Origin of the sequence: Pseudoxanthomonas beigongshangi, assembly GCF_016820515.1 — a bacterium.
Lineage (GTDB): Bacteria > Pseudomonadota > Gammaproteobacteria > Xanthomonadales > Xanthomonadaceae > Pseudoxanthomonas_A > Pseudoxanthomonas_A beigongshangi.
Map to the genome: position 1 here is coordinate 1 of NZ_JADHDV010000019.1, position 55,719 is coordinate 55,719.

53 protein-coding genes (1 of these 53 only partly in view) are annotated in these 55,719 nt (G+C 68.7%); 31 read left to right on the top strand and 22 right to left on the bottom strand.

All coding sequences use genetic code 11. From position 1 onward, the window contains the following. Nucleotides 1-2,464: ankyrin repeat domain-containing protein (locus IQ458_RS14060; RefSeq protein ID WP_203323210.1), on the bottom strand; the 2,464-nt coding region annotated here is incomplete at its 3' end. Continuing rightward, the gene (locus IQ458_RS14065; protein ID WP_183639624.1) at nt 2,457-2,714 is read right to left on the bottom strand and encodes a YcgL domain-containing protein; all 258 of its coding nucleotides are present in this window, start codon (nt 2,712-2,714) and stop codon (nt 2,457-2,459) included. The genes IQ458_RS14065 and IQ458_RS14060, both read right to left, overlap by 8 nt. 182 nt (nt 2,715-2,896) lie before the next feature. Here IQ458_RS14065 and IQ458_RS14070 point away from each other — a divergent pair, with 182 nt between their 5' ends. From IQ458_RS14070 to hemF, 4 genes are all read left to right on the top strand, one after another. Further along, complete coding sequence (locus tag IQ458_RS14070; protein ID WP_203323245.1) at nt 2,897-5,254, top strand: S9 family peptidase; 2,358 nt, start codon at nt 2,897-2,899, stop codon at nt 5,252-5,254. Between the two features lie 5 nt (nt 5,255-5,259). After that, complete coding sequence (locus tag IQ458_RS14075; protein ID WP_203323211.1) at nt 5,260-5,802, top strand: hypothetical protein; 543 nt, start codon at nt 5,260-5,262, stop codon at nt 5,800-5,802. A gap of 57 nt (nt 5,803-5,859) precedes the next feature. After that, complete coding sequence (locus tag IQ458_RS14080) at nt 5,860-7,410, top strand: hypothetical protein (RefSeq protein ID WP_203323212.1); 1,551 nt, start codon at nt 5,860-5,862, stop codon at nt 7,408-7,410. Nucleotides 7,411-7,483: 73 nt separating this feature from the next. Next, nucleotides 7,484-8,395: an oxygen-dependent coproporphyrinogen oxidase gene (gene hemF, locus IQ458_RS14085; protein ID WP_203323213.1), complete on the top strand. Its 912-nt coding sequence runs from the start codon at nt 7,484-7,486 to the stop codon at nt 8,393-8,395. 205 nt (nt 8,396-8,600) lie between these two features. Here the strand turns inward: hemF and IQ458_RS14090 are convergent, their stop codons facing one another. Together IQ458_RS14090 and polA are read right to left on the bottom strand one after the other, a co-directional pair. Beyond that, nucleotides 8,601-9,077 carry a DUF421 domain-containing protein gene (locus IQ458_RS14090; protein ID WP_183641300.1) on the bottom strand — a complete coding sequence of 159 codons (477 nt, stop codon included), beginning with the start codon at nt 9,075-9,077 and terminating at the stop codon, nt 8,601-8,603. Nucleotides 9,078-9,462: 385 nt separating this feature from the next. Further along, nucleotides 9,463-12,225, bottom strand: coding sequence for a DNA polymerase I (polA, locus tag IQ458_RS14095; protein ID WP_203323214.1), 2,763 nt, complete (start codon nt 12,223-12,225; stop codon nt 9,463-9,465). 96 nt (nt 12,226-12,321) lie between these two features. Here polA and IQ458_RS14100 point away from each other — a divergent pair, with 96 nt between their 5' ends. Further along, the gene (locus IQ458_RS14100; RefSeq protein ID WP_183639629.1) at nt 12,322-12,627 is read left to right on the top strand and encodes a DUF2782 domain-containing protein; all 306 of its coding nucleotides are present in this window, start codon (nt 12,322-12,324) and stop codon (nt 12,625-12,627) included. A gap of 251 nt (nt 12,628-12,878) precedes the next feature. Here the strand turns inward: IQ458_RS14100 and IQ458_RS14105 are convergent, their stop codons facing one another. From IQ458_RS14105 to IQ458_RS14115, 3 genes are all read right to left on the bottom strand, one after another. Next, the gene (locus tag IQ458_RS14105) at nt 12,879-13,325 is read right to left on the bottom strand and encodes a universal stress protein (protein WP_183639630.1); all 447 of its coding nucleotides are present in this window, start codon (nt 13,323-13,325) and stop codon (nt 12,879-12,881) included. 83 nt (nt 13,326-13,408) lie between these two features. Then, the gene (uvrD, locus tag IQ458_RS14110) at nt 13,409-15,586 is read right to left on the bottom strand and encodes a DNA helicase II (RefSeq protein WP_192198371.1); all 2,178 of its coding nucleotides are present in this window, start codon (nt 15,584-15,586) and stop codon (nt 13,409-13,411) included. A 45-nt stretch (nt 15,587-15,631) separates the two neighbouring features. Next, nucleotides 15,632-16,279: a TIGR00645 family protein gene (locus tag IQ458_RS14115; RefSeq protein WP_203323215.1), complete on the bottom strand. Its 648-nt coding sequence runs from the start codon at nt 16,277-16,279 to the stop codon at nt 15,632-15,634. A 110-nt stretch (nt 16,280-16,389) separates the two neighbouring features. Here IQ458_RS14115 and IQ458_RS14120 point away from each other — a divergent pair, with 110 nt between their 5' ends. The 3 genes from IQ458_RS14120 (at nt 16,390) to IQ458_RS14130 (ending at nt 19,791) form a co-directional block, all read left to right on the top strand. Then, nucleotides 16,390-17,091: a glutathione binding-like protein gene (locus tag IQ458_RS14120; protein WP_203323216.1), complete on the top strand. Its 702-nt coding sequence runs from the start codon at nt 16,390-16,392 to the stop codon at nt 17,089-17,091. A 74-nt stretch (nt 17,092-17,165) separates the two neighbouring features. Next, a complete protein-coding gene (locus IQ458_RS14125) occupies nt 17,166-19,343 on the top strand; it encodes a S9 family peptidase (protein WP_235996860.1) in 2,178 nt (725 codons plus the stop codon). Nucleotides 19,344-19,347: 4 nt separating this feature from the next. Next, nucleotides 19,348-19,791, top strand: coding sequence for a cytochrome c oxidase assembly factor Coa1 family protein (locus IQ458_RS14130; RefSeq protein ID WP_203323218.1), 444 nt, complete (start codon nt 19,348-19,350; stop codon nt 19,789-19,791). 19 nt (nt 19,792-19,810) lie between these two features. On the opposite strand, the gene IQ458_RS14135 is transcribed toward IQ458_RS14130, so the two are convergent. The 4 genes from IQ458_RS14135 to IQ458_RS14150 form a co-directional block, all read right to left on the bottom strand. Then, complete coding sequence (locus IQ458_RS14135; protein WP_203323219.1) at nt 19,811-21,511, bottom strand: hypothetical protein; 1,701 nt, start codon at nt 21,509-21,511, stop codon at nt 19,811-19,813. A gap of 53 nt (nt 21,512-21,564) precedes the next feature. Continuing rightward, nucleotides 21,565-21,987 (bottom strand): hypothetical protein, encoded by a 423-nt coding sequence (locus IQ458_RS14140; protein ID WP_183639637.1) that lies wholly within the window; start codon nt 21,985-21,987, stop codon nt 21,565-21,567. Nucleotides 21,988-22,132: 145 nt separating this feature from the next. Beyond that, nucleotides 22,133-22,834, bottom strand: coding sequence for a penicillin-insensitive murein endopeptidase (locus IQ458_RS14145; protein ID WP_192198363.1), 702 nt, complete (start codon nt 22,832-22,834; stop codon nt 22,133-22,135). Between the two features lie 7 nt (nt 22,835-22,841). Next, nucleotides 22,842-23,303 carry a hypothetical protein gene (locus IQ458_RS14150; RefSeq protein ID WP_183639638.1) on the bottom strand — a complete coding sequence of 154 codons (462 nt, stop codon included), beginning with the start codon at nt 23,301-23,303 and terminating at the stop codon, nt 22,842-22,844. A gap of 131 nt (nt 23,304-23,434) precedes the next feature. On the opposite strand from IQ458_RS14150, the gene IQ458_RS14155 reads away from it, so the two are divergent. From IQ458_RS14155 to hemB, 5 genes are all read left to right on the top strand, one after another. Continuing rightward, a complete protein-coding gene (locus IQ458_RS14155) occupies nt 23,435-24,457 on the top strand; it encodes a chorismate transformation FkbO/Hyg5 family protein (protein WP_318288003.1) in 1,023 nt (340 codons plus the stop codon). A gap of 64 nt (nt 24,458-24,521) precedes the next feature. After that, nucleotides 24,522-24,770, top strand: coding sequence for a hypothetical protein (locus IQ458_RS14160; RefSeq protein WP_183639639.1), 249 nt, complete (start codon nt 24,522-24,524; stop codon nt 24,768-24,770). A 178-nt stretch (nt 24,771-24,948) separates the two neighbouring features. After that, a complete protein-coding gene (locus IQ458_RS14165; RefSeq protein WP_203323220.1) occupies nt 24,949-25,404 on the top strand; it encodes a post-PEP-CTERM-1 domain-containing protein in 456 nt (151 codons plus the stop codon). Next, nucleotides 25,397-27,013 (top strand): PA domain-containing protein, encoded by a 1,617-nt coding sequence (locus tag IQ458_RS14170; RefSeq protein ID WP_203323221.1) that lies wholly within the window; start codon nt 25,397-25,399, stop codon nt 27,011-27,013. Before IQ458_RS14165 ends, IQ458_RS14170 begins: the two co-directional genes overlap by 8 nt. Before the next feature lie 133 nt (nt 27,014-27,146). Then, complete coding sequence (gene hemB, locus IQ458_RS14175; protein ID WP_183639642.1) at nt 27,147-28,136, top strand: porphobilinogen synthase; 990 nt, start codon at nt 27,147-27,149, stop codon at nt 28,134-28,136. A gap of 303 nt (nt 28,137-28,439) precedes the next feature. Here hemB and IQ458_RS14180 read toward each other — a convergent pair whose 3' ends face one another. After that, on the bottom strand, nt 28,440-29,336 hold the full coding sequence (locus tag IQ458_RS14180; RefSeq protein ID WP_203323222.1) for a TolB family protein: 897 nt from the start codon (nt 29,334-29,336) through the stop codon (nt 28,440-28,442). Nucleotides 29,337-29,384: 48 nt separating this feature from the next. On the opposite strand from IQ458_RS14180, the gene aroE reads away from it, so the two are divergent. Both aroE and IQ458_RS14190 read left to right on the top strand, forming a co-directional pair. Beyond that, complete coding sequence (gene aroE / locus IQ458_RS14185) at nt 29,385-30,233, top strand: shikimate dehydrogenase (protein WP_203323223.1); 849 nt, start codon at nt 29,385-29,387, stop codon at nt 30,231-30,233. A 21-nt stretch (nt 30,234-30,254) separates the two neighbouring features. Further along, nucleotides 30,255-30,602, top strand: coding sequence for a hypothetical protein (locus tag IQ458_RS14190; RefSeq protein WP_183639645.1), 348 nt, complete (start codon nt 30,255-30,257; stop codon nt 30,600-30,602). Between the two features lie 167 nt (nt 30,603-30,769). Here the strand turns inward: IQ458_RS14190 and IQ458_RS14195 are convergent, their stop codons facing one another. Genes IQ458_RS14195 through IQ458_RS14220 form a run of 6 tightly spaced genes read right to left on the bottom strand, consistent with a single transcriptional unit; the run spans nt 30,770 to nt 37,474 of the window. Then, on the bottom strand, nt 30,770-32,068 hold the full coding sequence (locus tag IQ458_RS14195; protein ID WP_183639646.1) for a DUF58 domain-containing protein: 1,299 nt from the start codon (nt 32,066-32,068) through the stop codon (nt 30,770-30,772). After that, on the bottom strand, nt 32,065-33,024 hold the full coding sequence (locus IQ458_RS14200; protein WP_235996861.1) for an AAA family ATPase: 960 nt from the start codon (nt 33,022-33,024) through the stop codon (nt 32,065-32,067). Before IQ458_RS14200 ends, IQ458_RS14195 begins: the two co-directional genes overlap by 4 nt. 29 nt (nt 33,025-33,053) lie before the next feature. Next, on the bottom strand, nt 33,054-34,232 hold the full coding sequence (locus IQ458_RS14205) for a DUF4350 domain-containing protein (RefSeq protein ID WP_203323225.1): 1,179 nt from the start codon (nt 34,230-34,232) through the stop codon (nt 33,054-33,056). Further along, nucleotides 34,229-35,809: a DUF4129 domain-containing protein gene (locus tag IQ458_RS14210; RefSeq protein WP_203323226.1), complete on the bottom strand. Its 1,581-nt coding sequence runs from the start codon at nt 35,807-35,809 to the stop codon at nt 34,229-34,231. Before IQ458_RS14210 ends, IQ458_RS14205 begins: the two co-directional genes overlap by 4 nt. After that, nucleotides 35,799-36,794 (bottom strand): stage II sporulation protein M, encoded by a 996-nt coding sequence (locus tag IQ458_RS14215; RefSeq protein WP_183639650.1) that lies wholly within the window; start codon nt 36,792-36,794, stop codon nt 35,799-35,801. The genes IQ458_RS14210 and IQ458_RS14215 overlap by 11 nt, the downstream gene beginning before the upstream one ends. Then, the gene (locus tag IQ458_RS14220; protein ID WP_183639651.1) at nt 36,791-37,474 is read right to left on the bottom strand and encodes an RDD family protein; all 684 of its coding nucleotides are present in this window, start codon (nt 37,472-37,474) and stop codon (nt 36,791-36,793) included. Before IQ458_RS14220 ends, IQ458_RS14215 begins: the two co-directional genes overlap by 4 nt. 162 nt (nt 37,475-37,636) lie before the next feature. On the opposite strand from IQ458_RS14220, the gene IQ458_RS14225 reads away from it, so the two are divergent. Then, a complete protein-coding gene (locus IQ458_RS14225; RefSeq protein ID WP_203323248.1) occupies nt 37,637-37,903 on the top strand; it encodes a YkgJ family cysteine cluster protein in 267 nt (88 codons plus the stop codon). A 16-nt stretch (nt 37,904-37,919) separates the two neighbouring features. Here the strand turns inward: IQ458_RS14225 and IQ458_RS14230 are convergent, their stop codons facing one another. Both IQ458_RS14230 and IQ458_RS14235 read right to left on the bottom strand, forming a co-directional pair. Next, on the bottom strand, nt 37,920-38,825 hold the full coding sequence (locus IQ458_RS14230; protein WP_203323227.1) for a DUF2167 domain-containing protein: 906 nt from the start codon (nt 38,823-38,825) through the stop codon (nt 37,920-37,922). Nucleotides 38,826-38,991: 166 nt separating this feature from the next. After that, on the bottom strand, nt 38,992-39,534 hold the full coding sequence (locus IQ458_RS14235) for a gamma carbonic anhydrase family protein (RefSeq protein ID WP_192198349.1): 543 nt from the start codon (nt 39,532-39,534) through the stop codon (nt 38,992-38,994). Nucleotides 39,535-39,584: 50 nt separating this feature from the next. Here IQ458_RS14235 and IQ458_RS14240 point away from each other — a divergent pair, with 50 nt between their 5' ends. Further along, a complete protein-coding gene (locus IQ458_RS14240; RefSeq protein WP_203323228.1) occupies nt 39,585-40,994 on the top strand; it encodes a coniferyl aldehyde dehydrogenase in 1,410 nt (469 codons plus the stop codon). Nucleotides 40,995-41,294: 300 nt separating this feature from the next. Here IQ458_RS14240 and IQ458_RS14245 read toward each other — a convergent pair whose 3' ends face one another. Continuing rightward, complete coding sequence (locus IQ458_RS14245; protein WP_203323229.1) at nt 41,295-41,768, bottom strand: Lrp/AsnC family transcriptional regulator; 474 nt, start codon at nt 41,766-41,768, stop codon at nt 41,295-41,297. Between the two features lie 116 nt (nt 41,769-41,884). On the opposite strand from IQ458_RS14245, the gene IQ458_RS14250 reads away from it, so the two are divergent. The 4 genes from IQ458_RS14250 to xth all read left to right on the top strand — a co-directional run bounded on the left by IQ458_RS14250 (nt 41,885) and on the right by xth (nt 46,394). After that, nucleotides 41,885-42,757, top strand: a complete 873-nt coding sequence (locus IQ458_RS14250; RefSeq protein WP_192198347.1) for an EamA family transporter — start codon at nt 41,885-41,887, stop codon at nt 42,755-42,757. A gap of 3 nt (nt 42,758-42,760) precedes the next feature. Continuing rightward, the gene (gene pip, locus IQ458_RS14255; protein WP_203323230.1) at nt 42,761-43,744 is read left to right on the top strand and encodes a prolyl aminopeptidase; all 984 of its coding nucleotides are present in this window, start codon (nt 42,761-42,763) and stop codon (nt 43,742-43,744) included. 213 nt (nt 43,745-43,957) lie between these two features. Beyond that, a complete protein-coding gene (locus IQ458_RS14260) occupies nt 43,958-45,514 on the top strand; it encodes an MFS transporter (protein ID WP_203323231.1) in 1,557 nt (518 codons plus the stop codon). Between the two features lie 109 nt (nt 45,515-45,623). Beyond that, a complete protein-coding gene (xth, locus tag IQ458_RS14265; RefSeq protein ID WP_183639659.1) occupies nt 45,624-46,394 on the top strand; it encodes an exodeoxyribonuclease III in 771 nt (256 codons plus the stop codon). A 123-nt stretch (nt 46,395-46,517) separates the two neighbouring features. On the opposite strand, the gene IQ458_RS14270 is transcribed toward xth, so the two are convergent. Then, nucleotides 46,518-46,775, bottom strand: a complete 258-nt coding sequence (locus tag IQ458_RS14270; RefSeq protein WP_183639660.1) for a GlsB/YeaQ/YmgE family stress response membrane protein — start codon at nt 46,773-46,775, stop codon at nt 46,518-46,520. Between the two features lie 173 nt (nt 46,776-46,948). On the opposite strand from IQ458_RS14270, the gene IQ458_RS14275 reads away from it, so the two are divergent. The 10 genes from IQ458_RS14275 to IQ458_RS14320 all read left to right on the top strand — a co-directional run. Next, the gene (locus IQ458_RS14275; RefSeq protein WP_203323246.1) at nt 46,949-47,560 is read left to right on the top strand and encodes a 4'-phosphopantetheinyl transferase family protein; all 612 of its coding nucleotides are present in this window, start codon (nt 46,949-46,951) and stop codon (nt 47,558-47,560) included. Between the two features lie 28 nt (nt 47,561-47,588). After that, the gene (gene rsmG / locus IQ458_RS14280; RefSeq protein WP_203323232.1) at nt 47,589-48,236 is read left to right on the top strand and encodes a 16S rRNA (guanine(527)-N(7))-methyltransferase RsmG; all 648 of its coding nucleotides are present in this window, start codon (nt 47,589-47,591) and stop codon (nt 48,234-48,236) included. 167 nt (nt 48,237-48,403) lie between these two features. Continuing rightward, entirely contained in the window at nt 48,404-49,201 is a 798-nt protein-coding gene (locus IQ458_RS14285) for a ParA family protein (RefSeq protein WP_203323233.1), read from the top strand. After that, on the top strand, nt 49,201-50,100 hold the full coding sequence (locus IQ458_RS14290; RefSeq protein WP_141455056.1) for a ParB/RepB/Spo0J family partition protein: 900 nt from the start codon (nt 49,201-49,203) through the stop codon (nt 50,098-50,100). Before IQ458_RS14285 ends, IQ458_RS14290 begins: the two co-directional genes overlap by 1 nt. An 81-nt stretch (nt 50,101-50,181) precedes the next feature. After that, on the top strand, nt 50,182-50,907 hold the full coding sequence (locus tag IQ458_RS14295; RefSeq protein WP_183639663.1) for a glycosyltransferase family 2 protein: 726 nt from the start codon (nt 50,182-50,184) through the stop codon (nt 50,905-50,907). 1 nt (nt 50,908) lies between these two features. Next, entirely contained in the window at nt 50,909-51,250 is a 342-nt protein-coding gene (locus tag IQ458_RS14300) for a lipid-A-disaccharide synthase N-terminal domain-containing protein (protein WP_141455054.1), read from the top strand. A gap of 144 nt (nt 51,251-51,394) precedes the next feature. Then, the gene (locus IQ458_RS14305) at nt 51,395-51,787 is read left to right on the top strand and encodes a hypothetical protein (RefSeq protein ID WP_192198335.1); all 393 of its coding nucleotides are present in this window, start codon (nt 51,395-51,397) and stop codon (nt 51,785-51,787) included. A 55-nt stretch (nt 51,788-51,842) separates the two neighbouring features. After that, nucleotides 51,843-53,114: a TolC family protein gene (locus IQ458_RS14310; RefSeq protein ID WP_203323234.1), complete on the top strand. Its 1,272-nt coding sequence runs from the start codon at nt 51,843-51,845 to the stop codon at nt 53,112-53,114. Then, on the top strand, nt 53,111-54,385 hold the full coding sequence (locus IQ458_RS14315) for an efflux RND transporter periplasmic adaptor subunit (RefSeq protein ID WP_203323235.1): 1,275 nt from the start codon (nt 53,111-53,113) through the stop codon (nt 54,383-54,385). Before IQ458_RS14310 ends, IQ458_RS14315 begins: the two co-directional genes overlap by 4 nt. A 10-nt stretch (nt 54,386-54,395) precedes the next feature. Continuing rightward, nucleotides 54,396-55,719, top strand: the 5' portion of a protein-coding gene (locus tag IQ458_RS14320) for an efflux RND transporter permease subunit (RefSeq protein WP_203323236.1). 1,868 nt of this gene lie beyond the right edge of the window; 1,324 of the gene's 3,192 nt are visible here — the first part of the coding sequence; its start codon is at nt 54,396-54,398; its stop codon lies off the right edge, out of view.

Below are 55,719 nucleotides of genomic sequence, written 5' to 3' on the forward strand. Positions count from 1 at the left end.
CGACCATCGCCGCCGCCGGCAGATCGGCGGGCCGCAGCGCGCGGCGCGGCAACGCCCAACCACGCCAGTCCAGCCAGTCGGCCAGATCGCGGCGGCCGCTGGCCAGGGCCACGCCCAGCGGGGTCTGGCCATCGGCGGCGCGCGAATCCGGGCATGCGCCCTTGGCGATCAGTTGGCGCAACGCGAGTTCGCGGCCCAGCGCCGCGGCCAGGTGCAACGCGGTCATGCCGTGGCTGTCGCGGGCTTCGCGATCCACGCCGATATCCAGCAGCCGGTCCAGCAGTCGCGACCAGCCCAGTCGCACCGCCAGCGCCAGCGGCGGATCTCCCAGCGGCGAGGCCGCGAAGGGATCGGCGCCGCGTTCCAGCAGGTCGCAGGCGAACTGCTCCAGCCCGCGCCCGATCTGTTCGCCACGCGCGCAGGCGTCGAGGAAGCGCGCCAGTCCGCCGGCCCCCGCCGGGGACGCGGCGCGGCGCAGCAGGACCTGCACCGAGGCCATGGCCTCGCCGCCACGCGACAGCAGCGCGAACAGCGGCGTGTCGCCGGCCGGATCCAGCGCATCGGCGTCCGCGCCCTGCGCCAGCAGCCATTCCAGGCGTTGCGGCGAAAGCGCGATCTCGGGGTCGTGCAGCAGCGCACCCAGCTCCTGGCGCGATGCCAGCCGCGCCAGCGGCGCCAGTTCGCCGCGCGGGCGATCCGCATGCAGCCCATCGCGCAGCAGCGCGATCGGCGCGCGATCCGGCGGCGGCTGGTCGTCGTCGCCGGCACTTACCGCCGACGGCAGCGGATAGGCGGCATCCAGCGCGGACACGATCGCCCAGCGGCCCGCCTCGGCGGCGAGATCCACCGCGCGCCGGCCCTGCGCATCGGGCTGATCCGCCGCCACGCCCAGGTCCAGCAGGCGCCGGATCAACGCCGGCGAGGCATTCTCGGAGGCGCAGGCCACGCGAACCGCGTTGCGCTGTTCGGTGTCGCTCACGGTCACGTCCACGCCCGCTTCGGCCAGTCGCTCCAGCACCGCGATGCGGCCGCCACGCGCGGCTTCCAGCCACGGCGTGCGCCCCTGTGCATCGTGGGCATGCACATCGGCGCCCGCGGCCAGCAGCGTGTTGACGATGTCGATATGGCCGGCGAGCGCGGCTTCGTGCAGCGCGCTGCGGCGCTGGCCGTCACGGGTGTCGACCTTGGCGCGGTGCTTGAGCAGCAACTGCACGCCGGCGGGATCGTCTTCCTCGGTGGCGGCGGCGGCCAGCAGCACCGGTTGCCCGCCGGCCGGTTCGGGACGCGCGCCACGCTCGAGCAGGAACTTGGCCAGGCGCCAGTTGCCGGCCACGCAGGCCACGCCCAGCGGACTCAGGCCATCCTGGTTGATGGCGTCGATCTCGGCGGCGGCGTCGCGCAACAGGGCGACCACGCCGGGATCGGAACTGCGCGCGGCATGATGCAGCGGGGTGTTGCCTTCGCCATCGGCGACCCGCGGATCGGCGCCGTTGGCCAGCAGGGTGGTCACCGCGTCGGGACGGCCATGCCAGCTGTCGCGGGTGGCGGCCAGCAGCGGGGTCATGCCGGCGTGGGCGTGGTTGAGATCCACGCCATGGCCGATCAGGGTGCGCAGCAGGCGCAGATCCGGCAGCACCGCGGCCAGCACCGGCAGGCTGCGCTGATCGCGCGAGGACGGCGCCGGCAGCGCATGCGGATCGGCGCCGGCTTCCAGCAGTTCGAGCGCGCGATCGACCCGGCCGCCGCGGGCGGCGTCGAACAGGGCCTGTTCCAGATCCGCTTCGTGGACCGGTGCGGGCGCCGTTGCGCTTTCCTGCATTGGCGGCAGGCCGGCACTCATTTCCACCACCAGCAGGCCGCGCGCGGCGGCGATGGACTGGATGCCCCAATGCAGCGCCGGCAGCGCCAGCACATAGATCGGGGCGACGATCAGCCGCGTTTGCGCCGGAAGCAGATCCGGCCACGCCAGCACCAGGCCGCCGGCGATCGCCAGCGCCACCAGCGCGGCCACGCCCAGCCCGCGCCAGGCATGGAAATCCCGCTCGGCCAGCGCGCGCCAATGCCAGCCCAGGCTGCCCGGTTCGCGCTCGATGCCCTGCCACAGCGGCCAGGTCCGCCACAGGCCGATCAACAGCACGCCCACCACCGCGCTCAGGCCCAGCGCCGCCTGCAGGCTGCCGCTGTCACCCAGCGCCGACAGCGGCCAGGCGATCAGCACCGCCACGGTCACGAACGCGCCGCCCCAGGCGATCAGCAGGGCCGGCAGCGATTCGCGCCAGTCGCGCGCCACCGGCAGCGGCCGGCTGCCGCGCTGCCACGACCAGGCCAGCGCCAGCGCCGGCTGCGCCAGCCAGGCGCCGAACGCCGCCAGCGGGCCACCGACCCAGCCCAGCGCGGCCAGGGCCACGCCCAGGAGACCGGCGATCGCGGCCAGCCGGCGTTGTTGGCTTGCGGACTCAGGCATCGGTGGATTCGTCGCTGTCCGGCTGCGGCGGGAACTGGATATGGAATCCGCGCGCGGCGAGGTTGCCGCGGACCACCCCGGCGTCTTCCCGGGCCAACTTGCGTTCGGGGGTGAGCGCCACTTCCAGCACGAAGCTCAGGTCGCCCAGTTGGGTGCGCAGCGGTTCGGGCAGGCGGGTGAAGTCGTCGCGCGCGGCCAGGTACACATAGGTGTCCGCCTTGCGCAGGCTTTTGTAAACGAAGGCTTGCATCCGCGCGTACGCGTCCTGCCGTGGAAAAGTAGGGAATGGCGGAGATTGTGGAGGAAACCCGAATGCGGGGAAACCCTGCACGTTCAGGCCTCGCATGACCATCGGCGGGCGATGCCGGCATCCGCGGCTGCTACGCTTGCACCCTTTCACACCGGCCTAACGGAAACTCCATGCGCCACGTTCTGCCCGCCCTGCTCCTGCCACTGTCGCTGGCCCTCGCCGGCCCCCTTTCCGCGCAGGAAGCCACGCCACTCACCATCGAACAGGTGATGGCGGATCCGGACTGGATCGGTCCGCCGGTCGAACGCGCCTGGTGGTCGTGGGATGGCCAGCGCGTGCAGTACGACCTCAAGCGGCCGGGCAGCCTGAGCCGCGACACCTACGTGCAGGCCGTCGCCGGCGGCCGCGCCGCCGAACGCGTCGGCGATGCCGAGCGCGGTGGCCTGGACGCACCGAACCCGCAGATCGACGCGCGCGGGCAGCGCATGCTGTTCGTACGCAACGGCGATGTGTTCCTGCGCGATCTGCGCAGCGGCGCGCTGACCCAGCTCACCCGCAGCAACGACACCGAGGCGCAGGCGCGCTTCGCCCGCGACGGCGGCGTGATCTGGCGCAGCGGCAACGACTGGTATCGCTGGACCGCGCAGGGCGGCACCACCCAGGCGCTGGTGCTGCGCGCGGAAAAGGATCCCAATGGCGCGCCCAAGGCCGACGCGCTGCGCGAACAGCAGCTGCGCACGCTGGAGACCCTGGCCCGGGATCGCGCGTTGCGCGATGCCGCGCGCCAGCAGGACGACGCCTGGCGCAAGGCCGACGGCAGCCGCGCGCCGGCGCCGGTCTACCTCGGTGCCGACGTCAGCATCGCCGACAGCGCGATGTCGCCGGATGGCCGCTGGGCGCTGGTGGTGACCCAGGCCAAGGGCGCCGACGAAGGCCAGGAAGGCAAGATGCCGATGTACGTCACCGAGTCCGGTTACGAGGAATTCCAGAGCGTGCGCACCCGCGTGGGCCGCAACGATCCGGTGCCGCAGTCGCTGTGGCTGGTCGACGTGGCCGCGGGCAGCGTCCGGCCGCTGGCCTACGACGCGTTGCCCGGCATCGCCGAGGATCCGCTGGCCGCGATGCGCAAGGCGGCGGGCAAGGATCCGCTCAAGGGCAACCGTCCGCTGCGCGTCGAGAGCGAAGCCACTGCCGCGATCGCCTGGAGCGACGACGGCCGCCAGGTCGCGGTGCAGTTGCACGCGATCGACAACAAGGACCGCTGGATCGCCACCGTGGACCTGGCCGGCGCGCGCCTGCAACCGCGCCACCGGCTCAGCGATCCGGCCTGGATCAACTGGAACAACAACGAATTCGGCTGGTTGCCCGACGGCAGCCTGTGGCTGCTGTCCGAGCAGTCCGGTTATTCGCACCTGTACACCATCCAGGGCAACGGCAAGCCGCGCCAGCGCACCAGCGGCCGCTGGGAAGTGACCTCGCCGGTGCCGACCACCGACGGCAGCGCCTTCTTCTTCCTGTGCAATCGCGCCAATCCCGCCGACTACGAAATCTACCGGTTGGATCTGGCCGGCGACCAGGTCAGCGAGGTCACCGCGCTGGACGGCGTGGAGCGCTTCGCGCTGTCGCCCGATGATCGGCGCGTGCTGGTCAGCCATTCCAGCGCCTACGTGCCGACCCAGCTGTCGGTGGTCGACGCGGCCGGCGGCACGCCGACCGCGCTCACCGACACCCGCACGCCGGCCTTCAAGGCGCGCGAATGGATCCAGCCGGAAATCGTGCAGGTGCCGTCGAAGCATGGCGCGGGCCAGGTATGGGGCAAGTACTACGGACCGAAGACGCTGGAGCCGGGCAAGCGCTATCCGATCGTGATGTTCGTGCACGGTGCCGGCTACCTGCAGAACGTGCACCATCGCTACCCCACCTACTTCCGCGAGCAGATGTTCCACAACCTGCTGGTGCAGCGCGGCTACATCGTGCTGGATCTGGACTACCGCGCCAGCGAGGGTTATGGCCGCGACTGGCGCACCGCGATCTATCGCAACATGGGCCATCCGGAGCTGGAGGACTACCTGGACGGCCTGGACTGGCTGGTCGAGACCCGCCAGGGCGATCGCGACCGCGCCGGCATCTACGGCGGTTCCTACGGCGGCTTCATGACCTTCATGGCGCTGTTCCGCAAGCCGGGCGTGTTCAAGGCCGGCGCCGCGCTGCGTCCGGTGGTCGACTGGACCCAGTACAACCACGAATACACCTCCGGCATCCTCAACACCCCGGAGCTGGATCCGCAGGCCTACCGCACCTCCTCGCCGATCGAATACGCCGCCGGGCTGCAGGATCACCTGTTGATCGCGCACGGCATGATCGACGACAACGTGTTCTTCCGCGATTCGGTGGTGCTGACCCAGAAACTGATCGAACTGCACAAGGACAACTGGGAACTCGCGCCATATCCGCTGGAGCGCCACGGCTTCACCCGCGCCGATTCCTGGCTGGACGAATACAAGCGCGTGCTGAAGCTGTTCGAGAACAACCTGAAGTAAGAGTCATGCCGGCCGCGCCACGTTCCCAGTTCGTCACCATCACCGCGTGGCTTTCGCTCGCGCTGGCGCTGGTGGGCGTGCTGACCGGACTCCTGCAGTGGGCGATGTTCGCCGCCAGCCCGGCGGATCAGGGCCTGCTGGACGCGCTGACCGCCGGCGGCGGGTCCGGCCTCCCGCTGCCGCCATCGCTGCTGTGGGTGTTCGATCACCTTGGCCTGTTGCTGCTGGCGTCGCTGCTGTCATCGGTGCTGCTGGCGGTGGCCTCGTGGGGCCTGTTGCAGCGCCGTGAATGGGGCCGCTTCGGCTTCATCGTCCTGCTCGCCGGCGGCGCCCTGCTGACGCTGGCGGGGGCTTTCGCTTTCGACGGGCTGATGGGCGATCTGAACGCACGGGCCGGGTTCGATCCCGGCAACGTGGATCCATTGCTGGCCAACCTGCAGGCGGCCATGCGGATGGCGATCTACGCCACCGCGTTGCTGATCGGAATCCTGCACGGCGCCATCGTGTGGAAACTGTGCACGCCCGCCGTGCGCGCGGAATTCCACTGACGCTCGGAGTCCGCGCGGCGCCGATATACTGGCGCCCCCCACAACGAGCGTTTGTTCATGTCACGAGCATGGATGCTGACCGCGCGGATCGCCGGTGCCCTCCTGATTGGCCTCCCCACCCTGGCGCTGGCCGCGTCGCCCGCCTGCGGCGTCTACCGCAACGCCGATGGCAGCCGCGAGCTGCGCATCGAGACGACGGCCACCGCGACCGAGCACACCTCGTACCAGGCGCCGCGTCCGCTGGCCTACGCCCCGGCCGGCGACAACATCACCGCCTACGATCTGGAAAGCGCCTACTCCGAAACCTGGACGCCGGAAAACGGCGGCCGCGCGCTGCGCACGGAAATGGACGAGGTCTACACGCTGGCGCAATCCGCGCAGTGCGCGACGCCTCCGCCAGCGCCCAACGGCGGCTGCCGCGCGGATCTGTCCGGCTGCTTCGAGGCCCGGACCGAGGCCGATGAGCCGACCCTGGCGCGCTGGTGCGAACAGGAAGCCCTGCCGTTCGCCTGCGTGGCGCTGATTGAAGGCTTCCAGGAAGCCGCCGATCAGGCATCGCGCGGCGACGCCGGGACGGAAGAGGCGCCGCCGGAGTGTGTGGAAGGCCATCCGGCCTTCTCCGAAGCCGCCTGCGAGGTCAAGGTCAAGGAGGCGATGACGCGCGCCTTCGCCGATGCCTTCAAGGGCATGTACGCCGACGATCTTCCCCTTTCCGGGCCGCACCTGGATCGCAGCCTGGCGTTGTGCCAGCGCAGCGGTTCGGCCAAGGTCTGCGGCGCAGCGGCGGAGAAACTGTGGAACGCGGGGCGCTACCTGGATGCGCGCGCGGCGCTCACCCTCGCCTGCGAGCGCGGCGGCGACAAGGACGCCTGCGGCAAGACGGCGCCGCTGGCGGCGCTGACCGCGGCGGACCTGCGCGCCGCGCCGGCCACCGCCCTGCCCTGCGGTGCCTACGCGGCGGAGAGCGGACTGATGTCCGAACTCGACTTCGGCGATGCCGGCCGGGTCGAAGGCGGCTTCGGCAGCGTCATGCGTGCGCGCCTGGAGAACGGCCTGATCCGCATCCGCCACGACAAGGGCGGCGATTTCGTATTCAAGGCAATTGGCGGCGATCGCCTGCTCGGCCTGGACAGCTGGAACCGCTATGCGGTCTACCAGCGCGGCGAAGGCGGCGCGGATCGCTGCGCGCCGCCGCGCCAGTTCGTCGAGCACCCGCTGGTCGAGGATTGCCCCGCCATCAGCCAGGCCGGCGGCGCCGAAGCCTGCTGCAAGGCCGGCAAGCTGCAGGGCTGCAACGCGCTGGGTCACCAGCGCGCGCTGGAAGGCAATTGGGCCGCCGCCCAGCCGCACTACCTGCGGATCTGCGCGGCCGGCGTGCGCGTGGGCTGCGAGAACCTGATCCGGGCCTATGCGGAAACCGGCGATGACGCCGTCATCGAGTCGACGCGCGCCGTGTGCGCCAAGGACGAACGCCACGTCGCCTGCGATGTGCTGGAAACGTCCAACTGGGAACAGATGGGCGTCGGCCGCGCGCTCCAGGACGCCTTGCGCGAACTGGAACAGGAAGCCGGCGACGACGCCCCGGAAGAAAGCGAAGCGACGCCCTGACGATCGCCCCGGTGCCGCCACACCGTCCGCCGGAAAAGGACGGCGGTGGCGGCCCGCCGCTAGAATGACGGGCATGAACGACATCACGCCCGTCCGCGACTATCTCACCGACCTGCAGGACCGCATCTGCGCCGCCATCGAGGCGGCCGACGGCCAGGCCCGCTTCCAGGAAGATCTGTGGAACCGGCCCGAAGGCGGCGGCGGCCGCACCCGCGTGCTGCGCGGCGGCGGCGTGTTCGAGCAGGCCGGCATCGGCTTTTCCGACGTCTCCGGCAGCAAGTTGCCGCCCTCGGCGTCCGCGCATCGTCCCGAGCTGGCCGGCGCCTCCTGGCGCGCGGTCGGCGTCTCGCTGGTGTTCCATCCGCGCAACCCCTTCCTGCCCACCACCCACGCCAACGTTCGCCACTTCCGCGCCGAGCGCGACGGGCAGGCGGTGGCGTGGTGGTTCGGCGGCGGTTTCGACCTGACCCCGTTCTATCCGTTCGACGAGGACGTCCTCCACTGGCACCGCACCGCGCGCGAGCTGTGCGAACCGTTCGGCGGCGCCGAGCGCTATGCCGCGCACAAGCACTGGTGCGACGAGTATTTCTTCCTGAAGCACCGCGCCGAGACCCGTGGTGTCGGCGGCCTGTTCTTCGACGACCTGGGGCAGGATTTCGAACGCGACTTCGCCTACCTGCGCGCGGTCGGCGACGGTTTCCTCGATGCCTACCTGCCGATTGTCGAGCGCCGCAAGGACACACCGCACGGCGAACGCGAGCGCGAGTTCCAGTTGTACCGCCGCGGCCGCTACGTGGAGTTCAACCTGGTCTACGACCGCGGCACCCTGTTCGGCCTGCAGAGCGGCGGCCGCGCCGAATCCATCCTGATGAGCCTGCCGCCCTACGTGCGCTGGGAATACGGCTACCAACCCGAAGCCGGCAGCGCCGAGCAGCGCCTGCGCGACTACCTGCGCCCGCGTGACTGGTTGAATGAACTGGGGTAAGTCGGTTTCGGGCGCGGTCACTGCGGTGCCCAGGCAATTCCCCGGTGAGTCTCAACCACCGAATGACAGGTCATCCCGTCCTCTTTTAGCCCCCTTGACCCGCCATGCGGCTGTTGAAAGCGAAAAAAGGGGCGGGTATCTGCGCAGCGGGTGACGGGGATTCGCCCTCGGCGTGAAGACTGGCGCGTCCCGCCAGCCTCACCCCTCACGCGCGTCGCGCCACCAGCGTGATGTGTCCATTGGTTTCCAGCACCGCCAGATGGATCTCGTCGATCGCGTCGATGCCCGCCTCGCGCATCGCCTTGTCGAAATCCTCGCGGCTGATCAGCTCGCGCCGCAGGACATCCTTGTAAACCTTGCCCTCGCGTGCCAGCAGCACCGGCGAACCTTCCACCAGCGCCTCGAACCGGCGGTTGCGCGCCGACGCCAGGCCCACCAGCCAGTTGATCGCCATCAGCGTGCCCGCCAGCAGCAGACCGCCACCCACCGAAGCGTCCTCGCCCAGCAGCGCGTTCTGGACCGCGTTGCCCAGCAGCACCACCAGCAGCATGTCGAACGAGGTGAACTGTCCCATCGTGCGCTTGCCGGATACCCGGATCATCACCAGCAGCGCGAAGTAGACGATGACCGCGCGGGCGATGAAGCCCCACCAGGGCATCGAGAGGTTGAACGTCTGATGCAGGAAGGAATCCATGTCCAGGCTCCGTTCGGGTTGCCGACACGTTAGCGTGCCCGGTCTCGAAGGACGCACAAATAAAAAGCCCCGAAGACCAGGGGGAGGTCATCGGGGCCAGGGGAACGGGGACCTGGGGAGGGGTCGCCGTTCCGGGGAGATCGCTCCAGGGGATGGGAGAGATCCGCGACAGACGTTGCATCTGTCGCGAGTTATCTGACCATTTCCCACATGGATGGTTCGTGAAGATTCCCGTTAAGAATCCGTGGAATTAAGGCCGCATTCATTTTATTGAACTGTCCAGTTCAAAAATTGAATCGCACCCTGTTTCTACATCCCGCGCGCAAGTTTCTGGTTGTCAACGGGTTTCCGGATTTAGACGTTCAAATCGGTCTCAGTGGGCCTGATCCCAGTCGTCGCCGACCCCGCTGTCGACCACCAGCGGAACGATGAGTTGCGCCGCCGCCGACATCCGCGCGCCGGCCTCGGCCACCAGCGTGGGCACGAAGTCGGCATCGGCCTCGAATACCAGTTCGTCGTGCACCTGCAGGATCATCAGCGCGCGTTCGCGATGCTCGGCCAGCCACGCGTCCACCGCGATCATCGCGCGCTTGATGATGTCCGCGGCCGTGCCCTGCATCGGCGCGTTGATCGCCGCGCGCTCGGCGCCTGCACGCTGTCCCTGGGTACCCTTGTTGATGTACTCCAGGTACAGCCGGCGGCCGAACACGGTCTCCACGTAGCCATGCTCGCGCGCCTGCTGGCGGGTGCGCTCCATGAAGTCGCGCACGCCCGGATAGCGGCTGAAGTACAGCGCGATGTAGTCCTGCGCCTCGCCGCGGCCGATGCCGAGCTGGCGGGCCAGGCCGAATGCGCTCATGCCGTACATCAGGCCGAAGTTGATCGCCTTGGCCGCGCGGCGCTCGTTGGAGGTCACGTCCTCCAGTTGCCGGCCGAACACTTCCGCCGCGGTCGCCTTGTGGATGTCGGCGCCCGATTCGAACGCGCGCACCAGGCCCGGATCCTCGGACAGGTGCGCCATGATCCGCAGCTCGATCTGCGAATAATCGCAGGCGATCAGCTTGCGCCCCGGCGGCGCCACGAACGCCTTGCGGATGCGGCGGCCGTCCTCGGTGCGGATCGGGATGTTCTGCAGGTTGGGATCGGTGGACGACAGCCGGCCGGTGGCCGCACCGGCCTGGTGATAGCTGGTGTGCACGCGGCCGGTGACCGGATTGACCATTTCCGGCAACTTGTCGGTGTAGGTGCTGCGCAGCTTGGCCAGCCCGCGGTACTCGAGGATCACGCGCGGCAGTTCGTGCTGGTCGGCGATTGCCTCAAGCGCCTCCTCGTTGGTGCTGGGCTGCCCGGTCGGGGTCTTCAGCACCGCCGGCAGCTTGAGTTCGTCGAACAGCAGCGCCTGCAGCTGCTTGGGCGAATCCAGGTTGAAGCTGCGCCCGGCCAGTTCGGTGGCCTTCTGCTGGGCGGCCAGCATGCGCTTGGCCAGGTCCGCGCTCTGCCGGCGCAGTTCGTCGCCGTCGATGCGCACGCCATTGGCCTCGATGCGCGCCAGCACCGGCACCAGTGGCATCTCGATGTCGCGATATACGCGTTCCAGACCCGGCTCGGCGGCGAGTTTCGGCGCCATCACCCGGTGCAGGCGCAGGGTCACGTCGGCGTCCTCGGCGGCGTAGCGGGTGGCGTCGTCCAGCGCCACTTGCGAAAACAGGATCTGCTTGGCGCCCTTGCCCGCGACCTGTTCGTACTTGATGGTGTCGTAGCCGAGGAAGCGCTTGGCCAGGCTGTCCATGTCGTGGCGGTTGCTGCCGGAGTTGTATACGAAGCTCTCCAGCATGGTGTCGTCGGCATAGCCGCCGACCTCCACGCCATGGCGGCGCAGCACGTGCAGATCGTACTTGCCGTGCTGGCCGAGCTTGCGCTTGCCGGGATCGGCGAACAACGGCGCCAGCCGGGCCAGGGTGGCGGCCTGGTCCAGTTGCACGGGCGCGCCCGGATAGACGTGCCCCAGCGGCAGGTAGGCCGCCTTGCCGGGTTCCACCGCGAAACTCATTCCGACCAGGTTGGCCTGCATCGCGTCCAGGCTGTCGGTCTCGGTGTCGAAGGCGAACTCGTCGGCCGCCGCCAGCCGGGCGATCCAGGCCTCGAGCTGGGCCTCGCTCAGGACCGTTTCGTATTCGCCGGGTGCGGACCACGCCGCATCGATCGGCGCGGCATCCGGCGCCGGCCCGGACACGAAACCGGTGCCGCGCGCGCGGCCGGGTTCCTTCTCCGCGACCGCGCCGGCGGCGGCGCCGCCGTCCAGTTCCTTCAAGGCCTGGTTGAAACCGTAGCGCGAATACAGCTCGCGCAGTTCGCCGACATCGCGATTGCGCAGCGCCAGCGTCTCCGGCCCGCCGGGCAGCGCCACATCGGTCTTGATGGTGACCAGTTCACGGTTCAGCGGTAGCCGCGGCAGCGCCGCGCGCAGGTTCTCGCCGATCTTGCCCTTGATGCCGTCGGCGCCGGCGACGATCGCATCGAGCGTGCCGTATTCGCCCAGCCACTTGGCGGCGGTCTTGGGACCGCACTTCTCCACGCCGGGCACGTTGTCCACGGTATCGCCCATCAGGGCGAGGAAGTCGACGATCTGCTCCGGCCGCACGCCGAACTTCTCCATCACCGCCTCGGCCGAATCCATCCGGCTGCCGCTCATGGTGTTGACCAGCGCCACGCCCGGTCGCACCAATTGGGCGAAATCCTTGTCGCTGGTGGAAATGGTGACGTCGATGCCCTGCGCCGCGCCCTGCAGCGCCAGCGTGCCGATCACGTCGTCGGCCTCCACGCCTTCAACGCACAGCAGCGGAAAGCCCAGCGCCTCGACGATCCGGCGCATCGGTTCCACCTGCGCGCGCAGATCCTCGGGCATCGGCGGACGGTTGGCCTTGTACTCGGGATACAGGGCGTCGCGGAAGGTCGGTCCGCTGGCATCCAGCACGAAGGCCACGTAGTCGGGCATTTCCTTGAGCGTGGCGCGCAGCATGTTGACCACACCGAACAGCGCGCCGGTCGGTTCGCCGGCGGTGTTGGTCAGGGGCGGCAGCGCATGGAACGCGCGGAACAGGTAGCTGGATCCGTCGATCAGGACTAGTCGTTTCATGCGGCGATTCTACGCCCCGTCGCGGGCGCGGCGTCACGGCGCATTGGCGTCGTTTGGCGCATAATCCCCGAACCGGTCATTCCCGAGGAGTCCGCGATGTCCCGCATGACGTTGGCACCCGCCGCGCTTGCCGTGTTGCTGCTGGCAGGTTGCGCGTCGATGGGCGGCGCCCAGGACGATCCCGGCGTGGATCTGGCCGACGCCCAGGTCGCGGTCCGCACCGAAACCAATGGCGACGTGATCGAGGAATACCGCGTGGCCGGCCAGCTGCGCATGGTCAAGGTCACCCCGGCGCGGGGTCCGGCCTATTACCTGATCGACGAAAACGGCGACGGCCGGCTGGACAAGAGCAAGGGCGAAGGCCCGGTATCGCCGGTGTACTGGAAGATCTACGGCTGGTGAGTCGCGGTTTCGGTCGCGGATGGTGGTTTACCGGTTCGTGATGCCCTTGCTGCGACGGGAAAAGCCGCTTGGCTCCCAGGCGCGTGCCCCCTCCCGCCCTTCGGGCACCTTCCCCCCGCAAGTGGGGGAAGGAATCCATGTGCGCGGCCTGTGGCCGCGAGCCTTCCATTTCGCAGGGACCGGGGAGAGAAGGCCCATCCCTGTCGCGAGGCAGCGGAAAGCCCGCGGCCACAGGCCGCGCGCGCTGCGGATCAGCGCACCACCAGCACCGGCACGTGGCTGTGGGTCAGCACTTCGTGGGTCTGGCTGCCGATCAGCAGGCGTCCCAGACCACGCCGGCCATGCGAGGCCATCACGATCAGATCCGCCTTCTGTTCGGTTGCCGCTTCGATGATGCCTTCGGCCGCGTAGCGATCGCGGATGTGCACCGGCGTGATTGCCAGGCCCCGCGCCCGCGCGTGCTCGGTGACCCCGTCGAAGATCCGCTGGGCGGCCTCGTCCTGGGCTTTCTGGTAGTCGGTGGAGAAGCGGTTGGCCGCGCCCCAGCCAAGGGCATCGTCAAAGCCGGTGACGATGGGTTCGCTGACGGTCACCACGGCGACCTGCGCCTTGAGCTGGCTGGCCAGCACCAGCCCCTGCTCCACGCCCTTCATCGCCAGCTCCGAACCATCGGTCGCTATCAGGATGCGCTGATACATGGGGATACCTCCGTCGTCGTGGGGTGGAACCATTACACGCCGGAATGCCTCGCCATGCCTTGATCGGAATCAATCCGCGGGCGTCACACCGCCTGCAAATTGGCATAGGCGAGCACCAGCCATTTGCTGCCTTCCTCGTCGAAGTGGACCTGCACGCGCGCATGCGCGCCGCTGCCTTCGTAGTCAGTTACCACACCGCGCCCGAATTTCGCGTGCACGACGTTCTGGCCGAGCTTGAGCGTGGGCGATTCCACCGCGGCGTGGCCCAGATCGCGGCGCGGGCCGTAGCTGGCCGCCGGGCGGGACACCTGCACGCGCGGACGCACCTCGTTCAGCAGCGCGGTGGGAATTTCGCGCAGGAACCGCGAGGGAATGCCGTACATGTCCTGGCCGTGCAGGCGGCGCGCCTCGGCGAAGCTCAGCACCAGCTTCTGCCGCGCGCGGGTGATGCCGACGTAAGCCAGGCGGCGCTCCTCCTCCAGCCGGCCGCTCTCGTCCAGCGACTTGTTGCTGGGGAACAGGCCCTCTTCCAGTCCGGCCAGGAACACCAGCGGGAACTCCAGGCCCTTGGCCGAATGCAGGGTCATCAGCTGCACGCCGTCCTCGCCTGCCTGGGCCTGGCCCTCGCCGGCTTCCAGTGCGGCGTAGGCGAGGAAGGCGACCAGATCGGTCATGCCCTGGGTCTCCTCGTCGTCGACGCGGACAAAACGCGAAGCCACCGACACCAGTTCGTCCAGGTTGTCGGTGCGCGAATCCAGTTGGCCGCGGCTCTCGGCGGCATAGTGTTCGCGCAGGCCCGAGCGCATCAGCGCGTGATCGATGCGATCCTGCAACGGCAACTCGCCGGTTTCCGCCGCCAAGGCTTCGACCAGCGCCAGGAAACCGGCCAGGGCGTTGCGCGCCCGCGCCGCCAGCGCGGTGCCTCCGACCTGCTGCCGCGCAGCCTGCCACAGCGACAGCGATTCCGCGCGCGCCAGCCGGCGCACTTCGTCCATGGTGCGATCGCCGATGCCGCGCGCCGGCGTGTTGACCGCCCGCTCGAAGGCCGCATCGTCGTCACGGTTGGCCATCAACCGCAGGTAGGCCAGGGTGTCCTTGATCTCGGCGCGCTCGAAGAAGCGCATGCCGCCGTATACCCGGTACGGCACCTGTTCCGACAGCAGGGTCTCTTCGAATGCCCGCGACTGCGCGTTGCTGCGGTAGAGGATGGCCGCGTCGTTGAGGCTGCCGCCATCGCGTACCCACTGGCGGATGCGCTCGACCACGAAGCGGGCTTCGTCGATTTCGTTGTAGGCCGCGTACAGATCGATCGGCTCGCCGTCGCCGCTGTCGGTCCACAGCTGCTTGCCGATGCGGCCGGGGTTGTGCGCGATCACCGCGTTGGCGGCATTGAGGATGTTGGCGCTGGAGCGGTAGTTCTGCTCGAGCCGGATGGTGCGCGCCTGCGGGAAGTCCTTGAGGAAGCGCTGCACGTTCTCGACCTTGGCGCCGCGCCAGCCGTAGATGGCCTGGTCGTCGTCGCCGACCACGAACACGTGGCCGGTGTCGCCGGCCAGCACCCGCACGAACGCGTACTGGATGGCGTTGGTGTCCTGGAACTCGTCGATCAGCAGCTCGCGGAAGCGGTGCCGGTAATGCGCCAGCAGCGCCGGGTTGTCGCGCAGCAGTTCGTGCGCGCGCAGCAGCAGTTCGGCGAAATCGACCAGGCCGGCGCGATCGCAGCGTTCCTGGTACAGCACGTAGGCCCGGCGCAGCGTGTCGGCCCAGATGTCGTCGCCCGGCTGCAGGTGTTCGGCGCGCCGGCCCTCGTCCTTCTGCGCGTTGATCCACCAGGCGATCTGGCGCGGCGGGAAGCGCGCCTCGTCCAGTTCCAGCTGCTGCACCACCCGCTTGACCAGGCGGATCTGATCGTCGCTGTCCAGCACCTGGAAGGTTTCCGGCAGCTTCGCTTCCTGCCAGTGCAGGCGCAGCAGGCGGTGGGCCAGGCCGTGGAAGGTGCCGATCCACATGCCGCGGCTGCCGTTGCGCAGCTGCAGGTCGGCGCGCGCGCGCATCTCGCCGGCCGCCTTGTTGGTGAAGGTCACCGCCAGGATGCCGTGGGTCGGCACGCCCTCGACTTCGTTGAGCCAGGCGATGCGGTGGGTGAGCACGCGGGTCTTGCCGGAGCCGGCGCCGGCCAGGACCAGGTAATGGCCCGGCGGCGCGGAGACGGCCTCGCGCTGCGCGGGGTTCAGATCATCGAGTAGGTGAGAGACATCCACCGCGGCATTTTACAGGACGCCACGGTGGAAACCCCGTCGCGCCGCTCAGTGGGCGGCGGCGTGCTCGCGCTTGGGGGCAGCGGCACTCATCAATTTGTCGGTGTAGGCGATGCCGATCGCCGACAGGATGAAGGCGCCATGGATGATGGTCTGCCACATCACGCCGATGGAGGTGACCGAGGTGCACTTCACCGCGCCCAGGTCGTAGCCGGCCTTCAACGCGCTCGCGACGGTGGAGAGCGCGCTGACGTGGTCCTGCGACCCGCACAGCGGCAGGCCGAGCTCGCCGGCGCCGATGAAGGTCTTGAGCAGGTGGATGGAGGAGATGCCGATGATCGCCATCGCCAGCTTCACCTTCAGCACGCTGGCGTTGACGTGGCTCAGCCACTCCGGCTGGTCGGGATGGTTGTGCAGGCGCAGCCGCGACACGAAGGTCTCGTAGCCGCCGACGATCACCATCACCAGCAGGTTGGAGATCATCACCACGTCGATCAGGCCCAGCACCAGCAGCATGATGCCTTGCTCGGTCAGGGTGTTGGCGCCGTGAATCAGGTGCCACAGCTCCTTCAGGAACAGGAACACGTAGACCGCCTGGGCCGCGATCAGGCCCAGGTACAGCGGCAGCTGCAGCCAGCGGGAAGCGAAAATCAGGTTCGGCAGGAAACCAAGGCGCGCATTGGTCGGTTGCGACATGGGGGTCGGATGCAGTGCTGGGAAAGGGCGCAGGTTACCGGTCCGATCCCCTGCTGCCAACCCGCGAGCGGCGTTACACTCGGCCCTTTCGTGCCCCGGGGTCCCCCGCGATGATCGACCTGTACTACTGGCCCAGCCCCAACGGCCACAAGATCACCCTGTTCCTGGAAGAAGCCGGGCTCCCCTACACGATCAGGCCGGTCAACATCGGCGCGGGGGATCAGTTCAAGCCCGAATTCCTGGCCATTTCCCCCAACAACAAGATGCCGGCGATCGTCGATCACGCCCCGGCCGACGGCGGCGCGCCGCAGAGCGTGTTCGAATCCGGCGCGATCCTGTTGTACCTGGCCGAGAAGACCGGCCGTTTCCTGCCGGCGACGCCGCGCGGCCGCGTCGCGGCGCTGGAATGGCTGTTCTGGCAGATGGGCGGGCTGGGGCCGATGACCGGGCAGATGGGCCATTTCAACGTCTACGCGCCGGAGCCGATTCCGTACGCCATCGAACGCTACGGCCGCGAAGTGGCGCGCCTGCACGGCGTGATGGACAAGCGCCTGGCGGAGAGCGCCTACCTGGCCGGCGACGAATACGGCATCGCCGACATGGCCAGCTATCCCTGGATCCACGCCTACGACAAGCTGCCACCGGATTTCGAGGCGTTCCCGAATCTGAGACGCTGGCATGAAAGCATCGCCGCACGCCCTGCCACCCAGCGCGCCTACGCGCTGCGCACGCAGGTCAATCCCAATGCCGGCCAGCCGCTCACCGATGAAGAACGCAAACACCTGTTCAACCAAGGACCCGTGAAGTCATGAAGAAAGCGCTCGCCCGCCCGTTGACCGGACTTTTCCTGGCCGCCTGCCTGGCGTCCACCTGCCAGATCGCCGCCATGCCCGTTGCCCACGCCGAAAAACTCACCCTGGAAGCCCTGGCCGGCGATGCTCCGCTGTCCGGTCCCTCGCTGATGAAGGCCAAGACCTCGCCGGACGGCAAGCGGGTGACCTTCCTGCGCGGCAAGCAGGACAACCGCTTCCAGCTGGATCTGTGGGAATACGACATCGCCAGCGGGCAGACCCGGATGCTGGTGGACTCCAAGGTGGTGCTGCCCGGCACCGAGACCCTGAGCGACGAGGAAAAGGCGCGGCGCGAGCGCCAGCGCATCGCCGCGATGTCGGGCATCGTCGACTACCAGTTCTCCCCGGATGGCCAGCGCCTGCTGTTCCCGCTGGGCGGCGAGCTGTACCTGTACGACCTGGGCAAGACGGGCGCGGAGGCGGTACGCAAGCTGACCCGCGGCGGCGGCTTCGCCACCGATCCCAAGGTGTCGCCCAAGGGCGGCTTCGTCAGTTTCGTGCGTGAACGCAACCTGTGGGTGATCGATCTGGCCAGCGGCAAGGAAACCCAGCTGACCCGCGACGGTTCGGACACCATCGGCAACGGCGTGGCCGAGTTCGTCGCCGACGAGGAAATGGATCGCCATACCGGCTACTGGTGGGCGCCGGATGATTCGGCGATTGCCTTCGCCCGCATCGATGAAACCCCGGTGCCGGTGCAGAAACGCTTCGAGGTGTATCCGGATCGCGCCGACATCGTCGAGCAGCGCTACCCGGCCGCCGGCGATCCGAACGTGCTGATCCAGCTGGGCGTGATCTCGCCCAAGGGCGGCGCGCCGAAATGGCTGGATCTGGGCGCGGAGAAGGACATCTACCTGGCGCGGGTGAACTGGCGCGACGCGCGCCACCCCACGTTCCAGCGGCAGTCGCGCGACCAGCGCACGCTGGAGCTGATCGAAGCCGATCTGGACAGCGGCAAGCAGCGCACCCTGATCACCGAGACCAGCAAGACCTGGATCCCGCTGCACAACAACCTGCGCTTCCTCAAGGACGGCCGCATCCTGTGGTCCTCCGAGAAGAGCGGTTTCGAGCACCTGTACCTGCACGACAAGGACGGCAAGCAGCTGGCGCAACTGACCTCCGGCGACTGGACGGTCGAGGACGTCTCGGCGCTGGACGAGGCCAGGGGCCTGGTCTATTTCACCGCCACCGAGGCTTCGCCGCTGGAGCGGCAGCTGTATTCGGTCAGCCTGGCCGGTGATGCCAAGCCCGTCCGCATCACCCGCGCCGAGGGCATGCACGGCGTGGCCTTCAGCGACAACGCCGAGGTCTACATCGACAGCTGGTCCAATCCGACCACGCCGCCGCAGGTGGAACTGCACCGCGCCGACGGCACCCTGCTGACCGCGCTGGTGAAGAACGATCTGGCCGACCCGCAGCATCCCTACGCCAGGTACAAGGACGCGCATCGACCGATCGAATACGGCACGCTGGATGCCGAGGACGGCCAGACCCTGCACTACAGCCTGATCAAGCCGACCGGCTTCGATCCGAAGAAGAAGTATCCGGTGGTGGTCTACGTCTATGGCGGCCCGGCCGGCCAGACCGTCAGCCGCACCTGGGCGCCGACCTTCGACCAGTACATGGCGCAACATGGCTACGTGGTGTTCTCGCTGGACAACCGCGGCACGCCACGGCGCGGCGCGAAGTTCGGCAACGCGCTGTTCCGCAAGCAGGGCACGGTGGAGGTCGTCGATCAGCTCAAGGGCGTGGACTTCCTCAAGTCGCAGCCGTGGGTCGACGGTTCGCGCATCGGCGTGTACGGCTGGTCCAACGGCGGCTACATGACCCTGATGCTGCTGGCCAAGGCCTCCGACGCCTATGCCTGCGGCGTGGCGGGCGCGCCGGTCACCGACTGGAGCCTGTACGACACCCACTACACCGAGCGCTACATGGATCTGCCGAAGTCGAACGTCGACGGCTACCGCGAGGGTTCGGTGTTCACCCATGTGGATGGCCTGAAGTCCCGGCTGCTGCTGATCCACGGCATGGCCGACGACAACGTGCTGTTCACCAATTCGACCAAGCTGATGAGCGCCCTGCAGCAGCGCGCGGTGCCGTTCGAGCTGATGACCTATCCGGGCGCCAAGCACGGCCTGCGCGGCAAGGACAACCTGCACCGGCTGAAGATCACCGAGGATTTCTTCCAGCGCTGCCTGAAGCCCGTGGAGTGACGACATGAGCCAGATCCCCGTCCCGCCGCCGAACTGGTGGAGCCGCAACTGGAAGTGGTTCGTACCAACGCTGGTGGTGACGGGGATGGCCCTGGTCGCCGCCTTCATCCTGGCGATCATGAGTTTCGTGTTCAGCATGATGAAGTCGTCCGAGCCTTACCAGACCGGACTTTCACGCGCCCGCGCCGACGCCGCCGTGGTGGCGGCGCTGGGCGAACCGATCACGCCGGGCTATTTCGTCCAGGGCAACATCGACGGCAGCGCCGCGTCCGGCGAGGCGAACCTCGCCATCCCGCTCAAGGGCAGTCGCGGCGCGGCCACGCTGTACGTGGAAGCGAGCAAGCGGGCAGGCGAATGGCAGTACGAGACGCTGGTGGTGGCCCTGGACGGTGGCCAGCGGATCGATTTGCGGGATGAAGACGACGACGCCGGGGAATTCGGGCGCTGAGTCCGCACCGGCGCGCACCTCAGAAGCGGTAGTCCGCGCTTTTCAGCACCAGGCCGTCGACGTCCTTGTGCCACCACAGGATGACGGCGGCCCGCGGCGTCGTTGCCAGCGGGATCACACCGCCCGGCTCGCCTCCAAACAGCGCATTCCCGGATATTCCGACCTCGTCCAGAACCGTCGGCGCCAGCCAGCGCCCGACCGCCGGGTCATAGCGATCCAGCACAATCTGGAAGCGCCCGTCGTCGCGCACGCGCCGCTGCGCAGGAGGCGGCGCCAACCGCCCGATCGACACCACCGCCCGGATATCGTCGACACGGAAGGTGCGCATCCGCCGGCGGTCGAGTTGGACGAATCCCTCCGGCAGCGTGAGCGGAGGCGTCGCGTCGGCACGCCATTCCCACGGCTCCGACGTATCGGCGACCGCCGCGTAGTGCGCCAGCGCACCGACCGGATTCCATCCACCCGCCGCGTCGAATTCGGATCCGCCGATCACGAACAACCGCGCATCGTCCTCCAGCCAGCCGATGCGTACCGGCCACGGCGTGAGCGGCAGCGGATGCCACGTGCCCGCGGGTACGGGCAGCAGCGCGCCCGCCGTGCGGTCGCCTCGCTCCCAGCGGAGCGCTACGCCGCCCGACGGCGCGATTTCCAGATCGCTCAGTTCACCGCCGCAGCCGTCCTGCCGGCAGTCCGTCAGCCGCAGCGGTTGCGACCATCGCCGGTCCTGCGGAGCGCGGCGGGCGACGAAGACATCCCGGCCGATCGGCGGTGCGGTGACTTCACTCCAGGCAGCCCAGAACGTGCCGTCAGCGCCGCTCCGCAACCACGGCGTGCAGGCGATCGCGTTGGCGCAGCGCGCGAGCACCCGCGGCGTCTCCCAGCGCCCGTTGCGCACATCGAACCGGCTCGTCTTCAGTTCGTTGCGGATCCGCGCGGCCAGCAGGAAAGGACGGTCGACCACTTGATCGTTCCAGGCCACGGTCACGTTGCCATCGCCGTCCATGGCCGCGGCGGGCGGCGTGCTGACGCCAAACCCGTATCCTCCGGTCCGGCGCGGGTCCACCGGGATCGCCTCGCTCCAGCGCTCGCGGGCGGCGTCGAAACGCGCGGCCAGGAGCGCATGCCGCCGCTGGGGCGCGACGCTGCTGGACAAGGTCCGCACCGCGCGCGCCTGCGTGTCCGCGATCTCCGACCAGATCGCCGTCGCATCTCCGTCCGGCGCGACCAGCAAAACCAGTTCGTGCACGTCCACCTGCAACGCCTTGTCCGCAGGGGTCACGCGCTGGACCGCTTGCCATGCCGCCTGCCCCGCGAGATGCCGCGCGACGAGGACGTGCCGTCCCGTCGAGGTGTCCTGCATCCAGGCCACGAACACCGTTCCCGCCGCATCCGCCGCCGCCTGCAGGTTGAAGGAACGCTGCCCGGGCGCCGTGGGTTCCGGACCGATGCGAACCGCCGCGCTCCACGCTCCTCGCGCGGCATCGCGGCGAGCGGCGTACACGGTCGCACCCTCGATCCATGCCAGGGTGAGGCTGCCGTGCGCATCGGCCACCGCCTGCACGCCATCCAGGCGCTTCACCCGCGCGATCTCCGCGACAGGACTCGCTCCGGACCCGCGATCAGGCGCCGGCGTCATGCCTGCGCCCTGCATGCCGCGCCCACCCGCCGAAGCAGCGAACACGCAAGCCATGAACACCCATCCCGGCATCGTGCGAACCATCGTCCGTGCCTTGCCATACTGGCCTTCCGTCCTCGCACGCATCTTCCACCACCTCACCACCGGCAACCGTCGTCTCCGGAAACCTCGATGCCGGGTACCCAGGAAAATTCCGTCCGCTTGCCGGTGCGTGCGTTCGTGTAGGCCATGGAGTGGATCTGTGCTCCCTGGCTGACCATCTCGTAGCGACCGTTGACCTTGCCCTCCAGCATCTCCTGCCAGGTGGTGGTGAACTGATACGGGCGGCCAGGCACCATTTCCTCCACTTCCTCGCTTTCGCGCACCAGCGGCAGGCTGTCGCGCGAACCCGCGTAGCGCACCGCGCCGCCCGACCAGGCGATCGCGGCGTCGTGATAGAGACGGAGCTCGAAGCGGACGGGACGCGCGCCTTCGGAGGTGAAACAGCGGATGTCGGTGCTGACCGCGCCCTGGGCGCTGCCCGCCATGCACAACGCGAGCGCTGGAAGAAGTTTTCTCATCGGAATCCTTGGGCCGGGGGCGATGCAGGATGCCAGCCCGGACGACATGGCGGGACAGCGTGCGGAGAGGCGAGCGTAGCCTTCGGGTGACAGCACGGGAATCGGAACCGTCCGAGCGTCCACGTCGTCCATGCGGGGTGATGCGTCATTCGCCCAACGGGCGGCAGGGAATCCCGAAATCGATGTGGTAATGCTCGTCATGGCGGACCCAGGCCTGCCCCGGCATGAAACGCACCTGCCGGCGGATGAAGTCGCCGCGGCGGGTGCGGTACAGGGCCGGGATCAGCGCCGGATCGAAGATGACCCGCTCCATCGCGATGCCTTCGCGGCGGGCGGCGGCGTGCACCGCATGCAGGTGTTCGGCGATGGCTTCGTAGTCGATGCGTAGATTGCCATGACGGCCCTGGCGATCGAACTCGATGCCGTAGCCGAACTTGTTGTCCACGCGGGAAGGCAGCGGCACCGAGCGGCCGGATTCGTCGAGTATCGGCACCATGAAATCGACCGCCAGTCCGTTCTGGTGGGTGCGGTGCGGGCGAAAGGGTCCGCCCTGCGCCCAACCCGATTCGCCGTAGACGAACACGCGATCGGGCATCGATTTTTCCAGCGCACCGTAAGCGTGGGTGATCACCCGGACCACGCGCGAATGCGCATGGGTCCGGCCGAGGCGGACGCCCAGTCCGCTGTAAGGCTGGAAGTTGGCGCCGGAAACGGGGATCCGTGCCGCCTTCTCCAGGCGACCGTGGCCGGGCGTGCCGAAACAGACGCTGTCGGTGGCGAAACCGGCGGATGCGATGACGAGCGTGGCCAGTCCGGCCAGCAACGCCAGCCTTCCTGGCAGGCGCATGCGGGATCTAGCGCGCGGGCGGACTGGTCGGCGGAACGGTCGCCGGTGGCGGCGCGGCCCCCGGCGGCACGTAGATCGCCACGCCGGCGGCGCGCTTCTGGGTGGTGGGGATGCCGATGCCGACGCCGCCACCGCTGTGGCGTCCGTAGCTGCCGGCACCGACCGACATGCCGACCGGCGAACCGCTCGAACCCACGCCCATCAGCACGACGCCGTTGGCGCCCAGCGCCGCGGCCTCGCGCTTGAGCCGGGCGACCGCGGCGTCGGTCTGGCCCTGGGTGCCGAAACCGACCGCGCTGGTGGATTCCAGCTGGGCGATTTCCACCGAACCCGGAGGCGGTGTGCTGTAGACCTGGACCTGGGCCGGGTCGATCGGCGCGCGCGCCGTTCCCAGCATCACCTTGGACGTTCCGGCGCATCCGGTCAGCAGGATGGCCAACCCCAGCATGGCGGCAAGACGGACGGACATGGCACGACTCCCGTGGTTTGCGCCGGATCATCCGCCGCAGGGACTGAATATGGCATATCCGCGCCGGTGCCCCGGGATCCCCGGGCCGCGCGGTATCATGACGGCCTGTTCATGCGTATCCGTACCGAAAGATGAGCGTCGTCCCCGACTTCCGGCCCAGCAGCGCACGGCTGGCGGTCGACCATGTCCCCGTCGCCGCGCTGGCCCGCGAGCTGGACCGGCCGGACACCCTGGCGATCTTCGGTTTCGGCGACACCGCGCCCACCCGCGGGCAGGTGTCCGATCCGCGCTACCTGCACGTCCCGCTGCAGCCGCTCCACGGCACCGCTTGCCTGGAAGTCTGGCGCTCCCCGGCGACGGTCTTGTCCGGCGTCACCGATGACGGCATCAGCTGGGCCAGCGACGGCGAACTGCAGTTCGGCGTGCTGGAAATGGAAGAACCCGAAGGCGGCATCCTGCTGGCCGGTGAACTCGTCTATCGCCGCCTGACCGGGTTCTGGCAGGCCAGCGGTTACCCGCACCTGCTGCGCATCTGGAATTACCTGGACGCGATCATCCTGGGCGAAGGCGATCACGAGCGCTATCGCCAGTTCTGCGTCGGCCGCGTGCGCGGGCTGGGTCCGTTCGACACCGGCACCCTGCCGGCGGCCACCGCCGTCGGCAGCCGCGACGGCCGCCGCGTGCTGCAGGTGTACTGGCTGAGCGCGCGCGTGGCCGGCACGCCGCTGGAGAATCCGCGCCAGGTCAGCGCCTACCGCTATCCGCGCGAGTACGGCCCGCAATCGCCGAGCTTCGCCCGCGCGCTGCTGCCGACCTCGGCGCCGGCGTTGCCGCTGTTCCTGTCCGGCACCGCCGCCATCGTCGGCCACGCCTCGCAGCATGCCGAATCGCTGAAGGCGCAACTGGACGAAACCCTGACCAACCTTGACAGCCTGATCGGCGCGGCGCGCGCACTGCGTCCGCAGTTGCCCGCCCACCTGGATGCCTCGGCGCGGCTGAAGGTCTACGTGCGCGATGCCGAAGACGCCGAAGAGGTCGCGGCGCAGCTGGCGGCGCGCCTGGGCGGCGAGGTGCCCTACCTGATGCTGCTGGGCGACGTGTGCCGACGCGAGCTGCGGGTCGAAATCGAAGGCATGCACGGCCTGGCGGCTTGATCGCCGCCGCGCCGCACCCATACTCGGGGCATCGCCGGCCCTTTCCGGCGCGGAGATGACATCGATGGGTCTGATCAGTCTGCTGTGGGGCATCGTCGCGATGGTCTGGATGGTGCTCGCCCTGATCCCGCTGCTGGGATGGGGCAACTGGTTCCTGATTCCGTTCGCCGCGGTGGGCGCGATCATCGCCGCCATCGGCGTCCTGTTCACCTCCGCCGGCAACCGCGGCCGCGCCAAGACCGGCCTGGTCCTCAACGGCATCGTCATCGTGGTCGCCATCGGCCGCCTGATGCTGGGCGGCGGCATCGTCTGAGCCGGGCCGTCCAAAACGTAATCGCCGTTGATTGAACCCCCCGGCCGCGCGGCGCAGACTGCGCCGGCCGGGTTCCCCCCGCTGCATTGCCCGGCGTCGTCCGCCCCTGCGTCCTTGCACCCGGGCCGTCGCGATCCGGTGGGCGCAGGCGTCCCTGTGTCCTGCAATGGAGCGCCTCATGAAGCACTCGCATCCGTCCTGGTGGCTGCTGGCGGGTTTCGCCGCCTGCCTGACCGCCCAGGCCAGTCCCCAATCCTCGCCGCCCGCGGCGACGCCTTCCCAGACCGAAGCCACCGCCGCCGACAGCAAGGTCGCCATCGACCCGAAGACCGGCAAGCTGCGTCCACTGACGCAGGAAGAACGCCGGCAACTCAGCGAACAGTCCCGCGGCGCCGCCAAGGCGCGTCGCGCCGAGCCGCTGGGCGCGGGCAAGAAGGGGTTCGTGGCGCCCGCCACCGAGACCGAGGCCCACGCCGGCCAGCGCCGGCTGCCCGCCGGCGGCCTGGTCCAGCCGGTGCCGGAAAGCAGCATGACCGACCTGATGATCGTCCGCGGCGCGGATGGCCAGTTGCGCATGGACCATGCCGATGACGCGTCGAAGCTGCAGCAGGCGAAGGAGGCCAGCGATGAATAGGATGATCCCGTTGCGTGCAACCCTGCTGGCGGCGCTGGTCTGCGCCTTGCCGGCCACCGCCGCCGATCTGGTCCTGGTCAGCGGCGACGCCGGCACCGGACTGGGCCTGGACGATCCGACCCCGAAGGCGCCGGAAGGACTCAATCCCGGCACCACCCTGGGAGCACAGCGCACCCTCGCCTACCAGTTCGCGATGGATCTGTGGGGTTCGGTCCTGCAGAGCGACGTCACCATCTATGTCGGCGCGAGTTTCCAGCCGCTGGCCTGCACGCCCACCAGCGCAACACTGGGATCGGCCGGCACCACCTTCGTGTTCTCCGACTTCGCGCCCGGCGTGGTGCCCAACACCTGGTACTCCTCGGCGCTGGCGGACTCGCTGGCCGGCAGCGATCTCAATCCCGGCTTCATCGACATCAACTCGCGCTTCAACGGCGACATCGGCGTCAATCCCAACTGCCTGACCGGCCAGGACTGGTACTACGGACTGGACGGCAACACGCCGGCCGGCAAGATCAATTTCCTCAATGTGGTCATGCACGAGATCGGCCATGGCCTGGGCTTCCAGGGCTTCACCAACTCGGCCGGCAACTTCCTCAGCGGGCGGCAGGACATCTATTCGACCTTCGCCTACGACAACACGCTGGCGGCGGCCTTTCCGCAACTGACCGCCACGCAACGCGCCACCGCGCTGCGCAACACGGGGCGACTGGTGTGGACCGGCGGCAACGTCAACGGCCAGGCCGCGCTGGTGCTGGACAACCGCAGCGTGCTGAAGGTCACCGCGCCGGCGGTGATTGCCGGCAGTTACGACGTCGGTTTCGCCAACTTCGGACCGGTGCCGACCACCGCCAACTTCGCCGGCACCGTGGTCGCGGCGCTGGACGGCGGCGTCAGCACCACCGACGGCTGCGAGCCGATCGGCAATGCCGCCGCCGTGGCAGGCAACATCGCACTGGTGGATCGCGGCAACTGCAACTTCGTGATCAAGGCCACCAACGTGCAGGCGGCCGGTGCCACCGGCATGCTGGTCGCCAACAACGTGGCCGGGCAGCCGGCGATGGGCGGAAGTGACCCCGCGATCACCATTCCCAGCCTGGGCGTCTCGCAGGCCGATGGTGCGCTGATTCGCGCCAACCTGCCGGCGAGCGTCGGTTTCGGCGTGGATACCTCACTGCTGCAGGGCGCCGACAACAGCGGGCGGGTACGGCTGTACGCGCCGAATCCGTACGAAAGCGGATCGTCGTTCTCGCACTACGACACCGCGCTGGTGCCCAACGCGCTGATGGAACCGGCCATCACCTCCACCCTGCGCGGCGAGGTGAACCTGGATCTGACCCCGGCGCTGTTCCAGGACATCGGCTGGCAACTCAATCCCGGCAATGCGCGCATCGGCAACTGCACCACCAATGTCGACGTGGTCGGCAGTGGTGGCCTGATCCCGGGCGCGAACGTGCAGGCCTGGAGCAACCTGTGCCTGCGCACCAGCGGCAGCAAGGACGTCTACCAGGGCTGCATGGATGCGTACAAGACGCGCTCGCTGGCCAGCGGCCTGCTGGTCGGCAACCAAGGCGGCAAGGTAATGGCCTGCGCGGCCAAGATCATCAAGTAAAAACAAGCGGATAGACAGGCCCGGAACGGCGCCGCGAGGCGCCGTTCCGATATCCGCGCCAGCCTGCGCGCATCGGTCGCAGGCCGGCTGGAATCCGGGGGCGTATGATCGCGGCATCCCCCAGGAGCGAGCGATGGCTTATCCCTATACGCGTCCGCGCCGCATGCGCCGCGACGATTTCTCCCGCCGGTTGATGCGCGAGCACGTGCTCACCGCCAATGATCTGATCTACCCGGTCTTCGTCCACGAATTGAAGGGCCGCGAGGCGGTGCCGTCGATGCCGGGCGTGGATCGCCTGTCGATCGACGAACTGCTGAAGGTCGCCGAGCAGGCCGCCGAACTGCGCATCCCCGTGCTGGCGCTGTTCCCGGTGACCGCGCCGGAAGCCAAGTCGCTGGACGCCGAGGCGGCCTGGGACGATGACGGGCTGGCCCAGCGCGCGGTGCGCGCGATCAAGCAGCGTTTCCCGGAACTGGGCGTGATGACCGACGTGGCGCTGGATCCGTTCACCACTCATGGCCAGGACGGCATCATCGATGACAGCGGTTACGTGATGAACGACATCACCGTCGAGGCGCTGGTCAAGCAAGCGCTGTCGCATGCGCGCGCCGGCGTGGACATCGTCGCCCCCAGCGACATGATGGACGGACGCATCGGCGCCATCCGCGGCGCACTGGAAGAGGAAGGCCACATCCACACCCGCATCATGGCCTACTCGGCCAAGTACGCCTCCGCGTTCTACGGCCCGTTCCGCGACGCGGTCGGCAGCGCCGGCAACCTGGGCAAGGGCAACAAGTTCACCTACCAGATGGATCCCGCCAACACCAACGAGGCGCTGCACGAAGTGGCGCTGGATCTGGAGGAAGGCGCGGACATGGTCATGGTCAAGCCGGGCATGCCCTACCTGGACGTGGTGCGGCGGGTGAAGGACGAATTCGGCGTGCCGACCTTCGCCTACCAGGTCAGCGGCGAGTACGCGATGCTGAAGGCCGCCTACGCCAACGGCTGGCTCGACGAACGCGCCTGCACGCTGGAAGCACTGACCGCGTTCAAGCGCGCCGGTGCCGACGGCATCCTGACGTATTTCGCGCTGGATGCCGCGCGCTGGTTGCGTGGGGGTTGATTCGGGATTCGGGATTCGGGATTCGGGATTCGGGATTCGGGATTCGGGATTCGGGATTCGGGATTCGGGATTCGGGATTCGGGAAAGGTTCGCCTTTGCCTCCCCCTTTGTAAAAGGGGGATTGAGGGGGATTTGCTTTTCGCGCCAAAAGCAAATCCCCCGTCATCTGCGTTCGCAGATGCCCGCCCCCTTTTTCAAAGGGGGCTTAAGTGGAAAACCTTCCTGTTCGGAAACTGCGTTTTGCCTCTCCCTTGATCCGCCATCCGGCTGTCGAGAAGCCGCTGCAGAGGGGGCTTTCATGACTCACCCCGGCAAACACCCCGCCTTGCCGCGCCGCGTCGGCGCCAGCGTGCGATAGATATCCAGTTTGCCCGCCGTCGGCGCGCGCGCGGCGCCGCTCACCAGCATTTCGCTGGGCCGTGAGGGATCCACCACCGGTCCCAGCGTGGTGCCTTCGGCCGAGTTGAACGACAGCGACCACGGGGCGATGCCGGAATAGGCCTGGCCATCGCATTCGGCGACGAACAACTGGATCGGCTGCTCCCCGGCCTTGTCCGAACGCGCGAACACCAGCGCCTTGCCGCCATCGAGCCAGGCCGCGTCGAATTCATCCACCGCGCTGTTGATCCCCGGCACCGGTTGCGGATCGACGAAGGCCTTGCCGTTCCAGCGCGCGACGAACAGGTCATGGCGCCCGGCGCCACCGAACCCGTTGCTGGCAAACAGCAACCGGCGGCCGTCGGCGCTGGGCGTGGGCGCCCATTCGTTGCCGGCGCTGTTGACGCCCGGCCCCAGGTTTTCCGGTTCGCCGAAGCCGCCGTCCGCCTTCACCGCGACGCGATAGAGATCGTCTCCGCCGTGGCCACCGGGACGGTTGGAGAAGAAGTACAGCCAGCGGCCGTCGGCGCTCAGCAACGGGTCGAAGTCGTTGGCGGCGGAATTGATCGGCAGCGGCTCCGGGTCGGTCCAGCGCTTGTCACGCAGGTGCGCCTGCCACAGGTCCCAGCCGCCCGCGCCGCCGCTCCGGTCGGTGCTGCCCCAGACGATCCGCTGTCCGTCCGGACTCACGCTGCCACGCACTTCGGTGGCCGGTGTGGACACCACGCCCATGCCCTCGATGCCGAACTCGGCCAACTGCCCGGCCGCGGCGGCTGAGAGTAGACTGCCGATCAGGACGGCAGCCGCCCGTGTTGGTTTCATGGTGTCGCTCCGTGCCGGTTCCCTCACCCACGGGATATATACCAAGTCATGTCCACCGTTCGTTATGCCGTTTTCGGCCATCCGGTCTCCCACTCGCTCTCGCCCCGCATCCATGCCGCGTTCGCGCGCCAGACCGGCGTATCGCTGGCCTACACCGCCATCGACGCGGCGCCGCACGAATTCGTCGGCGCGCTGGATCGGTTCGTCGGCGAGGGTGGCAAGGGCGCCAATGTCACCCTGCCGCTGAAGGAAGCCGCGTTCGCGATCTGCGCGCGCACCAGCGAGCGCGCGCGGCGCGCCGGCGCGGTGAACACGCTGAGCTGGAACGACGGCCAGTGGCACGGTGACAACACCGACGGCGCGGGCCTGGTGCGCGACCTGACCGGTCGCAACGGACTGGACCTGCGCGGTCGCCGCGCCCTGATGCTGGGTGCCGGCGGAGCCGCGCGCGGGGTCGCCCCGGCGTTGCTGGATGCCGGCGTCTCGGAACTGATCGTGGTCAACCGCACGCCCGAGCGCGCCGATGCCCTGATCGATGCGATGGGGGAGCCGGAGCGCGCGCTGTCACGCTATTGGCAGGACCTGGGCGATATCGGTGACTTCGGCCTGATCGTCAATGCCACCTCGGCGGCGCGCGGCGGCGGCGAGGATTTCGATTTGCCGTTCACCCTCACCACGCCGCGCACGCTCGCGGTGGATCTGAACTACGGCGAAGCCGCCATCCCGTTCCTGGCCTGGGCCAGGGCGGCCGGCTGTCGCGACGCGGTCGATGGTCTGGGCATGCTGGTCGAACAGGCTGCCGAGGCCTTCGAAGCCTGGCATGGCGCGCGCCCCGACAGCGATGCCGTGTATGCCGCGCTGCGCGGCAAGGACGCACTGCTGGTCACCGCCGACTGAAGCCGAATCACGGAGACGCCGATGGAACCGTTCCTGATCCAGCTTCTGACCGTGGTCGGCTACCAGTTGCCGGAACTGCTGGCCTGCGGTGCCGCGCTGGCCCTGTTGTGGATGTGGGCGCAGCCAGCGCCCGGCCGGACGCTGGCCTTGTGGGGAACCGGCCTGCTGCTGGGTTCGGCCGTGCTGCGGCTGCTGGCGAGCGTGTTCCAGGCCTGGAACATCCACCACATGCCGGAAGGTGGCTACGAGAGCATGCAGGGCCTCTTCATGGTGATTTCGGCGCTGACCATGCTGTTCGGCCTGGTATCGTCGGTCGGCCTGGTGCTGCTGGCCTGGGGTGCCGCCAAGGCGATGCGCGCTCCGCGCTGAGCGAACACGGTTCGGTGGAACCCGACGGTAGGAGCGGCCTCCGGCCGCGAGCTTTTTGAACGTCCGGTAATCCGCGCGCAAAAGCTCGCGCCGGGGACGGCGCTCCTACCTGGTTCGGTCGTGTGGTGACGCTGCTTTGGTGGTTCGATGGGGCGCGGAGCGACGGGCTACAGCAATCCGTCGCGCTTGACCGCCAGGTAGCGCTCCACCAGCGCCGCCGGCAGATCCGCGCAGGTCACGTCCAGCACCATCACGTGGTGTCGCCGCAGGGCGTCGTGCGCGATCGCGCGCTGCTCCAGGTAACGGGCAATTGCGCCGGCGTGGACGGCGCCGGGCAGATCCTTCACCGGCGCGGCCAGCGCCTCGTCCAGTTCGCGTTCGCGCAGGCTCGCCACGCACACCAGATGGCGCTTCTGCAGCAGCCGCACCGCGGCCAGCAGATCCTCGATGTCCTCGTCGCGCACGTTGGTCACCAGCATCACCAGCGAACGACGCCGCTGGCGCAACGACAGCTCGGTGGCCGCGGCCAGGTAATCGGTGGCGACCGGCTGCGGCTGCAGGTCATAGCTGGCCCGCAGCAGGGTATCGATCGCGCCCATGCCGCGCTGCGGCGCGACCCAGCGGCGCTCGCCACCGCTGGCGCCCAGGCCGACCGCGTCGCCCTGGCGCAGCGCCAGGTAGGACACCACCAGGGTGGCGTTGAGCGCGTGGTCGAAATGCGACAGGCCGCCTTCGCGCGCCATCATCCGGCGGCCGGTGTCCATCAGCATCACCAGTTGCTGGTTCTTCTCGTCCTGGTATTCGCGCGAGATCAACTTGCGCGCGCGCGCGGTCGCCTTCCAGTCGATCTGGCGCAGGCTGTCGCCCACCCGGTACTCGCGCATCTGGTTGAAGTCGGTGCCCTCGCCGCGCCGGCGCTTCAGGTGCGCGCCGACCAGCCGCGAAGCCTGTTCGGCACTGAACAACGCGAACCGGGTCAGCGGCGCGAAGTCCGGATACACGCGCACGGTGCGCGACTCGCCAATCCGGCGCGATTGCCACCACAGGCGCAGCGGCGAGTGCAGGCGGATCTGCGTGCCTTCGAAAACCGCGTCGCCGCGTTCGGTCGGGCTCAACCGATAGTGGAAGGACGTGGACTGGCCACGGCGCAGCCGCAGCCGCTGCGGCAGGCCCTGCATGGTCCAGTGGCCGGGATGCAGATCGAACACGTCCACGCGCTGCCGCGACGCCGCTTCCAGGCGCACCGACACCTCGCGCGCGATCCCTAGTGGCCACGCATCCGGCATCTCCCGCTCAACCACCGGCGATGGCCGGCGCCGCAGCCACAGCGCGTCGATCGCCGCCAGCAGGATCACCGCCGCGCCCGCGCCCAGCCAGGCCACCCGAGGCATGCCGGCGAACAGCGCGGCCAGGCCGGACAGGCCCCACAGCACCAGGCAGGCGATCAGTGGCCAGGCGGGTCTCATTTGCGCGGTGCTTCCACCTTGGCCAGCAGGGCGCGCAGCACGTCGTCCGGCGACTGGCCCTCGATCTGCAGTTCCGGCGCCAGCGCGATGCGGTGGCGCAGCGCGGGCGTGGCGATGTCGCGCACGTCGTCGGGCGTGACGAAATCGCGTCCCTGCAGCACCGCCTGCGCGCGCGCGGCGCGCACCAGCGCGATGCTGCCGCGCGGGCCGGCGCCCAGCGAAATGCCGGGCCATTTGCGGGTGGCGGCGACAATGCGCACCGCGTAATCGATCACCTGCTCGTCCACCGTCACCGCGGCGGTGCCTCGCTGCATGGCGAGGATGTCGGCCGCACCAAGCACGCGTCGCACCTGCGACAGATCGAAGTCGCCGGCGGTGCGGCCGGTGGTGATCGCGTCGACCATCCGCTTTTCGTCGTCCAGCTCCGGATAGTCGATCAGGATCTTCAGCAGGAAACGATCCAGCTGCGCTTCCGGCAGCGGATAGGTGCCTTCCTGCTCGACCGGGTTCTGGGTGGCGAGGGTCATGAACGGCGGCGCCAGTTCGAAGGACTTGCCCTCGATGGTCACCTGCCCTTCCTGCATCACTTCCAGCAACGCGGACTGGGTCTTGGCCGGCGCGCGGTTGATTTCGTCGGCCAGCAGCAGGTGGGTGAACACCGGGCCGCGCCGGATCTTGAAGCTCTCGGTCTTGGGGTCGTAGACGGCGTGTCCGCTGACGTCGCTGGGCATCAGGTCGGGAGTGAACTGCACGCGCGCGTAGGTCAGTTCCAGCGCCTGTGCCAGCGCGCGCACCAGCAAGGTCTTGCCCAGCCCGGGCACGCCCTCGATCAGCACGTGGCCGCCGGCCAGCAGCGCGATCAGGATCTGGTCCAGCACTTCGGCCTGGCCGATGAACGCCTTGGACACTTCCTCGCGCACCTGGGCGGCGCGTTCGGCCAGGATTTCGCCGGTCATTGCGCCGTCGATTGCGGCGGTGGAATCGTTCATAGTCGGTTTCTCAGCTGGATCAGGGTGGAAATGCGGTCTCGGAAGCCGGCCTTGTCCTGCGTGGACGGCGTCTGCAGGGCGTTGCGCACGGTCTCGACCGGGATGTCCAGGCGCTCGGCCACCGCCTGGATCTGGGCCTCGCCGGCGAGCGCGGCGGCCACCGGATCCCGGCGGCGCAAACGGCTCAGGAAGGCCTGGCGGGCGGCAACGTAGAGCAGCACGCCGCGTCCGTAGCGGAACAGGTGATCGCCGCTGGCGCGCACGTGTTCCAGCAGCGAACGGCGATCCATCGGCGGTGCCGGAAGCGGCGGGCCGAAGCGCTGCATCCGCGACCACAACCACACCAGCAGCGCGACCAGCAGCGGCAACCAGACCATCCAGCCACGGAACAGGATCGTGCGCAGCAGCGACGGCATGTCCGCGGCGTAGACCAGGTGCATGGTGCCGGCGCCGTAGTTGGGCGCCAGCACCTGTCTCGCCAGCGCCTGGTGCGGCGGATCGCGCAAGCCGCCCTGGGGCGCCTTCAGCGGGTCCCCGAACGGATTGCCGGCACCGCCCTGGTTGGTCAGGAAATCGAAGTCCGCCAGCACGTCGACGTGGCCGTCGCCATGGGCCAGGCGGGCGTAGACGTAGCCGGCATCCAGGTCGCCCCAGGCCAGTTCCGGTTCCACGTCGTGCAGGCGGAAACGCCGGCCGCGGCAGAATTCGACATGCGCGCGCTGGCCTTCCACCTGCAGGTCGGCGCAGCTGCTGTCGTCGGTGCTCTCCACGCCCAGCCACTGCAACAGCAGCGGATCCGGGCTGCCGTCCCAGATTCGCTGGGGCGGCGTGCGCACCAGCAGGTGGCCACCGCCTTCCACCCAGTCCAGCAGCCGTTCGGCCTGCACCGCGTCCAGGCCACTGGCTTCGTTGAACAGCAGCACGGTATCGCGCGGTCCCGGCGGATGCGCGTCCAGTGCGAGCCGCTGCCGCGACTGCGCCTTTATTCCATCGGCCTCCAGCGCCTTGCGCAGCGCGTAGAGCGGGTTGTACGCCGCCTCGCCGTTGGGCGGCAGGTACAGGGTCTGGTCGACCCGGTGGTAGTTGCGCGTGAACCAGTACACGCCGGCCGCGATCAGCAAACCGCCCAGCAGGGTCAGGGCGACGATGAGGGCCACCTTTCCGGGTCGCTTCATGCCAGCCACCCGCCGCGCGCCTGCATCTGTCCCAGCAGGGATTCGAACTCCGCCTCCTCCGGCAGCCGCTGCGCATAGGCCGCGTACTGCCAGACCCGGACGATGCGGGCGAACAGCTGCCGATCCTCCACCTGCGCCATCCGCCGCGACAGCCGCAGGCATTCGGCCTCGGTGGCGCCCGGCGGCAATTCCACCTGCGCGCGGCGGCCCATCGCCTGCACGCCGGCCCGGTACAGCAGCGCCAACGCGTCGCGCGCGCACCCTTCGCGCCACAGGCGACGGGCGACGCTCGCCACGTCATCGGGCAGCGCTTCGGGAATCCGTACCGGTTCGCTGGCAACGTCGGCATCGAACACTGGCGCACGTCCGCCCGCCCCGCGCATCCACGGCAACCAGTAGCGCGCGGTCGCCAGCAGGATCAGCACCAGCACGCCGAGCAGGATCCACAGGCCCCATTCGGCGAGGAAGGCGAACAACGCCGCCACGCCCTGTAGCCAACCCATCTGCGGACGCCGGGAGGGTGTCTCGGGCTCGGCCTTGTCGATCCGCTCCCACTGCTTCTGCACCACGCTGCGGTTGAGCGACGGATCCCGGTAGGCCTGCGTGCTGGCGCGACGGAAACCGCCATCGTCAACCCGCTGATCGCCGAAGACTTCCGGCAGGGTCGGCGGCTTCGGCGCGTCATCGGCACCATCGGACACCACGTGCGCGTCGGAATCCTCGGCCGCTGGAACCTCCGGGTCCTCGCTCTGCGCCCGCGCCATTCCCGGCACCAGGCCCCCCATCAGCACCAGCGCGACAACCAGCGCCGACGCGCCGCGGGCAAGCCGGCCGCGCAACTTGCGGAACACGATCTCCACGTCCCACGCTTCAAGCTGGGTGCGGCGGTTGAGGTACAGGCCGAAGCCGGCGCCGACGAAGAATGGTTCCACCACCGACATCGCCATCCAGGCCAGCGCGTTGAGGCCAATCCTTACCCAAGCCGGCGACTGCTCGACGATCAGCGTCCAGGTGGTGCGCAGGGTTTCCGGCAGCAGCTCCAGCGGCGTGAACATCAGGATGCCGGCGATGCCGCCCAGGAACAGCGCGCCTTCGAAGTGCAGGCAGACCAGGGTCAGCAGCGCGGCGTTTCCGTAGATCGCTCCCCCCAGCACGCGACGGCGTTCGCGCAGGCGCTGGCCCTGCACGCCTTCCAGCAGGTCCACCGGCAGGTACAGTGAACGCACCGGGCTCAGGCGCCGCCAGGTCAGGTAGTGCAGCATCGGCTTCCAGCCCCAGGTCGCCTGCGCGCGCACGGTCTCGCGTACGCCGGGCACCGCGCCGAACACCGCGCGCGAGGCGACGTACATCGGAATGCGGTCGAACACCGGCTTGAGCCACCACATCAGGAAGCCGGCCAGGCCGATCAGGTCGAGCGCCCAGCCGGCCGCGTTGAGCAGCACGAACACCGGCAGCGTCACCAGCAGCCAGGGCTTCCAGATCGCGGCCGCGTGCCGGCGCACCAGCGCCATGCCCAGTTCCATCGCCTCCCAGGACGAACGCGCGCGCAGCTGGACGGTGAGCTGTTCAAGCCTCATCGGGGGTTCCCCGGCCGCCGCGCCACAGCCACAACAGCACCAGCGTCCACAGCGTCGCCGAGACGCCGTATTTCACCGGGGCGGGAATCGACTGGATCGAGGACCAGAACGCTTCGATGAAGGCGGCGACAAAGAACATCAACGCCGCGCCCAGGCAAATCCGCGCACCCTTCCAGCCGGCCTCGACCAGCGCGTCCACCCGCCGCCGCCGCCCGGGCGCGAGCAGGTTGTAGCCCAGCCGCAGGCCGGCGCCGCCGGTGATGACGATCGCGGTCAGCTCGAACGGCGCGTGCCCGGCGACGAAGCGCCACAGCGGATCGGCCGAACCGATCTGCTGGAGGTGGCCGAACGAGGCGCCGATGTCCACGCCGTTGAAGATCAGCACGTAGATCGGTCCCAGGCAGCCCAGCAGCCCGCTGGCGAACACGCGCAGGCCGATGCTGGTGTTGTTCATGATGTACACGCCGAACATGTACCAGTCGCTGCCCGAGTCGCGGCCAAGCCGGTGGCGCGGGTCGTTGGGATCGAACATCCGCTCCATCGAGGCGATTTCCTCCGGCGCCTTGATCCCGTGGATCAGCTCCGGCTGGTACTGCAGCAGCACGAACAGCACGATCATCGGCAACGCGAACAGCGCCGCGGCGACCCACATGCAGGCCGCCTCGCTGCGGACCAGCCGCGGGAAGTCGGCCAGCACGAACACCAGCGCGCGCCGCCAGCGCGGCGGCGGCGTGCGGTACAGCAGGTTGTGACCGCGCTGCATCAGCTGCTGCAGGCGATCGGTGATCTGCGGGCTGTAGCCGCGCTTGCGCGCCAGCGCCAGCTGCTCGCAGATGCGGCGATAGCGGGCCGGCACGTCCTCGTCGGCCAGTTCGGCGCGGTTGCGCGCATCGCGCGCCTGGCGCGGCTCGCCACGCAGATCCAGCCAGTGTTCGAAGGCCAGCCATTCGCGCTGGTAGCGGGCGACGAACTGCTCCTGCCTCATCGACGCCCCACCAGCCAGTTGGCCATGCCGTACAGGCGCAATACGCCGGCCTGTCCCTGCGCCTGGGTCAACGGCGCGACGATGTCGGCCAGCTCGGCCTGGCGTGCCGGCGTCAGCAATGGCGCGCGTTCGCCGAAGGCGACGATCGCGGCCTGTTCGTCGGGCTGCAGCCCGGGCGGCACCGCCACCACCACGTCGGCCGGTGCCGGCACGGCGTCGCGCGAATGATCCACGTGGACCACGACGGTCCTCGCCACCATGTCGCCAAGCCGGCGGCCATGCGGATCGGCCAGGCTGCTGATCAGCCCGGCCATGTAGCCGAATGGCAACATGTCGACCGTGCGCAGCAGGTTGCGGGTGATCGCCGCGAGCCAACCCAGCGGCGCGCCGTCGGCCGACACCACCCGCAGGCCCATCGCGCGCTTGCCGACGGTCTGCCCGTTCCAGAACGCCTCCAGGGCGATCGGGTAGATCCAGTAGACGATGAACATCAGCACCATCGACAGGCCCTGGCCCATCTTGCCCATCAAGCCGAGCACGGTGCCGACCACGAACAGGATGCCCACCCGCACCGCCAGATCGATCGACCAGGCCACCGCGCGCGGTACCGGGCCGGAAGCCGGCAGATGCAGGGCGACGCCCTCGGGCGTGATCACCTCACGGTAGGTGTCCAGTTTCAATGCGTCACCCGATGCCGGCCCGCGTGCGGGTGCCGGCGATGCGCCGTCCTGGCGATATCTGCGTGCTGCGCGCCATGCGCGATCCGATCCCCTGTTCCATCCGTTGCGACTTTAGCCGCCACGGCGGCGCTTGCCCAGTCCGCGCAAGGCTACACTGCCGCCATGTCATCGCTGTTTCCCTGCCGCGCCGGATGCGCCGCCTGCTGCACCGCGCCGTCCATCGCCTCGCCGATCCCCGGCATGCCCGCCGGCAAACCGGCGGGCGTGGCCTGCGTGCAACTGGACGAGGCGCTGCGCTGCCGGCTGTTCGGACACCCCGAACGCCCCCGGTTCTGCGCCACCTTCAAGCCGGGACCGGAAATGTGCGGGCGCAGCCGCCAGGAGGCCATGGCCTACCTGGACGCGCTGGAGCGGGCCACCCGGCCCTGATGCCTGGCGATGCATATCAACTGACGGTCGGTTTTTCCTTCTTGCCAGCGAACACACGCCGGATGCCCGCGCCGATGGCGACCACGCCGATCAGCAGCAGCTTCCAGAACTTGGCAAACACCAGGCCGATCTTGGCGAACAGGCCGGCCTTCGCCGCGAGTCCGCCGCCGACCAGCGCCGCCAGGCCGTAACTGGCGACCTTGTCGGTGGATGCGTCGAAGTCGGCGTAGCGGGCGCCAGCGTCGAACTCGGTCATCGGCAGCAGTTCCTGCATGCCTTTCTGTACCTGCGCCAGTTCGGTCATGTCAGCCACCGCGTTGAGGCTGAGATAGCCATGCCGCCCGAGTACGCGGATGTCGTAGTTCAACGTATGTTCGGCGCTGCCGTTGAAGGACAGTTCCTTGGCCCAGTAGAGCTTCTTGGCCGAACCGTCATAGCGCGGCGGCACCGCCCAGCCGACCAGATCCACGGTGCCGTAACCGGCCTCCTTGCGCGCGCCGTTCTCCTCGCTCGTGGACTTTTTCATTTCGGTCAGCATCTCGGCGTAGTCGATCTTGGCCGCGTCCTCGTCGGAGACATAACCCTCGTCCGAGTAGGTGACCACGACGGCCCAACTGTCGTCGGTCAGCAGATCCGGCTTGCGCGGCACGATCAGGCCCAGCACCGATTCATCGGGCGGATTGCCCCACAGATCCTCCAGCACGCGGCGGGCGTCGGCCTGCTCCAGGTAGCGGAAGTCCGGCGTCAGCTGGAAGCGCGCGTGTGCCTTTGGCACGGTGATGTCGCCCTCCTTGAACTGCAATCCCGCGACGAACTGTTCAGCGCTCGGGCCGGCGTCTTCCCCGTCTTCCTGCGCCATTGCCGGCGTTCCCCACGCCAGTGCCACGGCGGCCAGCAGGCCACCGAACCATGGTTTCAGCATTTTCTTCCCCGTTGATGGACAGATCCCTGTCCCGCGCCAGTGTTGCCGGAGCGCCGGCGGCAGGCAAGCCTCGGCCATCGGCAAAGGATTCGGCGGGTTCCAGGCAAGCCGGAACGCAATCCCGGCAACCGGCGGGTTCCGGCCGGACCGTGGAAACCGGAAGACGTCAGTCCTTCGCGGCCTGCAGGTACTGATCCTTCAGGCGCACGTAGTGGGCGGCCGAGTAGTGCAGGCTCTCGATTTCCTTGTCGCTGAGCCGGCGGGCGAAACGCGCCGGATTGCCCAGCCACAGTTCGGCCTCGCCGATGACCTTGCCGGGACCGACCACCGCGCCGGCGCCGACGAAGCCGTATTTCTTCACCGTGGCGCCGTCCAGGATGCACGCGCCCATGCCGATCAGGCACAGGTCCTCGATGGTGCAGGCGTGGATGATGGTGCCGTGACCCACCGTGACATCGGCGCCGATCAGGGTCGGATGGCCGGCCCGGTTGTACGGGCTGTGGTGGCTGACATGGATGATGGTGCCGTCCTGCACGTTGGTGCGGGCACCGATGCGGATGTGGTTGACGTCACCCCGGATCACCGTGCCCGGCCACACCGAGACGTCCTCCGCCAGTTCGACGTCACCGATGACGGTCGCCGCCGGGTCCACGTAGACGCGCGGGCCGAGGGCGGGAAAACGGTCAAGATAGGGGCGGATAGCGGTCATGTCGCCATTGTAGCGACCATACGCACGCGTCCGGCCCTACACTCCGGTGCATGGACACTCCCGCCGACACGCCCGCGACCGAACTCCCCTCCACCCTCAACCGCCTGCGCGCGGCCTGGCAGGCACGACGACCGGACCTGGCCCAGCGGCAGGCGGATCTGCAGCGCCTGCGCGACGCGCTCAAGCGCCGGCTGGACGAGATGGCCCGCACCATCGCCGCCGATTTCGGCCACCGTTCGCTGCACGAGAGCCGCATCGCCGACGGCATGACCGTGCTCAACGAGATCGATCACCTGCTCAAGCACCTGCGCCGCTGGATGCAGCCGCGCCGGGTCGGGGTGGGCTGGCGATTCTGGCCCGCCAGTGCGGAGATCCGGCCCGAACCGGTCGGCGTGGTGGGCGTCATCGCGCCATGGAACTACCCGGTCAACCTGGCCCTGATCCCGCTGGCCACCGCCATCGCCGCCGGCAACCACGTCTACCTGAAACCCTCCGAACACACCCCGCGCACCACCGCGTTCCTGCGCGAACTGCTGGCCGAGGTCTTTCCCGCCGATCGGGTGGCGGTCGCCAGCGGCGGTCCCGAGATCGCCTCGGCCTTCGCCGGCCTGCCCTTCGACCATCTGGTGTTCACCGGTTCCACCGCGGTGGGCCGCAAGGTGATGGCCGCCGCCGCGCCGCAGCTGACCCCGCTGACCCTGGAACTGGGCGGCAAGTCGCCGGCCATCGTCTGCGACGACTATCCGCTGGAACAGGCCGCGGCGCGGCTGGCGACCGGCAAATGGTTCAACGGCGGCCAGACCTGCATCGCCCCAGACTACGTGCTGGTCGCGGCGCACCGCCGCGATGCGCTGGTGGAAGCGCTGCGCAAGCAGGTGAAGGCGCGCTACGGCGATCTGCAGAATCCGGGCGACTACACCCGCATCATCAACGACGGCCAGTTCGCGCGGCTGCGTGGCTATCTGGACGACGCGCAGACACGTGGCCTGACGGTGATTCCGCTGGCCGGCGCCGAGGACGCCCGGGAGCGGTTGTTCCCACCGACCCTGGTGCTGGATCCGGGCGATGACGCCAAGGTGATGCAGGACGAGATCTTCGGCCCGATCCTGCCGATCCGTTCGGTCGATTCGCTCGACGAGGCCATCGCCTACGTCAACGCGCACGATCGCCCATTGGCGCTGTATCCCTTCAGCAACGACCGTTCCCGGATCGAGAAGATCCTGAAGAACACCCTGGCCGGCGGCGTCACCGTCAACGACACCGTGCTGCATTTCGGCATCAACGATCTGCCGTTCGGCGGCATCGGTCCCAGCGGCATGGGCGCCTACCACGGCAAAGCCGGCTTCGACGCGTTCAGCAAGGCCCTGCCGATCCTCTGGCAAAGCCGCCGCGCCGGCAGCGACATGCTCAAGCCGCCCTACGCGAAGGTGGCGCGGTTCATCGACTTCATCGTCCGATAGCGCCGGCGACCTCCCGGCCCCGCGTCGGCGATGCCGAAGCGGGCCGGAATCCGGTTCTCGTTTCGGCGCAGACCGAGATCTTTCCCCCGTCGTTCCGGCGAACGCCGGAATTCATTGACGGCAGAATGGGTCCCAGCTTGACCGACCTACCGGTCGTTGGAGGCCGCCGGGATGACGACGGCGCGATTGGCAGGCCCCCCGCAGGAAACGAGGGTGGCCGGGTCCGACCATGCAGATCGCGCAAGGTTGCCGCGACACCGATCAGCAACCAGGCGGTTGCCGAGAGCGGAGATTGGTTGGTCAATCTCCCTCGTCGAGCGGCAGCCGGGGCATGCGACGCTTCACCGGCGAGGATTGGATGATCGCCGTATTGGTCGCGGCATAAGGAAGAAACCGGTCGATCAGGGACTCAAGTTCCTCCACCCCTCGCACGAAAGCACGTGCGACGAAGCAGTCGTCCCCCGTCACACGCTCTGCTTCCACGACCTCCGGCGTCTCCTGCAGAAGGGCGGCAACGCGCGAGAGTTCGCCGGGCATCGGCCGCAGGCGCATGTGCACCGCCAGCGGCAGCCCCACGGCGCCAGGATTCAATCGAATCGTGTAGCCCTCGATGACGCCGCTCTCCTCGAGTCTCCTGACGCGCTCGGCCGCGGCGGGCGGAGAAAGACCGACCTTGTCGGCGAGTTCCTTCATCGATAGCCGCGCATTCTCCGACAGCAGTTCCAGCAACCGTCGATCAAGCGTGTCGAGGGGTCGAACAATGCGTCGGCTCATGGCTTCTTCTTTTTTTAGGAAAAACGGTCATATTTCAATCAAAAGCCTCAGAAGAATGCGCCTTTGACCTTATTTTGTCCATGTAAAACGAGAATATCGCCTTCTATCATGATCATATGGAAGCGATACCCCAGCCTGCGCGCCGCGCCCTTGATGCCTTGCCGCCCCACCTCTGGTTCGGCGTCAGCGCCGTGTTCCACTATCTCGGCCCCTCCTTTGCCGTGCTTCTCTTTCCGGCCGTGGGTGTGTTGGGGGTAGCGTGGCTGCGGATCGCGACGGCGGCTTTCGTCTTCGCTCCGATCACCCGACCGTGGCAAACGCTCGGTCGGGCGGACAGGTCCGGCCGCTGGTTGATCGCGGCAATGGGCGTTTGCCTGGCCCTGATGAACTGCGCCTTCTATCTTGCTCTCGATCGCCTGCCGATCAGCCTTGTCGCCGCCATCGAGTTTGTCGGCACCATCAGCATTGCCGTCCATGGCTTGCGCACGAAACGGAACCTTGCCGCCCTTGCGCTCGCTGTCGTTGGCGTCTTCGCCCTAATCGATGTCACCTGGTCGAGTGATCCCGTCGGCCTGTTCTGGGCTTTTCTAAACGGTGCGCTGTTCGTCGCCTATATCCTGCTGGGTCATCGGATGGCCCGGACGGGTGCCGGCAATGGCATCCAGCAGCTGGGCGCAGCCATGGCGATCGCCCTGATCGTCGTCCTGCCGATTGGTTTCAAACAAGCCCTCGCCGCCTTCAGCGACCCTCTGCTCGTCATGGCCGGGATCGGCGTAGGTGTCTGCTCCTCGGTCATCCCCTATGTCTGCGACCAGCTCGCAATGGCGAAGCTCAAGCGTTCTACCTTCGCCCTCATGCTGGCGCTGCTGCCCGCCGTGGCTACGCTGGTTGGCGCGCTGGTCCTGGCTCAAATCCCCAACGGTCAAGACATGCTGGGCATCGCCTTGGTGATGCTGGGTGTCGCCCTCCACAAACAACCGAAGGACTGAACCATGTTTCCACCTCTGGAGCCCTTCGCGGAGGGCCTGCTTGATGTCGGAGACGGACATGCAATCCACTACTGCCAGTCCGGCAACCCGGAGGGCCAGCCGGCGCTGATCCTGCATGGCGGCCCCGGCGCGGGCTCTTCTCCCTATCATCGGCGGTTCTTCGACCCGGATATCTACCGCATCATCCAGTTCGATCAGAGGGGATGCGGCAAGTCCAGGCCGAACGCCAGCCTGGACGCCAACGATACCTGGAGCCTCGTCGCCGACATGGAGCGGCTGCGCCAGCGGCTGGGCATGGATCGGTGGTTGCTGTTCGGCGGATCCTGGGGCTCCACGCTGGCGCTCAGTTATGCCGGCAAGCATCGCGATCGTTGCGTCGCCCTCATCCTGCGCGGCATCTGGCTGAATCGCGAGGACGATATCGCCTGGGACTATGGCGGGCTACGCCGGTTCTGGCCGGAGGCATTCGCCGGGTTCGAAGAGTTCGTCCCCGAAGAGGAGCGAGGCGACCTGCTGGCTGCCTACCATCGACGCCTGTGCGACGAGGATCCGGCCGTGCACATGCCGGCGGCCGTTTCATTCTGCCGCTGGGAAGCGGCCTGCGAACGCCTGTTGCCTTCCGGGGAGGAAATCCTCCCCGGACCGGAAACCCTGGCGCTTGCACGCATCGAAGCGCATTTCACGATCAACCGCGCTTTCACGGAGCCGGATGCGCTGATGGCGGCGGCGGAACAACTGGGTGACCTGCCGGGAGCGATCGTGCACGGCCGCTACGACATGCTGTGCCCGGTGGATGGCGCGCTGGCCATCGCCCGAGCCTGGCCCGGAGCGCGTCTGACCATCGTGCCCGATGCGGGCCATTCCGCTTTCGAACCCGGCATCCAAGCGGCCTTGCTGGCCGAGACGGCGGCGCATGCCTTCCCACGGCATTGGGAGCACGAGCGTGGCTCGCGATCCCTTCGGCCCAGCGGGGTCGCGCCGCCGTGATTCACCCGCGTGCAGCACCCATATACAAGTCCCGGCTTGACCAACCTGCCGGCCGTTGGAGACCGCCGGGATGACGACAAGGCCCGTTCATCGATATCGTCCTCCCGCCGTCATTCAGGCGACGGCGGAGAAAGCGGCCCCCATGCATTTTCCCGCTGTCGAAAACCGCACCACTCGCGCGTCATAGTCAGGTCACCCCGCACAGGACCGCCCATGACCTCCCCGACGTCCCCCAAGGCCACCCGCCGCGAATGGATTGGCCTGGCCGCCATCGCCCTGCCCTGCATGGTCTACGCGATGGACCTGACCGTGCTCAACCTGGCGTTGCCGGCGATCAGCGCCGAACTCAACCCTTCCACTTCGCAACTGCTGTGGATCGTCGACATCTACGGGTTCCTGGTGGCCGGCTTCCTGATCACGATGGGAACGTTGGGTGATCGCATCGGCCGGCGCCGGCTGTTGCTGATCGGTGCGGCCGCGTTCGCCGCGGCCTCGGTCATCGCCGCCTTCTCGCGCAGCGCGGAGATGCTGATCGCCATGCGCGCGCTGCTGGGCGTGGCCGGCGCCACCCTGGCACCGTCGACGATGTCGCTGATCCGCAACATGTTCCATGACGAGCACGAGCGCCAGTTCGCGATCGGCGTGTGGATCGCCAGTTTCTCGGTCGGCGGCGCGATCGGTCCGCTGGTCGGCGGCCTGTTGCTGGAATGGTTCTGGTGGGGCGCGGCGTTCCTGGCCGCGGTGCCGGTGATGGTGCTGTTGTTGCTGCTGGGACCGAAGCTGCTGCCCGAATACCGCGATCCCGACGCCGGCCGGCTGGATCCGGCGAGCATGGCGCAATCGCTGTTCGCGGTGCTGGCGGTGGTGTACGGCCTCAAGCGGATCGCCGAGTACGGCGCCGATACGCGCGGTCTGCTGGTGCTGGCCGCCGGCCTGGTGCTGGGCGTGCTGTTCGTGCGCCGACAGCGGCACCTGGACTATCCGTTCCTGGACGTCACCCTGTTCCGCCGTCCCGCCTTCAGCGCGGCGATCGTCGCCTACGCGCTGGCCGGCCTGTCGATGATGGGCGTGTACATCTTCATGACCCAGTACCTGCAACTGGTGCTGGGGCTGTCGCCGCTGGAAGCCGGTTTCGCCACCGTCCCGTGGTCGCTGTGCTTCACCGTGGGATCGCTGCTGGCGCCAAGGCTGGCGCGCCACTGGGGCGCGCGGCGGGTGATGGTGCGCGGCCTGCTGGTGGCGGCGGTCGGCTTCGGCATCACCGCGCTGGTGGTGCCGCCGCACGGGCTGTGGATCCTGATCGCTGGCATGCTGGCGATGAGCATCGGGATGGCGCCGGTGTTCACCGTGGGCAATGAACTGATCATCACCACCGCGCCGCCGGAACGCGCCGGCGCGGCGTCGGCATTGGCAGAAACCAGCGCCGAACTCAGCGGCGCGCTGGGCATCGCGCTGCTCGGCAGCGCCGGCATGGCGCTGTACCGCTTCTGGCTGGAGCCGGCATTGCCGGCGGATCTGGCCCACGCCGCCGCCGGCCATGCCCTGTCCACGCTGGGCGGCGCGATCGCCACCGCCGAAACGCTGCCGGCCGGCCAGGCCATCGCCATCGAAACGACCGCGCGCGCCGCGTTCACCGACGCCATGCGGCTGGTGGCGGTGTTCGGCGGAACGATGATGCTGTTGGCGGCGTGGATGGCCTCGCACCTGATGCGCGATGGCGAGGGCGAAGGCCATGTGACGAGCGTGGCCAACGAGGCTTCCGGCGCATGAGGCATCCGAGGTGGCGCCTGCCGCGCGCACGCCGTCGCGGACACATCACTTACACTGACGCCTCTGTCTCTCTGGCGCCCGCGGGCGCCCACGACCACGGATGCACGGGATGAAGATCGCCAGCTGGAACGTCAATTCGCTCAATGTCCGCCAGCCGCATCTGGAGCAATGGCTGGGTGCGTTCTCGCCGGACGTGGTGGGCATCCAGGAAACCAAGCTGGAGGATCACCGTTTCCCCGACACCGTGCTGGCCGGGCTGGGCTACCGCAGCATCTTCGCCGGACAGAAGACCTACAACGGCGTGGCGATCCTGTCGCGGGTGCCGGCCACCGAGGTGCAGATCGGCGTCCCCGGTTTCGAGGACGAACAGAAGCGCGTGATCGCCGCGACCGTGGGCGATCTGCGCATCGTCAACCTGTACGTGGTCAACGGCCAGGACGTGGGCACCGACAAGTACGCCTACAAGCTGCGCTGGCTGGATGCCGTGCACGGCTGGCTCGCCGAGGAGCTGCAGCGGCACCCGAAGATGGTCGTGCTGGGCGATTTCAACATCGCCCCGGACGATCGCGATGTCTACGACCCCAAGGTCTGGGGCGATGCCCACATCCTGACCTCAGTCGCCGAGCGCGACGCGCTCCGCCGCCTGTACGCGCTCGGCCTGCACGACGCCTTCCGCATGCACAACGACGAAGCCGGCGTGTACAGCTGGTGGGACTACCGGATGGGCGGGCTGCGCCGCAACCTGGGCCTGCGCATCGATCTCACCCTGGTCTCGGACGCGTTGCGCGCGCAGGCCGCCGCCGCCGGCATCGATCGCGAGCCGCGCACCTGGGAACGCCCCAGCGACCACGCGCCGGCCTGGGTGCAACTGGCCGGCTGATCCGCACTCGTTTGAAGGAAATAAACAAAGGCCCGGCGTGCGCCGGGCCTTTGTGATGCCACGGACCTTGGGTGCGTCTCGAATCAGCGCACGCGGCCGCAGCGAAACCGGATCATCGTGGCGTCAGCGTGCGCGTCCCCGGGTGAACAGGTTGACGATCAGCAGCAACACCACTGCGCCGATGAAGGCGGTGACCAGGAATCCGATCCAGCCTCCTCCCAGGCCCAGCCCGAGCGCCGGCAGCAGCCATCCGCCCAGGAAACCACCGATGATGCCGACCACGATGTTGAGAATGATGCCCTGCGAACCATCACGCCTCATCACCAGGCTGGCCAGCCAGCCCGCGATACCACCGACGATCAGATAGATGAGAAAATTCATTCTGCCTGTCTCCTTCCGTTGTGGACTCCGGCCCCGAAGACCGGGGACGGTGCGATTAAGCGATTGCCGCCGTGAAACCACTGTTAAGCCGGATAGGGGGAATGGCATCCTTGCAGCGCGGTGATAACGCGGATCGCGCCGCGATGCACGCTGCCCCGCACCACCGGCCGACCATGACCGAGATTCCCTCCATCTTCCCATCCGCGACCATGCCGCCCGCCTGGCGGTTCGGGCGGTTCCAGGTCTGGCTGCGCGCGCACCCCCCCCGCATGCGCGGCGAACCGACCGCGCGGCAGGTGCTGGCCGAAGCGCTGGCACAGCCGGCCGACGCCTTGCCGATCCGGCGCGACGCACGCGGCAAGCCCCATTTCGCGGCGCCCTTCGACGACCAGGCGATCAGCTGGAGCCACAGCGGCGAGGTGCTGCTGGTCGCGCTCGGGCCGGCACGCGACCTGGGCGTGGATGTCGAACGCCATCGCGAACGGCCGCGGATGATGGAGATCGCGCAGCGCTTCTTCCATCCCAGTGAGCTGGACTGGCTGCGCGCGCAGGATGACCCGGCGCGCGCCGGCGCGTTCGTGCGCCTGTGGTGCGCCAAGGAGGCGCTGCTGAAGGCACACGGCCATGGCGTCTCCTTCGGCCTGGAGAAGCTGGTGTTCGGCGAACGCGAAGACGGCCTGCAGCTGATCGACTGCGATCCCGCGCTGGGCTCCCCGGCCGAATGGCAATTGCACGAATGGGAACCGCTGCCCGGCTACCGCGGCGCGCTGGCCTGGCGGGCCTGAGTCCCGCCGTTCGGCGATAATGCGCGCGATGAATGCCCCGACGCTGCCCGCCGGCCTGGACGCGCAACTGCGCCAGGGCCTGACCGAACTCGGCCTGGACGCCGCCGCCCTGGCGCCGCCGCTGCTGGACTATCTGGCCCTGCTGCACCGCTGGAACCGCACCTACAACCTGACCGCGATCCGCGACCCGGCCGAGATGGTGACCCGCCACCTGCTGGATTCGCTGGCCATGCACGCGCACGTCGCCGAAGGCAGCCTGGCCGATCTGGGCACCGGGCCGGGGTTGCCGGGGATTCCGCTGGCCATCACCCACCCCGGACTGCGGGTGACGCTGGTCGAAAGCAACGGCAAGAAGGCCCGCTTCATGCGCGAGGCGGTGCGCCAGCTGGGCCTGGGCAACGCGCGGGTGGCCGAATCGCGCGCCGAGGCGCTGGACGAACCCGCCGCCTACGACCACCTGACCGCGCGGGCCATGGACACGCTGGCCGGCATCATCGCCGTCGGCGGACACCTGCTGAAACCGGGCGGTACCCTGCTGGCGATGAAGGGCGTGCGGCCGGACGAGGAAATCGCCGCGCTGCCACCGGACTGGCAGGTCGAGGCCATCCATCCGTTGCGCGTGCCCGGCCTGGTCGGCGAGCGCCATCTGATCGTGGTGCGCAAGGCAGGCGCCTGAACCCGCGCCTCGATCCCCATAACCGATTGATATCGTTGGACGCCTCGAGGGCATGAGCGCCGTTCCCGGGCGCCGCCGCGCGGCCGGATCGGCGAGGCGAATTCGCAGGACCGGTCCGGACCCCGCATAATCCCCCATCCACCCCGTGTCCCGAGGCGACCACCCGCATGGCCCGCATCATCGCGATCGCCAACCAGAAAGGCGGCGTCGGCAAGACCACCACTGCCGTCAATCTGGCCGCCGCGCTGGCGCGTGCCCCGCAGCGCGTGCTGCTGGTGGATCTGGACGCCCAGGGCAATGCCACCATGGGCAGCGGCGTGGACAAGCGCGAACTCGAGAATTCCACCTGCGACGTGTTGCTGCAGGAAGTCGACGCGCGCACGGCGATCGTGACCACCCAGGAAGGCTTCGACCTGCTTCCCGGCAACATCGACCTGACCGCCGCCGAGATCCAGCTGATGGAGATCGACGGCCGCGAGCTGCGCCTGAAGGCCGCGCTGGAACCGATCCGCGGCGACTACGACTTCATCATCATCGACTGCCCGCCGGCGCTGTCGCTGCTCACCCTCAACGCGCTGACCGCGGCCGACTCGGTGCTGGTGCCGATGCAGTGCGAGTACTACGCGCTGGAAGGCCTGAGCGCGCTGGTGGAAACCATCGAGGCGCTGAAGACACGACTGAATCCCGGCCTGGAGATCGAGGGCGTGCTGCGCACCATGTTCGACGTGCGCAACAACCTGGCCAACGCCGTCTCGGCGGAACTGACCCAGCATTTCGGCGATCGCGTGTTCCGCACCATCGTGCCGCGCAACGTCCGCCTGGCCGAGGCGCCCAGCCACGGCCAGAGCATCGTCGGCTACGACCGCACCTCGCGCGGCGGCGTCGCCTACCTGGGCCTGGCCGGGGAAATCATCCGCCGCCAGAGTGAACGCAAGAAGCAAGAAAAGAGGATGGAGTACGCCTGATGAGCGCGTCGAAGAAACGCGGCCTGGGCCGCGGGCTGGAGGCCCTGCTCGGCCCCAAGGCGGCCGAGACCCCACCACCGGAAGCCCAGCCGGGCGAGGCCCTGCGCACCCTGCCGGTGGCGCACCTGCAACCCGGCAAGTACCAGCCGCGCATGGCGATGGATCCGGCCAAGCTCAGCGAGCTGGCCGAGTCGATCAAGGCGCAGGGCGTGATCCAGCCGATCGTGGTGCGCGAACTGGCGCCCGGACGCTTCGAGATCGTCGCCGGCGAACGCCGCTGGCGCGCCTCGCAGGAAGCCGGCCTGGCCGAAGTGCCGGTGGTGGTGCGCGAGCTGGACGATCGCACCGTCATCGCGATGGCGCTGATCGAGAACATCCAGCGCGAGGATCTGAACCCGCTGGAAGAAGCGCAGTCGCTGCAACGCCTGATCAACGAATTCTCGCTGACCCACGCCGAGGCCGCCGAAGCGGTCGGCCGTTCGCGCGCCGCGGTGTCCAACCTGCTGCGCCTGCTGGAACTGCCGCCGGCCATCCGCGCGCTGCTGGAAGCGCGCCGGCTGGAAATGGGCCACGCCCGCGCGCTGCTGACGCTGTCGCCGGAACTGGCCAGCAAGCTGGCCTCCGATGCCGCCGACCAGGGCTGGTCGGTGCGCGAGGTCGAACACCGCGCCCAGCAGTTCGCCGCCGGCAAGGTGCCGGTGATCGGCCGCAAGGCCAAGCCCGGCAAGGCCGCGCCGCAGCCGGACATCGCCGCCCTGGAAACCGAGCTGTCCGAAGGCCTCGGCACCCGCGTCACCATCGCCCACGGACGCGGCGGGAAGGGCAAGCTGATCATCCAGTACACCGATCTCGACACCCTCGACGGCGTGCTGGAGAAGCTGCGCGGCCCGCGCGGCTGAGGCCCGGGGCGCGCCCCCAGCGGAGGCGCGCCGACACATCGACAAGACCAGATTCAGCCGGTGGCGGCAAAATAGGCGCCCATGACATCCAGCCCCGCCCTCTCCGTCGTCGTCCCGGTCTTCAACGAGCGCGACAACGTCACGCCCCTGATCGACGAGATCACCGCCGCGCTGCGTGGCCGGATCGATTTCGAGATCGTCTACGTCGATGACCATTCCCGCGACGACACCCTGGCCGTGCTGCAGGCCCTGAAGGCGCGCGTGCCGGAACTGCGGGTGCTGCAACATGTCCAGCAGAGCGGCCAGAGCACCGCCATCCGCACCGGCGTCAAGGCCGCGCGCGGCGCCTGGATCGCCACCCTGGACGGCGACGGCCAGAACGATCCGGCCGACATTCCCAAATTGATCGCCGCGCGCGATGGCGGCGAGGCGCAGACCAGGCTCTACGCCGGCTGGCGGGTCAACCGCCAGGACAGCGGCAGCAAGCGCTGGGCCAGCAAGTGGGCCAACGCGATCCGCTCGCGCATGCTGCGCGACGAGACGCCGGATACCGGCTGCGGCATCAAGCTGTTCGAACGCGAAGCCTTCCTCGACCTGCCCTACTTCGATCACATGCACCGCTACCTGCCCGCGCTGATGCAGCGCGCCGGCTGGAAGACGATCAGTGTGCCGGTCAATCACCGCCATCGCACCGCCGGCGTGTCCAAGTACAACAACCTCAACCGGGCGCTGGTCGGCATCAGCGACCTGCGCGGCGTGGCCTGGCTGATCAAGCGCGGCAAGCGCACGGCGGTCCGGGAGCTCTGAGGTGGAAGTGCACTGGCTCAACCAGCCAATCGAGGCGCTCTACTGGACCGGCCTGCATGTCACCGGCTGGAAGCTGATCGGTTACACCGGCGCACTGATGTTCGGCGGCCGCTGGCTGGTCCAGTTCATCGCCTCCCGGCGCGCCGGCAAGCCGGTCATCCCGCGCCTGTTCTGGTACATGAGCGTGCTGGGCAGCCTGATGACGCTGAGCTACTTCCTGTTTTCGGCCAAGCAGGACTCGGTCGGCGTACTGCAGAACCTGTTCCCGGCCTTCACCGCGCTGTACAGCCTGTACCTGGACATCCGGCACCGCGGCTGGCACCGCGACAAGGCCAGCCACTGACGGCGAGGCGTCGCCGAACCCTACCGCGCTGTTCCTCCCCCTTCGAAGAAGGGGGACCGAGGGGATTCGCTCCTGGCGCCGCCCCCAATCCCCGTCGCCCCTGCGATTGTGTAACGCCACGCCCCGCCGTTAGCCTGTGCAGCCATGCCCCTGCTCCGCCGCTTCCGCCGCCCCACCCTCATGCGCCTGCTGGCGCTGTGCGTGCTGCTGCTGGGCGTGATCGCGCAGCCGGTGATGGCCTCGGTGGGCGGCGTCCACGAACTCGGCCACGGCGGCGGCCTGCATTCGCATGTGGATGCGGACGCGGTCCCGGACGGCGAAGGGCACGAGCGCGGGGACGACGAATCCGGCAAGACCCGCGGCCTGCTGCATGCCCTGATGCATGCCACGCACTGCTGTGGCCACGCGCCGGCGATGCCGGTGGCGGCCACGATCTGGCAGCCGCTCGCGCCGCTGGATTCCGTGTCGTTCCCGCACGACGCGCCGGTTCCCACCCACCGCAGCGACAAGCTGTTGCGCCCGCCGATAGCGATCTGAGGCACTCCCGGCCCGGCCGGGTTTCATTCGTCCTCGATCCTTTCGGAGAATTCCCATGTGGTTGCGTCTGGCGGCTTTGGCCGCCTTCGTGGCCGTGTCCGTCGCACCCGCGCGGGCACAGTCGCCTGTTGTCCTGTCCCTGGACGACGCGTTCGCGCGCGTCGCCCGTACCCATCCCGATCTGCGCCTGGTCGACGGCCAGCAGCGCGTCCTCGCCGCGGAAGCCGAAGTCGCCGCGCTGCGTCCAGGCCTCACCGCCGGCGCGTCGGTCGAAAACGCGCTCGGCACCGGTGACGTCAGCGGTTTCGGCGGCGCCGAAATCAGCCTGACCCTGGCCGGCGTGCTCGAACGCGGCGGCAAATGGGACGCCCGCCGCACGCTGGCGCAAAGCCGCATCGACGCGCTGGCGGTGCAGCGCGAGACCCGCCGGCTGGATCTGCTGGCCGAAGTCGCGCGCCGCTACCTGGCCATCACCGCCGCCCAGCGCCAGCGCGCGGTGGCGCTGGACGATATCGAGCAACGCACGCGCACGGTCGCGGCCGCGCGCCAGCGGCTGGCCGCGGGCGCTTCGCCGGAATCGGTGCTGCTGACCGCGCAGGCCGCGCTCACCCGCGCGGAACTGGAGCGCGATCATGCCGATCGCCTGTTGATGTCCGCGCGCCAGCATCTGGCCGCGCTGTGGGGCGAACGTGATCCCGGCTTCGACACCGTGGCCGGCAATCCGCTGGCGCTGCCGGCGGTCGCCGACTTCGGCGAACTGGCCGCCTTGCTGGACAGCACCCCGGAGTTGGCCCGCTTCGCCGACGAGCGCCGCATCCGCGAAGCACGCGTGCAACTGGCGCGCAGCGAACGCAGCGCCAATGTCGACTGGCAGTTCGGCGTGCGCCGGTTGCAGGAGAACGGCGATACCGGCCTGATGGCCAGCGTCGCGATTCCATTGGGCAGCGCGCGCCGCGCCGAACCCGGCATCCGTGCAGCCGAGGCGGAGCTGGCGCTGGTGGAGATCGAACGCGAAGCCGAGGGGCTGGCGCTGTACTCGACCCTGGCCGAGGCGCATGGCCGCTACCGCACCGCGCAGTTCGAAGTGAAGCGCCTGGACGAGGCGGTGCTGCCGAAGCTGGCCAAGGCCGAACGCGCCGCCGAGCGCGCGTATCGCGCCGGCGCCATCAGCTATCTGGAATGGGCGCAGCTGCAATCCGAGCGCACCAGCGCGCGCCGGCAGCAGCTCGACGCCGCCCTCGACGCACAGCGCGCGCTGATCGAAATCCAGCGCCTGACCGGCCAGCCGTTCGTGGCCGCCGCCCCCGCACAAGGAACCTCCCCATGAATGTCCGCACTCCCGCCTTGCGGTGGATGCCGCTGCTGTTGTTGACCCTGGCCCTGGCCGCCTGCGGCGGCGGCGCCGATGGCGAAGCCGCCAGCGACGAACACGGCCACGCCTCCGGCGAGCACGCCGAAACCGAGGCGGCCACCGGCCAGCACGGCGGCCGCCTGCTGGAAAAGGAGGGCCTGGCGGTGGAACTGGCGATGGCCGAGGACGGCACGCCGCCAAAATTCCAGGCCTGGCTGTACCGCGACGGCAAACCGCTGCCGGCCAGCGCCGGCACGGTCGAAGTCCGACTCAAGCGCCTGGGCGGCCTTGCCGAGACCCATCGCCTGCAGGCGCAGGCCGACGGCAGCCTGCTCGGCACGGCCGAGGTGATCGAACCGCACTCCTTCGACGTGGAAGTGCTGGCGGGCATCGAGGGGCGTTCACTGCGCTGGGCCTATCCCAGCTATGAGGGACGCACCGAGATCGCAGCGCCGATCGCGCAACAGACCGGCATCCGGGTCGCCCCGGCGGGCGCCGGCATCATCGCCGACGAACATGAAGTGCAGGGCCTGCTGACCCCGGTCGAAGGCCGCGTGGCCAAGGTCGCCGCGCGCTTTCCCGGCCCGATCCGCCGGCTCGCCGCCAACGTCGGCGACCGGGTGCGCGCCGGACAGGCGCTGGCGTCGATTGAAAGCAACCTCAGCCTGACCACCTACACCGTCAGCACGCCGATCAACGGCGTGGTGCTGGCGCGCAACGCCGAAGTGGGATCGGTCGCGGCCGAAGGCACGACGCTGTTCGAGGTCGCGGATCTGTCCACGCTGTGGGTGGATCTGCACGTGTTCGGCTTCGACGCCCAGCACATCCGCGCCGGCTCGCCGGTGACCATCACCCGCATCAGCGACGGCGCGCAGGCCGAAACCACCCTGGAACGCGTGCTGCCCGGCACCGCCACCGCCAGCCAGAGCACGGTCGCGCGCGCGGTCATCGCCAACGCGGACGGTCAATGGCGGCCGGGTTCGGCGATCACCGCGCGCGTCACCGTGGATCGGCAACCCGCCGCGCTGGTGGTACCGGTGGCGTCGCTGCAGAAGTTCCGCGACTGGGACGTGGTGTTCGTGCGGGTCGGCGACACCTACGAGGTACGGCCGCTCAAGCTCGGCAAGCGCGACGCGCAACGGGTGGAAGTGCTGTCCGGATTGAAGGCGGGCGACCAGGTCGTGGTCGAACAGAGCTACGTGGTGAAGGCGGACATCGAGAAGTCCGGCGCTTCCCACGACCACTGAGGACCCGGCCATGCTCGAGAGAATCATCCGCTTCGCCATCGCCCACCGATGGCTGATGCTGGCGCTCACCCTCGCGCTGATCGGCGTGGGCACGTGGAGCTTCCGCCAGTTGCCGATCGACGCCACCCCCGACATCACCAACGTGCAGGTGCAGATCAACACCGAGGCCGCCGGCTACTCGCCGCTGGAATCGGAACAGCGCGTGACCTTCCCGATCGAGACCGCGCTGTCCGGCCTGCCCGGGATGGATCACACCCGCTCGATCTCGCGCTACGGGCTGTCGCAGGTGACCGTGGTGTTCGACGACGGCGTCGATCTCTACTTCGCCCGCCAGCAGGTCGCCGAACGCCTGCAACAGGTCAAGTCGCAGTTGCCCGGGGGACTGGAGCCGGAACTGGGTCCGGTCACCACCGGCATGGGCGAGATCTTCATGTACACCGTCGATGCCAAGCCGGACGCGCGCAAGCCCGATGGCGGCAAGTGGACGGCCACCGATCTGCGCACCCTGCAGGACTGGGTGATCAAGCCGCAGCTGCGCAATACCCGCGGCGTCACCGAGGTCAACACCATCGGTGGCTACGCGCGCCAGATCCACATCACCCCGGATCCGGCGCGGCTGGTCGCGCTGGGCTTCACCCTGCGCGACGTGGTCGACGCGGTGGCCGCCAACAACCAGAACGTCGGCGCCGGCTACATCGAGCGCAACGGCCAGCAGTACCTGGTGCGCGCGCCGGGGCAGGTCGCAGATCTGGACGGCATCCGCGACATCGTGCTGGATCGCCGCGAGGGCGTGCCGATCCGCGTGCGCGACGTGGCCACGGTCGGCGAAGGCCCGGAACTGCGCAACGGCGCGGCCACCCAGAACGGCCACGAGGTCGTGCTGGGCACGGTGTTCATGCTGATCGGAGCCAACAGCCGCGACGTCGCCCAGGCCGCTGCCGCGCGCCTGGCCGAAGCCAACCGCAGCCTGCCGCCGGGGGTGTCGGCCAACCCGGTCTACGACCGTACCGTGCTGGTGGATCGCACCATCCGCACCGTGGCCAAGAATCTGGTCGAAGGCGCGCTGCTGGTGATCGTGGTGCTGTTCCTGCTGCTGGGCAATTTCCGCGCGGCGCTGATCACCGCGGCGGTGATTCCGCTGGCGATGCTGTTCACCCTCACCGGCATGGTCCGCGGCGGCGTGTCCGGCAACCTGATGAGCCTGGGCGCGCTCGACTTCGGCCTGATCGTCGACGGCGCGGTGATCATCATCGAGAACTGCCTGCGCCGGTTCGGCGAATTGCAACACCGGCTGGGGCGGGTATTGAGCGACGAGGAACGGCTGGACACCACCG

What these genes read in the sequence shown, in the direction of transcription:
- IQ458_RS14065 (WP_183639624.1), bottom strand. Translation starts at nt 2,714, where the DNA reads ATGCAAGCCTTCGTTTACAAAAGCCTGCGCAAGGCGGACACCTATGTG.
- IQ458_RS14075 (WP_203323211.1), top strand. Translation starts at nt 5,260, where the DNA reads ATGCCGGCCGCGCCACGTTCCCAGTTCGTCACCATCACCGCGTGGCTT.
- IQ458_RS14080 (WP_203323212.1), top strand. Translation starts at nt 5,860, where the DNA reads ATGTCACGAGCATGGATGCTGACCGCGCGGATCGCCGGTGCCCTCCTG.
- hemF (WP_203323213.1), top strand. Translation starts at nt 7,484, where the DNA reads ATGAACGACATCACGCCCGTCCGCGACTATCTCACCGACCTGCAGGAC.
- polA (WP_203323214.1), bottom strand. Translation starts at nt 12,225, where the DNA reads ATGAAACGACTAGTCCTGATCGACGGATCCAGCTACCTGTTCCGCGCG.
- IQ458_RS14100 (WP_183639629.1), top strand. Translation starts at nt 12,322, where the DNA reads ATGTCCCGCATGACGTTGGCACCCGCCGCGCTTGCCGTGTTGCTGCTG.
- IQ458_RS14105 (WP_183639630.1), bottom strand. Translation starts at nt 13,325, where the DNA reads ATGTATCAGCGCATCCTGATAGCGACCGATGGTTCGGAGCTGGCGATG.
- IQ458_RS14115 (WP_203323215.1), bottom strand. Translation starts at nt 16,279, where the DNA reads ATGTCGCAACCGACCAATGCGCGCCTTGGTTTCCTGCCGAACCTGATT.
- IQ458_RS14120 (WP_203323216.1), top strand. Translation starts at nt 16,390, where the DNA reads ATGATCGACCTGTACTACTGGCCCAGCCCCAACGGCCACAAGATCACC.
- IQ458_RS14125 (WP_235996860.1), top strand. Translation starts at nt 17,166, where the DNA reads ATGCCCGTTGCCCACGCCGAAAAACTCACCCTGGAAGCCCTGGCCGGC.
- IQ458_RS14130 (WP_203323218.1), top strand. Translation starts at nt 19,348, where the DNA reads ATGAGCCAGATCCCCGTCCCGCCGCCGAACTGGTGGAGCCGCAACTGG.
- IQ458_RS14135 (WP_203323219.1), bottom strand. Translation starts at nt 21,511, where the DNA reads ATGGTTCGCACGATGCCGGGATGGGTGTTCATGGCTTGCGTGTTCGCT.
- IQ458_RS14140 (WP_183639637.1), bottom strand. Translation starts at nt 21,987, where the DNA reads ATGAGAAAACTTCTTCCAGCGCTCGCGTTGTGCATGGCGGGCAGCGCC.
- IQ458_RS14145 (WP_192198363.1), bottom strand. Translation starts at nt 22,834, where the DNA reads ATGCGCCTGCCAGGAAGGCTGGCGTTGCTGGCCGGACTGGCCACGCTC.
- IQ458_RS14150 (WP_183639638.1), bottom strand. Translation starts at nt 23,303, where the DNA reads ATGTCCGTCCGTCTTGCCGCCATGCTGGGGTTGGCCATCCTGCTGACC.
- IQ458_RS14155 (WP_318288003.1), top strand. Translation starts at nt 23,435, where the DNA reads ATGAGCGTCGTCCCCGACTTCCGGCCCAGCAGCGCACGGCTGGCGGTC.
- IQ458_RS14160 (WP_183639639.1), top strand. Translation starts at nt 24,522, where the DNA reads ATGGGTCTGATCAGTCTGCTGTGGGGCATCGTCGCGATGGTCTGGATG.
- IQ458_RS14165 (WP_203323220.1), top strand. Translation starts at nt 24,949, where the DNA reads ATGAAGCACTCGCATCCGTCCTGGTGGCTGCTGGCGGGTTTCGCCGCC.
- IQ458_RS14170 (WP_203323221.1), top strand. Translation starts at nt 25,397, where the DNA reads ATGAATAGGATGATCCCGTTGCGTGCAACCCTGCTGGCGGCGCTGGTC.
- hemB (WP_183639642.1), top strand. Translation starts at nt 27,147, where the DNA reads ATGGCTTATCCCTATACGCGTCCGCGCCGCATGCGCCGCGACGATTTC.
- IQ458_RS14180 (WP_203323222.1), bottom strand. Translation starts at nt 29,336, where the DNA reads ATGAAACCAACACGGGCGGCTGCCGTCCTGATCGGCAGTCTACTCTCA.
- aroE (WP_203323223.1), top strand. Translation starts at nt 29,385, where the DNA reads ATGTCCACCGTTCGTTATGCCGTTTTCGGCCATCCGGTCTCCCACTCG.
- IQ458_RS14190 (WP_183639645.1), top strand. Translation starts at nt 30,255, where the DNA reads ATGGAACCGTTCCTGATCCAGCTTCTGACCGTGGTCGGCTACCAGTTG.
- IQ458_RS14195 (WP_183639646.1), bottom strand. Translation starts at nt 32,068, where the DNA reads ATGAGACCCGCCTGGCCACTGATCGCCTGCCTGGTGCTGTGGGGCCTG.
- IQ458_RS14200 (WP_235996861.1), bottom strand. Translation starts at nt 33,024, where the DNA reads ATGACCGGCGAAATCCTGGCCGAACGCGCCGCCCAGGTGCGCGAGGAA.
- IQ458_RS14205 (WP_203323225.1), bottom strand. Translation starts at nt 34,232, where the DNA reads ATGAAGCGACCCGGAAAGGTGGCCCTCATCGTCGCCCTGACCCTGCTG.
- IQ458_RS14210 (WP_203323226.1), bottom strand. Translation starts at nt 35,809, where the DNA reads ATGAGGCTTGAACAGCTCACCGTCCAGCTGCGCGCGCGTTCGTCCTGG.
- IQ458_RS14215 (WP_183639650.1), bottom strand. Translation starts at nt 36,794, where the DNA reads ATGAGGCAGGAGCAGTTCGTCGCCCGCTACCAGCGCGAATGGCTGGCC.
- IQ458_RS14225 (WP_203323248.1), top strand. Translation starts at nt 37,637, where the DNA reads ATGTCATCGCTGTTTCCCTGCCGCGCCGGATGCGCCGCCTGCTGCACC.
- IQ458_RS14230 (WP_203323227.1), bottom strand. Translation starts at nt 38,825, where the DNA reads ATGCTGAAACCATGGTTCGGTGGCCTGCTGGCCGCCGTGGCACTGGCG.
- IQ458_RS14235 (WP_192198349.1), bottom strand. Translation starts at nt 39,534, where the DNA reads ATGACCGCTATCCGCCCCTATCTTGACCGTTTTCCCGCCCTCGGCCCG.
- IQ458_RS14240 (WP_203323228.1), top strand. Translation starts at nt 39,585, where the DNA reads ATGGACACTCCCGCCGACACGCCCGCGACCGAACTCCCCTCCACCCTC.
- IQ458_RS14245 (WP_203323229.1), bottom strand. Translation starts at nt 41,768, where the DNA reads ATGAGCCGACGCATTGTTCGACCCCTCGACACGCTTGATCGACGGTTG.
- IQ458_RS14250 (WP_192198347.1), top strand. Translation starts at nt 41,885, where the DNA reads ATGGAAGCGATACCCCAGCCTGCGCGCCGCGCCCTTGATGCCTTGCCG.
- pip (WP_203323230.1), top strand. Translation starts at nt 42,761, where the DNA reads ATGTTTCCACCTCTGGAGCCCTTCGCGGAGGGCCTGCTTGATGTCGGA.
- IQ458_RS14260 (WP_203323231.1), top strand. Translation starts at nt 43,958, where the DNA reads ATGACCTCCCCGACGTCCCCCAAGGCCACCCGCCGCGAATGGATTGGC.
- xth (WP_183639659.1), top strand. Translation starts at nt 45,624, where the DNA reads ATGAAGATCGCCAGCTGGAACGTCAATTCGCTCAATGTCCGCCAGCCG.
- IQ458_RS14270 (WP_183639660.1), bottom strand. Translation starts at nt 46,775, where the DNA reads ATGAATTTTCTCATCTATCTGATCGTCGGTGGTATCGCGGGCTGGCTG.
- IQ458_RS14275 (WP_203323246.1), top strand. Translation starts at nt 46,949, where the DNA reads ATGACCGAGATTCCCTCCATCTTCCCATCCGCGACCATGCCGCCCGCC.
- rsmG (WP_203323232.1), top strand. Translation starts at nt 47,589, where the DNA reads ATGAATGCCCCGACGCTGCCCGCCGGCCTGGACGCGCAACTGCGCCAG.
- IQ458_RS14285 (WP_203323233.1), top strand. Translation starts at nt 48,404, where the DNA reads ATGGCCCGCATCATCGCGATCGCCAACCAGAAAGGCGGCGTCGGCAAG.
- IQ458_RS14290 (WP_141455056.1), top strand. Translation starts at nt 49,201, where the DNA reads ATGAGCGCGTCGAAGAAACGCGGCCTGGGCCGCGGGCTGGAGGCCCTG.
- IQ458_RS14295 (WP_183639663.1), top strand. Translation starts at nt 50,182, where the DNA reads ATGACATCCAGCCCCGCCCTCTCCGTCGTCGTCCCGGTCTTCAACGAG.
- IQ458_RS14305 (WP_192198335.1), top strand. Translation starts at nt 51,395, where the DNA reads ATGCCCCTGCTCCGCCGCTTCCGCCGCCCCACCCTCATGCGCCTGCTG.
- IQ458_RS14310 (WP_203323234.1), top strand. Translation starts at nt 51,843, where the DNA reads ATGTGGTTGCGTCTGGCGGCTTTGGCCGCCTTCGTGGCCGTGTCCGTC.
- IQ458_RS14315 (WP_203323235.1), top strand. Translation starts at nt 53,111, where the DNA reads ATGAATGTCCGCACTCCCGCCTTGCGGTGGATGCCGCTGCTGTTGTTG.